Source organism: Rhodoferax ferrireducens, assembly GCF_003347515.1.
In the GTDB taxonomy this organism is placed as follows: domain Bacteria; phylum Pseudomonadota; class Gammaproteobacteria; order Burkholderiales; family Burkholderiaceae_C; genus Rhodoferax.
This window is the reverse complement of sequence record NZ_QEII01000322.1, coordinates 1-57,671: the sequence shown is the minus strand read 5'-3', so window position 1 is coordinate 57,671 and position 57,671 is coordinate 1. Positions and strand designations below refer to the sequence as shown.

48 protein-coding genes and 1 pseudogene (1 of these 49 running past the window's edge) are annotated in these 57,671 nt (G+C 65.0%); 34 read left to right on the top strand and 15 right to left on the bottom strand.

What is annotated here, in order from left to right; genetic code table 11:
* From C5P05_RS29510 to C5P05_RS29470, 9 genes are all read right to left on the bottom strand, one after another.
* A protein-coding gene (locus C5P05_RS29510) for an enoyl-CoA hydratase-related protein (protein ID WP_114973446.1) crosses the window boundary here: on the bottom strand, nt 1-461 show its 5' portion. 322 nt of this gene lie to the left of the window's left edge; the window shows 461 of its 783 coding nt (coding positions 1-461); its start codon is at nt 459-461; the stop codon falls past the left edge of the window.
* 38 nt (nt 462-499) lie between these two features.
* Nucleotides 500-2,485, bottom strand: coding sequence for an acetoacetate--CoA ligase (locus C5P05_RS29505; protein WP_114973445.1), 1,986 nt, complete (start codon nt 2,483-2,485; stop codon nt 500-502).
* Nucleotides 2,482-3,705, bottom strand: coding sequence for a CaiB/BaiF CoA transferase family protein (locus C5P05_RS29500; RefSeq protein WP_114973444.1), 1,224 nt, complete (start codon nt 3,703-3,705; stop codon nt 2,482-2,484). The genes C5P05_RS29505 and C5P05_RS29500 overlap by 4 nt, the downstream gene beginning before the upstream one ends.
* A gap of 15 nt (nt 3,706-3,720) precedes the next feature.
* Complete coding sequence (locus tag C5P05_RS29495; RefSeq protein WP_114973443.1) at nt 3,721-4,509, bottom strand: enoyl-CoA hydratase/isomerase family protein; 789 nt, start codon at nt 4,507-4,509, stop codon at nt 3,721-3,723.
* 203 nt (nt 4,510-4,712) lie between these two features.
* The gene (locus C5P05_RS29490; protein WP_114973442.1) at nt 4,713-6,305 is read right to left on the bottom strand and encodes an AMP-binding protein; all 1,593 of its coding nucleotides are present in this window, start codon (nt 6,303-6,305) and stop codon (nt 4,713-4,715) included.
* Nucleotides 6,306-6,420: 115 nt separating this feature from the next.
* Nucleotides 6,421-7,359 carry an electron transfer flavoprotein subunit alpha/FixB family protein gene (locus C5P05_RS29485; RefSeq protein ID WP_114973441.1) on the bottom strand — a complete coding sequence of 313 codons (939 nt, stop codon included), beginning with the start codon at nt 7,357-7,359 and terminating at the stop codon, nt 6,421-6,423.
* Entirely contained in the window at nt 7,359-8,108 is a 750-nt protein-coding gene (locus C5P05_RS29480; RefSeq protein WP_114973440.1) for an electron transfer flavoprotein subunit beta/FixA family protein, read from the bottom strand. The genes C5P05_RS29485 and C5P05_RS29480 overlap by 1 nt, the downstream gene beginning before the upstream one ends.
* A gap of 79 nt (nt 8,109-8,187) precedes the next feature.
* Nucleotides 8,188-9,801, bottom strand: coding sequence for a long-chain fatty acid--CoA ligase (locus C5P05_RS29475; protein WP_114973439.1), 1,614 nt, complete (start codon nt 9,799-9,801; stop codon nt 8,188-8,190).
* A gap of 34 nt (nt 9,802-9,835) precedes the next feature.
* Nucleotides 9,836-10,498, bottom strand: coding sequence for a TetR/AcrR family transcriptional regulator (locus C5P05_RS29470; protein WP_114973503.1), 663 nt, complete (start codon nt 10,496-10,498; stop codon nt 9,836-9,838).
* A gap of 64 nt (nt 10,499-10,562) precedes the next feature.
* Between C5P05_RS29470 and C5P05_RS29465 the strand changes: the two genes are divergently transcribed.
* The 30 genes from C5P05_RS29465 to C5P05_RS29325 all read left to right on the top strand — a co-directional run bounded on the left by C5P05_RS29465 (nt 10,563) and on the right by C5P05_RS29325 (nt 49,364).
* A complete protein-coding gene (locus C5P05_RS29465) occupies nt 10,563-11,699 on the top strand; it encodes an acyl-CoA dehydrogenase family protein (protein ID WP_114973502.1) in 1,137 nt (378 codons plus the stop codon).
* A gap of 65 nt (nt 11,700-11,764) precedes the next feature.
* Nucleotides 11,765-12,973, top strand: coding sequence for an acetyl-CoA C-acetyltransferase (locus tag C5P05_RS29460; protein WP_114973438.1), 1,209 nt, complete (start codon nt 11,765-11,767; stop codon nt 12,971-12,973).
* A gap of 45 nt (nt 12,974-13,018) precedes the next feature.
* The gene (locus tag C5P05_RS29455) at nt 13,019-15,148 is read left to right on the top strand and encodes a 3-hydroxyacyl-CoA dehydrogenase NAD-binding domain-containing protein (protein WP_114973437.1); all 2,130 of its coding nucleotides are present in this window, start codon (nt 13,019-13,021) and stop codon (nt 15,146-15,148) included.
* Nucleotides 15,149-15,209: 61 nt separating this feature from the next.
* Nucleotides 15,210-16,829, top strand: a complete 1,620-nt coding sequence (locus C5P05_RS29450) for an acyl-CoA carboxylase subunit beta (protein WP_114973436.1) — start codon at nt 15,210-15,212, stop codon at nt 16,827-16,829.
* Between the two features lie 48 nt (nt 16,830-16,877).
* Nucleotides 16,878-18,842 carry an acetyl/propionyl/methylcrotonyl-CoA carboxylase subunit alpha gene (locus tag C5P05_RS29445; RefSeq protein ID WP_269813976.1) on the top strand — a complete coding sequence of 655 codons (1,965 nt, stop codon included), beginning with the start codon at nt 16,878-16,880 and terminating at the stop codon, nt 18,840-18,842.
* A gap of 55 nt (nt 18,843-18,897) precedes the next feature.
* On the top strand, nt 18,898-20,061 hold the full coding sequence (locus tag C5P05_RS29440; RefSeq protein ID WP_114973435.1) for an acyl-CoA dehydrogenase family protein: 1,164 nt from the start codon (nt 18,898-18,900) through the stop codon (nt 20,059-20,061).
* Between the two features lie 13 nt (nt 20,062-20,074).
* Entirely contained in the window at nt 20,075-21,211 is a 1,137-nt protein-coding gene (locus C5P05_RS29435; RefSeq protein WP_114973434.1) for an acyl-CoA dehydrogenase family protein, read from the top strand.
* Nucleotides 21,208-22,176, top strand: a complete 969-nt coding sequence (locus C5P05_RS29430) for an AAA family ATPase (protein ID WP_114973433.1) — start codon at nt 21,208-21,210, stop codon at nt 22,174-22,176. Before C5P05_RS29435 ends, C5P05_RS29430 begins: the two co-directional genes overlap by 4 nt.
* Complete coding sequence (locus tag C5P05_RS29425) at nt 22,160-23,578, top strand: VWA domain-containing protein (protein WP_157979483.1); 1,419 nt, start codon at nt 22,160-22,162, stop codon at nt 23,576-23,578. Before C5P05_RS29430 ends, C5P05_RS29425 begins: the two co-directional genes overlap by 17 nt.
* 33 nt (nt 23,579-23,611) lie before the next feature.
* Nucleotides 23,612-25,264 carry an MBL fold metallo-hydrolase gene (locus tag C5P05_RS29420; protein WP_114973431.1) on the top strand — a complete coding sequence of 551 codons (1,653 nt, stop codon included), beginning with the start codon at nt 23,612-23,614 and terminating at the stop codon, nt 25,262-25,264.
* 51 nt (nt 25,265-25,315) lie between these two features.
* Nucleotides 25,316-25,810, top strand: a complete 495-nt coding sequence (locus C5P05_RS29415; protein ID WP_114973430.1) for a PaaI family thioesterase — start codon at nt 25,316-25,318, stop codon at nt 25,808-25,810.
* 30 nt (nt 25,811-25,840) lie between these two features.
* A complete protein-coding gene (locus tag C5P05_RS29410; RefSeq protein ID WP_114973429.1) occupies nt 25,841-27,622 on the top strand; it encodes an acyclic terpene utilization AtuA family protein in 1,782 nt (593 codons plus the stop codon).
* A 42-nt stretch (nt 27,623-27,664) separates the two neighbouring features.
* A complete protein-coding gene (locus C5P05_RS29405; protein WP_114973428.1) occupies nt 27,665-28,858 on the top strand; it encodes an acyl-CoA dehydrogenase family protein in 1,194 nt (397 codons plus the stop codon).
* A gap of 4 nt (nt 28,859-28,862) precedes the next feature.
* The gene (locus C5P05_RS29400) at nt 28,863-29,516 is read left to right on the top strand and encodes a TetR/AcrR family transcriptional regulator (protein WP_114973427.1); all 654 of its coding nucleotides are present in this window, start codon (nt 28,863-28,865) and stop codon (nt 29,514-29,516) included.
* 247 nt (nt 29,517-29,763) lie between these two features.
* The gene (locus C5P05_RS29395; RefSeq protein ID WP_114973426.1) at nt 29,764-30,375 is read left to right on the top strand and encodes a TetR/AcrR family transcriptional regulator; all 612 of its coding nucleotides are present in this window, start codon (nt 29,764-29,766) and stop codon (nt 30,373-30,375) included.
* Nucleotides 30,376-30,443: 68 nt separating this feature from the next.
* Nucleotides 30,444-31,031, top strand: a complete 588-nt coding sequence (locus tag C5P05_RS29390) for a hypothetical protein (RefSeq protein WP_114973425.1) — start codon at nt 30,444-30,446, stop codon at nt 31,029-31,031.
* Between the two features lie 91 nt (nt 31,032-31,122).
* Entirely contained in the window at nt 31,123-31,566 is a 444-nt protein-coding gene (locus C5P05_RS29385; RefSeq protein ID WP_114973424.1) for a DUF883 family protein, read from the top strand.
* Nucleotides 31,567-31,765: 199 nt separating this feature from the next.
* Complete coding sequence (locus C5P05_RS29380) at nt 31,766-32,467, top strand: DUF6781 family protein (RefSeq protein WP_114973500.1); 702 nt, start codon at nt 31,766-31,768, stop codon at nt 32,465-32,467.
* Nucleotides 32,467-34,215 carry an ABC1 kinase family protein gene (locus tag C5P05_RS29375; protein ID WP_114973423.1) on the top strand — a complete coding sequence of 583 codons (1,749 nt, stop codon included), beginning with the start codon at nt 32,467-32,469 and terminating at the stop codon, nt 34,213-34,215. Before C5P05_RS29380 ends, C5P05_RS29375 begins: the two co-directional genes overlap by 1 nt.
* Nucleotides 34,212-35,051, top strand: coding sequence for an MGDG synthase family glycosyltransferase (locus C5P05_RS34780; protein WP_232834715.1), 840 nt, complete (start codon nt 34,212-34,214; stop codon nt 35,049-35,051). Before C5P05_RS29375 ends, C5P05_RS34780 begins: the two co-directional genes overlap by 4 nt.
* Nucleotides 34,991-36,697, top strand: a complete 1,707-nt coding sequence (locus tag C5P05_RS29370; protein WP_232834714.1) for a glycosyltransferase — start codon at nt 34,991-34,993, stop codon at nt 36,695-36,697. Before C5P05_RS34780 ends, C5P05_RS29370 begins: the two co-directional genes overlap by 61 nt.
* Entirely contained in the window at nt 36,694-37,665 is a 972-nt protein-coding gene (locus C5P05_RS29365; protein WP_114973422.1) for a patatin-like phospholipase family protein, read from the top strand. The genes C5P05_RS29370 and C5P05_RS29365 overlap by 4 nt, the downstream gene beginning before the upstream one ends.
* Nucleotides 37,658-38,467 (top strand): polyprenyl synthetase family protein, encoded by an 810-nt coding sequence (locus C5P05_RS29360; RefSeq protein ID WP_114973421.1) that lies wholly within the window; start codon nt 37,658-37,660, stop codon nt 38,465-38,467. Before C5P05_RS29365 ends, C5P05_RS29360 begins: the two co-directional genes overlap by 8 nt.
* On the top strand, nt 38,431-39,564 hold the full coding sequence (locus C5P05_RS29355) for an efflux RND transporter periplasmic adaptor subunit (RefSeq protein ID WP_232834713.1): 1,134 nt from the start codon (nt 38,431-38,433) through the stop codon (nt 39,562-39,564). Before C5P05_RS29360 ends, C5P05_RS29355 begins: the two co-directional genes overlap by 37 nt.
* Nucleotides 39,561-42,842 (top strand): efflux RND transporter permease subunit, encoded by a 3,282-nt coding sequence (locus C5P05_RS29350; protein ID WP_114973419.1) that lies wholly within the window; start codon nt 39,561-39,563, stop codon nt 42,840-42,842. Before C5P05_RS29355 ends, C5P05_RS29350 begins: the two co-directional genes overlap by 4 nt.
* A complete protein-coding gene (locus C5P05_RS29345) occupies nt 42,839-44,134 on the top strand; it encodes a TolC family protein (protein ID WP_114973418.1) in 1,296 nt (431 codons plus the stop codon). Before C5P05_RS29350 ends, C5P05_RS29345 begins: the two co-directional genes overlap by 4 nt.
* 19 nt (nt 44,135-44,153) lie before the next feature.
* On the top strand, nt 44,154-45,263 hold the full coding sequence (locus C5P05_RS29340; RefSeq protein WP_114973417.1) for an HlyD family secretion protein: 1,110 nt from the start codon (nt 44,154-44,156) through the stop codon (nt 45,261-45,263).
* Entirely contained in the window at nt 45,242-47,047 is a 1,806-nt protein-coding gene (locus C5P05_RS29335) for an ATP-binding cassette domain-containing protein (protein WP_114973416.1), read from the top strand. Before C5P05_RS29340 ends, C5P05_RS29335 begins: the two co-directional genes overlap by 22 nt.
* Complete coding sequence (locus C5P05_RS29330) at nt 47,044-48,198, top strand: ABC transporter permease (protein WP_114973415.1); 1,155 nt, start codon at nt 47,044-47,046, stop codon at nt 48,196-48,198. Before C5P05_RS29335 ends, C5P05_RS29330 begins: the two co-directional genes overlap by 4 nt.
* Nucleotides 48,195-49,364 carry an ABC transporter permease gene (locus C5P05_RS29325; RefSeq protein ID WP_114973414.1) on the top strand — a complete coding sequence of 390 codons (1,170 nt, stop codon included), beginning with the start codon at nt 48,195-48,197 and terminating at the stop codon, nt 49,362-49,364. Before C5P05_RS29330 ends, C5P05_RS29325 begins: the two co-directional genes overlap by 4 nt.
* A gap of 69 nt (nt 49,365-49,433) precedes the next feature.
* Here C5P05_RS29325 and C5P05_RS34100 read toward each other — a convergent pair.
* Together C5P05_RS34100 and C5P05_RS33915 are read right to left on the bottom strand one after the other, a co-directional pair.
* Nucleotides 49,434-49,529, bottom strand: a pseudogene (locus tag C5P05_RS34100) (Fic family protein); the annotation flags it as partial.
* Nucleotides 49,530-50,031: 502 nt separating this feature from the next.
* Nucleotides 50,032-50,193 (bottom strand): hypothetical protein, encoded by a 162-nt coding sequence (locus C5P05_RS33915; protein WP_157979481.1) that lies wholly within the window; start codon nt 50,191-50,193, stop codon nt 50,032-50,034.
* A 531-nt stretch (nt 50,194-50,724) separates the two neighbouring features.
* Here C5P05_RS33915 and C5P05_RS29320 point away from each other — a divergent pair.
* Together C5P05_RS29320 and C5P05_RS33910 are read left to right on the top strand one after the other, a co-directional pair.
* On the top strand, nt 50,725-52,188 hold the full coding sequence (locus C5P05_RS29320) for an IS1182 family transposase (protein ID WP_114973499.1): 1,464 nt from the start codon (nt 50,725-50,727) through the stop codon (nt 52,186-52,188).
* A gap of 11 nt (nt 52,189-52,199) precedes the next feature.
* Nucleotides 52,200-52,352 (top strand): hypothetical protein, encoded by a 153-nt coding sequence (locus tag C5P05_RS33910; RefSeq protein WP_157979480.1) that lies wholly within the window; start codon nt 52,200-52,202, stop codon nt 52,350-52,352.
* 140 nt (nt 52,353-52,492) lie between these two features.
* Here C5P05_RS33910 and C5P05_RS35070 read toward each other — a convergent pair whose 3' ends face one another.
* The gene (locus C5P05_RS35070; protein ID WP_269813975.1) at nt 52,493-52,678 is read right to left on the bottom strand and encodes a hypothetical protein; all 186 of its coding nucleotides are present in this window, start codon (nt 52,676-52,678) and stop codon (nt 52,493-52,495) included.
* Nucleotides 52,678-53,547, bottom strand: a complete 870-nt coding sequence (locus C5P05_RS29315) for an alpha/beta fold hydrolase (RefSeq protein ID WP_269813974.1) — start codon at nt 53,545-53,547, stop codon at nt 52,678-52,680. Before C5P05_RS29315 ends, C5P05_RS35070 begins: the two co-directional genes overlap by 1 nt.
* Before the next feature lie 225 nt (nt 53,548-53,772).
* Between C5P05_RS29315 and C5P05_RS29310 the strand changes: the two genes are divergently transcribed.
* Together C5P05_RS29310 and C5P05_RS29305 are read left to right on the top strand one after the other, a co-directional pair.
* Complete coding sequence (locus tag C5P05_RS29310; RefSeq protein WP_198674905.1) at nt 53,773-54,699, top strand: helix-turn-helix domain-containing protein; 927 nt, start codon at nt 53,773-53,775, stop codon at nt 54,697-54,699.
* Nucleotides 54,700-54,907: 208 nt separating this feature from the next.
* The gene (locus C5P05_RS29305) at nt 54,908-56,302 is read left to right on the top strand and encodes an MFS transporter (protein ID WP_114973412.1); all 1,395 of its coding nucleotides are present in this window, start codon (nt 54,908-54,910) and stop codon (nt 56,300-56,302) included.
* 65 nt (nt 56,303-56,367) lie between these two features.
* Here C5P05_RS29305 and C5P05_RS29300 read toward each other — a convergent pair whose 3' ends face one another.
* Both C5P05_RS29300 and C5P05_RS29295 read right to left on the bottom strand, forming a co-directional pair.
* Nucleotides 56,368-57,468 carry an alcohol dehydrogenase gene (locus C5P05_RS29300; protein WP_232834712.1) on the bottom strand — a complete coding sequence of 367 codons (1,101 nt, stop codon included), beginning with the start codon at nt 57,466-57,468 and terminating at the stop codon, nt 56,368-56,370.
* A gap of 77 nt (nt 57,469-57,545) precedes the next feature.
* On the bottom strand, nt 57,546-57,671 hold a 126-nt coding region (locus tag C5P05_RS29295), incomplete at its 5' end, for an SDR family oxidoreductase (protein WP_114968648.1).

The following is a 57,671-nucleotide window of genomic DNA, read 5'->3' as shown; positions in this document are numbered from 1 at the left end:
TTGTGGCCAAGCACATTGGCCGCGTGCGAGACGATGTAGCCGCCCGCCGGTGAGCCGACGCGCGGTCCGTTCTGGCCGAAGATGGCGTGCTCGGCGGCGATGGTGAAATCGCAGAAATAGGCGATGTGGTGACCGGCGCCAATGGCATAGCCATTGACACGCGCGATCACCGGCTTGGGGCATTCGGCGATCTGGCGGTTGAAGTTGAACTCCAGGTCCTCCAGGCCGCTCTTGCCCCCCTCGCCCTTTTCCCAGTTGACATCACCGCCGACGCAGAAGGCGCGCTCGCCGGTCCCGGTCAGCACGATCACGCCCACCTTCGGATCGTTGCCGGCCTGGGCCAGCAGTCGCTCCATCTCCTTGATGTTGTCGCCGGTGAACGCGTTGAGCGTCTTGGGGCGATTGAGGGTGATGGTGGCAACAAAGTTCTTGACTTCGTAAATGACTTCCTGATCGCTCATGGTGATTCCTTGTGGATGAAAAAGAGACTTTGAAAAAATTAGCTGGCTCGCGTGGCGCGGACGCGTGCAAACTCAAGAAACCAATCGAGGCTGGCGGGGGTGGCCAGCGCATCGCGGTTGACCACCTTGTCGATGGCTTGACCGAGTAGCAGTTTCTTGATCGGCAGTTCGAGCTTCTTGCCGGTGAGCGTGCGCGGCACCTCGGCCACGGCGAACACATCGTCCGGCACATGGCGCGGCGACGCAGCCGCGCGGATGGCGCTCTGGATGCGCCCGATCAGCGGCTCGTCCAGCGCCACGCCCGGGCGCAGCACGACGAACATCGGCATGTAGCTTTCGCGCCCCAGGTATTCGAGGTCGACGACCAGGCTGTCGAGCACTTCGGGCAAGGCCTCGACCACGCTATAGATGTCGCTCGTGCCCATGCGCACGCCGTGGCGGTTGATGGTGGTGTCGCTGCGGCCGTAGATGATGGCGCCTCCGCGCGGTGTGATTCGGATCCAGTCGCCATGCCGCCACACGCCAGGATACATGTCGAAATAACTGTCCAGATAGCGCTTGTTGCCGGGGTCGTTCCAAAAATAGATCGGCATGGACGGCATGGGCGCAGTGCAGACCAGTTCACCCACCTCGTCCACGACCGGCTGGCCTTGCTCGTTGAAGGCCTCGACACGCGCGCCGAGGCAACGCCCCTGCATCTCGCCCACAACAACGGGCAAGGTCGGCACACCGCCGACGAAAGCCCCGGCGAAGTCGGTGCCGCCAGAGATCGGGTTAATCCAAGCATCGTGTCCGACATGCTTGGCTATCCAATGGTAGCTTTCCGGGGACAGTGGCGAGCCGGTCGAGCCCACGGTGCGCAGCGGCCCCAGCGCGCCCACCTCGCGCGGCTCGACACCGGTTTTCTGGCAGGCCGCATAAAACGCCGCGCCTGCCCCCAGAAACGTCACGCCGATTTCCCCCGCGAAACGCCACAACGTGGTGTAGTCGGGCCAGGCCGGGTTGCCATCGTACAGGCAGGCCGTCGCCCCCACCAGCAAGCCGCCCACCTGGCAGTTCCACATGATCCAGCCGGTGGTGGAAAACCAGTGGAAGCGGTCTTCGGGACCGAGGTCGTTGTGCAGGCGCATCAGCTTGACCTGCTCCAGGACGATGCCGCCATGGCCATGCACGATGGGTTTGGGCAAACCTGTGGTGCCCGACGAATACACGACCCACAGCGGGTGGTCGAAAGGCACCGATTCGATGCGCAGTTCAGCCTGGGCGCTGACCACCTCGCTCCAGAGCAGGCCAGCGCGCAGCGCACCCACGCTGGCGCTGCGCTCCAGGTAGGGCAAGAGCACGCAGCGCTCGACGCTGGGCAGCCCGTCGAGCAGCATGGCCACGGTGTCGCGCCGGTCGAAGCGCTTGCCGCCCCAACGGTAGCCATCGACCGCGATCAACACCTTCGGATCGATCTGCCGGAAACGGTCCAACACCGTGGGCGCCCCCATGTCGGGCGAACACACCGACCAGATCGCCCCCACTGAAACCGTGGCCAGAAAAGCCACCATAGTCTGCGGAATATTGGGCAGGTAGGCCACCACGCGGTCGCCCGGCCCCACGCCCGCCGCGCGCAGCCACTGCGCCAGCGCGGCCACTTCGTCTTGCAAGGTGCGCCAAGACATGTCCGCCCGCTCGCCCGCTTCATTGCGAAAAACGATGGCCGGTCTGGCGTCCGTGGCGTGGCGGAATACCTGCCGCGCATAGTTGGTGCGCGCGCCCACGAACCATTGCGCACCCGGCATCCTGCGATCGCTCAGAACCGGTCCATTCCAGTCGTCGAGCGGCAGCTCAAAATAGTCGACAATGGCGCTCCAGAAACCCTCCAGATCGTCCACGGACCATTGCCACAAGGCCTCGTAGCCGGCGAAGCGCAAGCCTTTTTCGCGTTCCAGCCATTGCTGGAACCGGGTCAACTCGGCACCCGCGATGCGATCCGCACGGGGGGTCCACAAGATGTCGGGGGCGTGGTTTTGGCTCACTTTTTCGTTCCTGCCGTGGATTCAATGGCTGTTTCGTGCAGACGAATCACGCCCGCGCGCACCAGTTGCTCAATCTCCTGCGCACCGTAGCCCAGCCCGGCCAGCACTGGGCCGGTGTGCTGCCCCAGCGCGGGAGGCGCCAGCATGTCCCCGATCTTGCGCATGCCTGCGGCAAGCTGCGCCGGAAAAGGGATCAGCGGCAGCCCCGGCATCGCCGGATGCTCCACGAAACGGGCGGCCAGCACCGGGTCGGCCATGGCCTCAGACACCGTGTTCACCGGACCGCAGGGAATATCGGCGGTCTCGAAGGCCGCCACCCAGGCAGCCGCCGGACGGGTGATGAAAATCGCCTCCAGTTCGGCCAGCAGCACCGGCCGGTTGACAATGCGCACGGCGTTGCGCTGGTAACGCGGATCGGTGAGCCACTCGGGCCGCTCCACCACGGCGCAAAAGCGCTTGAACGCCCCTTCATTCACCACCGACACGCTGAACCAGGCGCCGTCGGAGCCGCGAAAGTGGCGGCTCGGCACCGCAATCGGCAGGTTCACCGAGCGAATCGGCTCGCGCTGTTCAATCGCATACTCACCCACCTTGCCCGCTAGAAAATTAAACATGGTGTCCGCCAGCGACAGCTCCACGCACTGCCCCTGGCCGGTCTGCTGCCGGTGCATCACCGCGGCCAGCACGCCCAAGGCGCCGCACATGCCGGAGGCCACGTCGATGATCGGCAAGCCAATGCGAATCGGCGCTTCACCCTCATCGCCACTGGCATAAAAGGCACCCGTCATGCCCTGCACCACGCTGTCGACCGAGGGCCTGAGCCGGTAGTCGCTCTGCTCACCGAAGGCGCTGACCATGTAGTACACCAGCGTCGGGTTGATGCGCCGCACCGCCTCGTAAGTCAGCGCATGGGCCTTGGCAAAGTCGGGGCGAAAATTGTGCACCAGCACGTCGGCTTTTGAAATCAGCCGCTCCAGCACCGCGCGTCCGGCCGGGGTACGTATGTCCAGCGCGATCGACTCCTTGCCCCGGTTGCAGGCCATGAAATTGACGCTGGACTCGCCATAGAACGGCGGGCCGAAATGCCGCCCCTCCTCGCCCGCCATGGCCTCGACCTTGATGACGCGCGCGCCCAGGTCGGCCAGCACCATGGCCGCATAAGGCCCGGCGATCAGACGCGACAGATCGATGACGGTGATGCCGTTCAGAATGCCTTGCACAGCGCCGCCCTGCCCTTACTTGCCGGCGCGCTGGCGGCTGCGGAAAGCCGCAATGCCGGCGCGGTGTTCGGGCGTGTCTTCGAGCACCGCCATGTGCGAGGACACCATGTCCAGGTGCGTGGCGAGCGCCATGGTCTGGCTTTGGTAGACGGCGCGGCGAAAGAAACGCACCGCCTGTTGCGGCTTGGAGGCAATGGTGCGCGCCATCTCGTAGGTGGCGGCCATCAGTTCGGCGTCTGGCACCACACGGTTGACCATGCCAATGCGCTCGGCTTCTTCGGACCCCACCACGCGGCCGCTCCAGAACAGCTCGAGCGCGCGCGCGGCGCCAATCAGCCGCGGCAGAAACCAGGCGCCGGCATCGCCCGCCATCAGGCCAATGTTGATATAAGTTTCGGCCAGCGTGGCCGAACTGGCCATCAGCCGGATATCGCACATCAGCGCCATGTCCAGGCCGGCACCACGCGCCGCGCCGTTGATGGCGGCGATCACCGGTTTTTCCATGCGCTCCAGCGTCAGCGCGATGCGATGCACATGGCGGTAGAGGAAATCCTTGCGCTCCATGCTGTCCATTTCGCTGAACTTGGCCATTTCCTCGAAGTCGCCACCGGCACAGAAAGCACGCCCCGCCCCGGTGACGACGATGACCTTGACACGCTCATCGGCCTCGGCCTGTTCGAGCGCCGCGCGCCAAGCGTCGACCATTTCAAGATCGAAGGCGTTGAGTTGATCCGGCCGGTTGAGGGTCAGGGTCGCGATGCCGTCGGCATCGACCGTGAGCAAAATAGGGGATTCGACGGACATGGGGAGCCTTTCTGACAGTGGGATGAACAATGGACAAGGGCGACTGTCCGCGCCTGCCGGAAACCGACTGGTTTCGATAAACGCCATGCAACCATATTAACAGAACGGTTGTTAGTTAGAAAAATAGACCGAAACACGCCTTGCAAGCAAGGCCTGGTAACAGGCGCGGGCGTGTGTTGCACACCCCATGACCTTCACGACACCTATCGTTCGATGTCCTCGTACAGGGTACGGTAGCTGTCACGCAGCGGATGCTTTTGAAGCTTGCCGGTGGAGGTCATCGGCAGCGCATCGACGATGCGGATTGTCTTCGGGACTTCAAAGCCGCCAAGATATTCCTTGCAATGCTGGACCAGCCCGGCCTCGTCGATCTGAGCACCGGGCTTGAGCACCACGAAAGCAGTGACCGCCTCAATCCAGCGCGGGTGCGGCAGCCCCACCGCCGCGGCATTGGCCACCGCTGGGTGGCGTAGCAAGACGGCCTCCACCTTGACCGAGGGCACGTTCTCGCCACCGGTCTTGATCATGTCCTTCTTGCGGTCCCTGAACATCATCTGGCCATCGACCCACATGCCGAGGTCGCCGGTGTGGTGCCAGCCGAAAGCGCGTGCATCGGCGGTGGCTTCGGGATTTTTGTAGTAGCCCTCCATCACGTTCGGACCGCGGTGCACGATCTCGCCGACTTCGCCGGGGCCGAGCAGCTTGCCCGCGTCGTCCATCACCGCCGTGTCGTTGATCAATGCACTGACGCCCCAGTAGGAACCAAAGCGCTTGAGCTGCTCTTCGGGCCGGAAGGCCATGGTGAGCGGGTACATCTCGGTCTGACCGGTGGCCAGTGCGTAATTCGGGCAGAACTCGGCGATCAGGCGGCGCAGCAGGGTCTCGGCCATGGGCGCCATGGCGTACACGCACATGCGCAGGCTCGACAGATCGCGCCCCGGGCGCGAGGGATGATCGAGCATGGTCTGGTGCATCAGTGGCAGGCCCACCAAAAAGGTCACCCGTTCACGCTCGATGGCGTCGAGCATCGCGGCGGGGTCGAAGGCGCGCATCACAATCACCGTGCCGCCGCCCGCCAGTACGCCACACATCAACGTGTGCTGGGCGCAATGAAAGAGGGGCAGCACGGCAATGTTCACGGCATCGCGCCACACCCCCAACTCAAGCGCATTGTTCATCGCCGCCATCACCACCGACAAATGGCTTTGCATCACCCCCTTGGGACGGCCGGTAGTGCCGCTGGTGTACATGATCTGGGCCACGTCGCGGTCGTGGATTTCGACCTCGGTTTCTGTAGCCGACTGCCCCGCAGTCGCCGCGGCAAAGCTGCTGAAAGCCCCGACCCCCTCGCCTTCCAGTACCCAGCCGCGACCGGCTTGCGCTTCGATGGCGGCATGCAACCCCGGGCGCGCCAGCAGGGCGGCATCGACCAGCACGAAGCGCGCCTCGGCATGCTCGATGATGTAGCGCACATCATCGAGCCCGAGACCGGTGTTGATCGGCACCCAGATCAGCCCCGCACGGTGGATGCCGAACATGGCCACGATGAAATCGAGCGAGTTGTTGCAGAAGGTCGCCACGCGATCACCTCGAACCAGTCCGGTCGCAAGCAATGCATTGGCACAGCGACTCACACGCTGGTCCAATTCACCGTAAGTCATGCGCTCGTCACCCAGCACCAGTGCGGTCTTGGCGCAGTCACGCGCTGCGGAACGACGCAAAAAATCGCCAATGGCTACACGTGCAATGGCACCTGGAGGCGGCACGTCGAGGGTGACGGGAGTGGAAGATGTCATGGTTGGTGTCTCCTGCGGGTCATGTGAAAGGCTGTCACTATCACGGAGCGGTCGGCACAGCCTTACCAACCTTCCCGACTTGGGCCGACCGCGACGACCGGCCCGGTGTGCAATATTAGAGCGCGGCGATCAGTTCCGGCACGGCGGCGAACAGATCGCCCACCAGCCCATAGTCGGCGACCTGGAAGATCGGTGCTTCGGCGTCCTTGTTGATGGCGACAATCACCTTGCTGTCCTTCATGCCGGCCAGGTGCTGGATGGCGCCCGAGATGCCGACCGCCACGTACAACTGGGGTGCCACGATCTTGCCGGTCTGGCCGACCTGATAGTCATTGGGCGCGTAGCCGGCGTCAACCGCCGCACGCGATGCGCCGAGCGCCGCGCCGAGCTTGTCGGCCAGCGGCTCCAGCACGGCGTGAAACTTGTCGGCCGCGCCCAAGCCGCGCCCGCCCGACACGATGACCGATGCGGCGGTGAGTTCCGGCCGCTCCAGCTTCACCACCTCACGTCCGACCAGGCTGGTCAAGCCGAGATCGCCGCCCGCGTCCAGCGTCTCGACCGCTGCCGTGCCGCCCGCACCGACCGGGTCGAAGGCGGTGGTGCGAATGCTCAGCACCTTGATGGCATCTTTCGATTGCACGCGGGCCAGCGCGTTGCCGGCATAGAACGGGCGCAGGAAGGTGTCGGGCGACTCGATGGCGATCACGTCCGACACCTGGGAGACATCCAGCAAGGCCGCCACGCGCGGCAGCACGTTCTTGCCAAAGGCCGTGGCCGGCGCCAGCACATGGGTGTAGCCGGCATCGGCGCGCACGCGCGAGCGCACCAGCTCGGCCAGGTTCTCGGCCAGGTGGGCCTCATGGTGCGCCGCGTCGGCGTGCAGCACCTTGGCGACACCCGCGATCGCCGCGGTGGCCTGGGCCACGGCCGCGCAATGGCTGCCCGCCACCAGCACATGAATATCACCGCCGATGCGCGTGGCCGCGGCAATGGTGTTGAGCGTGGCCGCTTTGAGTACGGCGTTGTCGTGTTCCGCAATGATCAGGGTTGTCATCAGATCACCTTCGCTTCTTCTTTTAGTCGTTTGACGAGTTCGGCCGTGTCGGCCACCTTGATGCCGGCCTTGCGCGCCGCCGACTCGCTGACATGCAGGGTCACGGTGCGCGGCGCGATGTCGATGCCGAGCTCGGCCACCTTGATCACCTCCAGCGGCTTTTTCTTGGCCTTCATGATGTTGGGCAGCGTGATGAAGCGCGGCTCGTTCAAGCGCAGGTCGGCCGTGATCACGGCCGGCAGCTTCATGGCCAGGGTTTCCAGGCCACCGTCGATCTCGCGCGTGATGGTGGCAGTGTCGCCGCTGATCTGCACCTTGGAGGCGAAGCTGGCCTGGGCCCAGCCCATCAGCGCGCCGAACATCTGGCCGGTCTGGCCAGCGTCGTCATCAATCGCCTGCTTGCCGAAGATGGCGAACTGCACGCCTTCTTTGGTGGCCACGTACTGCATCAGCTTGGCCACCGCCAGCGGTTCGAGCGCGGCGTCGGTTTCAACCAGCACGGCGCGATCGGCGCCGATGGCCATAGCGCTGCGCAGCGTCTCCTGGCAAGCGGTCGGGCCGCAGGACACGACGATCACTTCCGAGGCGACACCGGCCTCCCGGAGGCGCACCGCCTCTTCGCAGGCGATCTCGTCGAACGGGTTCATGGACAACTTCTGGTTCGCGAGATCGACTCCCGAACCATCGGACTTGACGCGGGCCTTGACGTTGTAGTCCAGCACCCGCTTGACGGCGACCAATATCTTCACTTTATCTCCACGTGATTAAAAAATAAACAATTCAAGAATGGCCAGATCGGCGCCCAAATCCGGCCCCTTCAATCCCGGCTCACGCCCACTGCCAGTCCTTGTACATATCGCGCAACTTGGTTTTGAGAAACTTGCCGGTCGAGGTGTGCGGAATTTCCTTCACGAAATCAAAACCCTCGGGCAACTGCCACTTGGCGAAGGTCTTGGCCAGATGGTCGCGAATCTCGTCGCCGGTGGCGCTCATACCTGGGCGCAGCACGATCACCGCCAGCGGCCGCTCGGCCCAGCGCGGGTGCGGCACCGCGATCACGGACGCCTCCAGCACAGCCGGATGCCCCATCACGGCGTTTTCCAGATCGACCGAGCTGATCCATTCGCCGCCCGACTTGATCAGGTCCTTGGTGCGGTCGGTCAGGCGCAGGAAACCTTCGGTGTCGATGCAGCCGACGTCGCCGGTGCGCAGCCAGCCATCGGCGGTGAAGCCGCTTTCGTTGACGGGCAGGTCGTGATAGCTGCCGGTAATCCACGGCCCACGAACCTGGATTTCGCCGACCGAGACACCATCCCACGGCGCCTCGCCCTCTTCGCCGATCAGGCGGATGTCAACCAATGGCGCGGCCATGCCCTGCTTGATACGGAAAGCATATTGCTCTTCCTTGGGCAAGGCCCGCATCCCGGGCTTGAGCACCGACACCGTGCCCAGCGGCGACATCTCGGTCATGCCCCAGGCGGTGCAGACTTCCAGATTGAACTCGTCAAAGCCGCGGAACAGCGACTCCGGCGCCGCCGAGCCGCCGACCAGCATGCGCATGCCAGGCACCAGGTCGTACTTGCCCGGGTTGGCACGCAGCGTCTGCAGCAGCGACAGCCAGATGGTGGGCACCCCGCCGGTGACGGTGACGCGCTCGCGCTGGTACAGGTCGAGCAGGGAGTCCGAGTCAAGATGCGGGCCGGGAAACACCTGCTTGGCGCCGACAAAGGTCGAGATGAACGGCAGACCCCAGGCATTGGCGTGGAACATGGGAACCACCGGTAGCACGGTGTCGGTACCCGCCACGTTGATGCCGCCCGGCAGGGCCGCCACCAGCGTGTGCAACACGGTGGAGCGGTGCGAATAGACCACGCCCTTGGGGTTGCCGGTGGTGCCCGAGGTGTAGCACATGCCGCAAGGCGCGTTCTCGTCGACCTCGACATACTTGAAGTCACCGGTGGCGCCAGCGATGAAGTCTTCGTAGTTTTCATAGCCCTGCGGCACCGGCTGGCCGGTCAGCGGCACCACGATGATGCGCTCGAAATTGACATCCTTGGCAAACTGCGCCAGCAGCGGCAACAGCACGTCGTCCACCAGCAGGATGCGGTCCTTGGCGTGGTTGACGATGAAGGCAATGTCGTGCGGGAACAGGCGCAGGTTGAGGTTGTGCATCACCGCGCCGGCCGCCGGAATACCGAAGTAGCACTCCAAGTGGGCGTAGTGGTTCCACATCAGGGTAGCGACCCGGTCACCGGGCTGGATGCCGGCCTTGACCAGAGCCTCGGCCAGCGCCTTGGCCCGGCGGTGGAAGTCCGCGTAGGTGTGACGGTGCAGGGACTTGTCAGGCATCCGCGAGACGATTTCCACCTTCGGGTGGTACAGCCTGGCCCGCTCCAGGAAATGATTGAGCGAGAGCGGCACTTGCATCATGGTCGATTTCATATTCACCTTTCAACTCCAAAAAAAAAGATTCTCACTACGGACTCAATGAAACACCAGCAGTAGATTCCCTACCCGGACAAGCTAACAACTGGCTTCGCGCTGCGCCTTGCGCGCCCGATGCCGCGACGCGAGGAAACAGCATCGAAAACATACGCTCCGCCAGCACATCCAGGTCCAGTCGCCCGGATGGTCGGTACCACTGCGCCGTCCAGTTGAGGGCACCAAGCACCGTCTGGCGCACCAGCACGGCATCGGCGTCAACCAGGCCCAGCGCCGCGGCCTCTTTGATCGGCGCCATCCACAAGGCCTCGTAGGCGTCGCGCGATGCCATCACCCGGGCCTGGGCGGGCGGCGACAGGCTGCGCCACTCGTAGAGCAGCACGGTCATCGCGTCGAGCCGCGGACCCAGCAAGGCCTTCAGGTGGCTGCGCACCATCGACAGCAGCCGCTCGGGCAGGCGAGTCTCACCGACCAGCCCGTCGCGCACCGACTGCATGATGTCGCGAACGCCCTCCTCCATGATCGCCACCAGCAGCTCCTCCTTGGTGGCGAAGTGGTAGAAGAGCGAGCCTGAAGTCATACCCAACGCCTGGGCAATCTCGCGCACCGAGGTGCGCTCGTAACCCCGGCGCCGGAACTGGCTCGCCGCAGTCGCCAAAATCGTGTCTTTTCGCCCGCTGTCACGCACCTTTATCATGGCATATACTATATCACCTAACAAGCGTTTGGTCGACATTCAATCAAACTTCAAGGACAATTCCATGCTCACACGCACACTCTTCGGTGAAGAACACGAACTCTTCCGTGACCAGGCCCGCCGCTTTCTGGAAGAAGAAGTCATTCCCCATCACGCCGACTGGGAAACCGATGGCATCGTGCCGCGCGCGGTCTGGCGCAAGGCCGGTGCTGCCGGCCTGCTGTGCCCCGCCATCCCCGAGCAATACGGCGGCGGTGGCGGCACGCGCCTGCACAGCGCCGTGCTGATCGAGGAAATCGCGCGCGCCGGCACCAGCGGGCTCGGCTTTGGCCTGCACTCCGACATCGTGGCGCCCTACATCCTGGCCTATGGCACCGATGAGCAGAAAAAAACCTGGCTGCCCAAAATGGCCACCGGCGAGGTGATTGGCGCCATCGCCATGACCGAGCCCGGCACCGGCAGCGACTTGCAGGCGGTGCGCACGACGGCACTGCGCGAGGGCGACGAGCTGATCATTAACGGCTCCAAAACCTTCATCACCAACGGCCAGAACGCCAACCTGGTGATCGTCGTCGTCAAGACCGACCCGACGCAAGGCGCCAAGGGCACCTCGCTGGTGCTGGTCGAAACCGACCGCCCCGGCTTCAAACGCGGGCGCAATCTTGAAAAAATAGGCCTGAAGGCGCAGGACACCTCGGAGCTCTTCTTTGATAACCTGCGCGTACCGGTCGGCAACATCCTGGGCGGCGAGGGCAAGGGCTTTTTCCTGCTGATGCAGGAACTGGCCTGGGAGCGCATGATCATCGCCATCGCCGCGGTGGCGGGCGCCGAGGCCGCACTGCAGTGGACCATTGATTACACCAAGGATCGAAAAGTCTTCGGCCAGCGTGTGATTGATTTCCAGCACAACCGATTCAAGCTGGCCGAGATCAAGACCGAGGTGCAGGTCGCCCGCGTCTTTGTCGACCGCCTGCTCGGCCTGCTGATGGAGGAAAAGCTCGATGCCGCCACCGCCGCCATGGCCAAGTACTGGACCACCGACCTGCACTGCAAGATGCTCGACGAATGCCTGCAGATGTTTGGCGGCTTCGGCTACATGTGGGAGTACCCGATTGCCCGCGCCTATGCGGATGCCCGGGTCGCGCGCATCTACGGCGGCGCCAACGAGATCATGAAGGAAATCATCAGCCGCACGCTGTAGATCGAAACTTCAACCCGCCCCCAGACGCTCTTTAGCCTCCCCCGATTGAAAAAAGGAAACCCACCATGACCGACGCTTTCATTTTTGACGCCGTGCGCACACCACGCGGCAAGGGCCGCAGCTCCGGCGCGCTGCACGGCAACACGCCCATCAGCCTGGCCATCACGGCGCTGCAGGCGCTGCGCGAGCGCAACCAGCTCGACACGTCCTTCGTGGACGACGTCATCCTCGGCTGCGTCGAACCCGCCGGCGAGCAAGGCGCCAACATCGCGCGCGTCGCCGTCATCGCCGCCGGCTACCATGAATCCGCCGCCGGTGTGCAGGTCAACCGCTTTTGCGCCTCGGGGCTGGAGGCCTGCAACATGGCCGCCGCCAAGGTCATGTCGGGCCAGTCGCCGCTGGTCATCGGCGGCGGCGTGGAGAGCATGAGCCGCGTGCCCATGGGCAGCAGCGGCGGCGCCTGGTCGGCGGACCCGGCGGTGGCAATTCCGACCTATTTCGTGCCGCAGGGCATTTCGGCCGACCTAATCGCCACCCTCTATGGTCACAGCCGTAACGATGTCGACAGCTACGCGGTCGAGAGCCAGCGCCGCGCCGCGCTGGCCTGGGTCGAAGGCCGCTTTGCCAAATCCATCGTGCCGGTGCGCGACGTCAACGGCAGCATCGTGCTCGATCGCGACGAACACATGCGCGCCGAGACCACGCTGGAATCACTGGCCAAGCTGGAGCCGGCCTTCAAGGTGCAGGGCGAACAATATGGTTTCGACGCGGTGGCCATGCAGCGCTATCCGGAGCTCGAGCGCATGACGCACATCCACCACGCCGGCAACTCGTCGGGCATTGTGGACGGCGCGTCCGCGGTGCTGATCGGCAACGTCGAGGTCGGCAAACGGCTCGGCCTGAAAGCCCGTGCCCGCATCCGCTCGTTCGCGTCCATCGGCAGCGAGCCCACCATCATGCTGACCGGCCCCTCCTACGCGGCGGAAAAAGCGCTCAAGCTGGCCGGCATGAAAGCCAGCGACATCGACCTCTACGAACTGAACGAGGCCTTCGCCTCGGTCGTCCTGCGCTTCATGGAAGTGATGAAGGTTCCGCACGACAAGATGAACGTCAACGGCGGCGCCATCGCCATGGGGCATCCGCTGGGCGCCACCGGCGGCATGATCCTGGGCATCGTGCTCGACGAACTCGAGCGCCGCAACCTGTCCACCGGCCTCGTCACGCTGTGCGTGGGCGCCGGCATGGGCACCGCCACCATCATCGAGCGCGTCTGAAGCCCCGGCCCGACGCGAACCTCCTCACCGACCTGGACCACCACCATGATTGACTACAAACTGGATGCCGACGGCATCGCCACCCTCACCTGGGCCATGCAGGACGTGCCCATGAATGTCCTCAACGGGCAATCCATTCCCGCCTTCACCGAGGCCGTGCGCAAGGCCATCGCGGACGCCGCCGTCAAGGGCGTGATCGTCACCTCGTCCAAGCCCGAATTCATTGCCGGCGCTGACCTCAACATGATGCTCGCCATCACCGACGTGGCCGGCATGATGGACTTTGTCACCCAACTGCACGCCCTGATGCGCGGCATCGAAAAAAGCGGCAAGCCCTTCGTCGCCGCCCTCAACGGCACCACGCTGGGCGGCGGCTATGAGGTCGCGCTGGCCTGCCACCGCCGCATCGCCGCCGACAACCCCAAGGCCCTCATCGGCCTGCCCGAGGTGGCGATCGGCCTGCTGCCCGGCGGCGGCGGCACGCAGCGCCTGCCGCGCATGATCGGCATCCGCAACGCCCTGCCCCTGCTGCTCGAAGGCAAGAAACTCGTACCGAAAAAGGCCCTGGAAGCGGGCCTGGTCGACGAAGTCGTGCCGGCCGACCAGTTGCTGACCCGCGCCAAGCAGTGGCTGCTGGCCGAAGGCGCCGCTGCCGCCGTGCAACCCTGGGACCGCAAGGGCTTCAAGCTGCCGGGCGGCGCCGTGCAAAGCCCCATGGGCTACGACACCTTCGCCGCCAGCAACGCCATGCTGCGCGCCAAGACCTTTGGCAACTACCCGGCGCCCGAGGCCATTTTGAGCTGCGTCTACAACGGCTGCCAGGTTGACCTCGACACCGGCTGCAAGGTCGAGATGCGCGAGTTCGTCAAGCTCACCACCGGCAAGGAAGCCAAGAACATGATCCGCTCGCTGTTCTTCGGCATCACCGCCGCCAGCAAGCTGGCCTCGCGGCCCAAGGGCGTACCCCAGGCCAGCTACCGCAAGGTCGGCATACTGGGCGCGGGCATGATGGGCGCGGGCATTGCCTTCGCCGCCGCCGAGGTCGGCATGGAAGTGGTGCTGCTCGACAGCAGCACCGACAGCGCGGCCAAGGGCAAGGCCTACAGCGAGAACCTGTGGAACAAGCGCGTGGCCGCCAAGCGCATGACCGAGGCCGAGCGTGATGCCAAGCTCACCCTGATCAAACCCACCACCGACTATGCCGACCTGAGCGGCTGCGACATCGTGGTCGAAGCCGTGTTCGAAGACCGCGCCATCAAGGCCGACGTGACGCGCAAGGCCGAGGCGGTAATCGCCCCCGGCGCCCTCTTCGCCTCCAACACCAGCACCCTGCCCATCAGCGGGCTGGCCGAGGCCTCGGCGCGCCCGGCCAACTTCATCGGCCTGCATTTTTTCTCGCCGGTGGACAAGATGCCGCTGGTCGAGATCATCCGCGGCACGGCCACCAGCGACGACTGCCTGGCGCGCGCCATGGACTTCGTCAAGGCGATCCGCAAGACGCCCATCGTCGTCAACGACAGCCGCGGCTTCTACACCAGCCGCGTGTTCTCCACCTACGTCGGCGAGGGCCTGGCGCTGCTGGCCGAAGGCGTGGCCCCGGCACTGATCGACAACGCGGGGCGCATGACCGGCATGCCGGTCGGCCCGCTGGCGCTGGCCGATGAGGTCTCGCTCGAACTGATGGCGCGCATCCGCAAGCAGACCGCCGCCGACCTCGGCGCGGCCTACCAGCGCAGCGCCATCGACGACGTCTGCGACCGCATGGTGGACAAGCTGGGCCGGCTGGGCAAGAAGATCGGCAAGGGCTTCTACGATTACCCGCAAGACGGCCCCAAGCAGCTCTGGGCCGGCCTGGCGCAGGAGTTTGCGCCAGCGGCCACGCAACCCACGGTGGAAGAAGTCAAGCAGCGCCTGCTGTTCATCCAGTCGGTCGAGACCGCACGCTGCCTCGAAGAGAAAGTGCTGCTGGCCCCCATCGATGCCGATGTCGGCGCCATCCTGGGCTGGGGCTTTCCGGCCTACCTGGGCGGCCCGATCGGCCAGATACATAGCCTGGGCGTGGCCGCCTTCGTCAAGGCCTGCGAAACCCTGGCCGAGCGGCACGGCGCGCGCTTTGCGCCGCCGCAGTTGCTGCGCCGCATGGCCGAGCGTGGCGAGCGTTTTTACGACCTGTAAGCAGGCTCGTCAATCCCTCTGAACCCATCCGTTCACTGCAACCTTCCAACGAGAGCCGCCCATGCCCGTCATTCAAAGTCAAGTCGACCCGCAGTCCGAGAGCTTCCAGCGCGAGCGCGCGCAGATGCTGGCGCTGATCGAGAGTTTTCGCACGCTCGAAGACCGGGTGCGCGACACATCCAACAGCCAGGAGGCCAAGTTCCGTGCCCGCAAACAGCTGCTGCCGCGCGAGCGCATCGCGCTGCTGCTCGACCGCGGCTCCGACTGGCTGGAGTTCTCGACCCTGGCCGGTTTCAGGATGCACGACGACGACGGCGAAAAGAACGTGCTGGGCGGCGGACTGATCTGCGGCATCGGGGTGGTGTCGGGCATACGCTGCGTGGTGATCGCGTCGGACAGCGCCATCAAGGGCGGCACCATCACGCCCATGGGCATGCGCAAGAGCCTGCGCGCCGAAGCCATCGCGTTGGAAAACAAGCTGCCGGTGGTGCGGCTGGTCGAGTCCGGTGGCGCCAACCTGATGCACGTGGGCGAGGTGTTCGTTGAAGCTGGTCGTGGTTTCGCCAACCAGGCGCGGCTGTCGGCCGCCGGCATTCCGCAGGTCTGCGTGATGCACGGCCACTCGACCGCCGGCGGCGCCTACCTGCCCGGCATGTCCGACTATGTGATCATGGTGCGCGGCCGCGCCAAGGCCTTCCTGGCCGGCCCGCCGCTGCTCAAGGCCGCCACCGGCGAGATCGCCACCGATGAGGAACTGGGCGGCGCCGAGATGCACTGCACGACATCCGGCGTGGCCGAGTACCTGGCCGAGGACGATGCCGATGGCATCCGCATCGCGCGCGACGTGCTGGCACGGCTGCCCTGGAACGAGCGCTTGCCGATGCGGGCGCCCAAGACCTGGAAAGAACCGCGTTATCCGATCGACCAACTGGCCGGCGTCGTGCCCACCGACTTCCGCCAGCCCTACGACATGCGCGAAGTGCTGGCGCGGCTGATCGATGACTCCGACTTCCTCGAATTCAAGCCGCTCTATGGCGCCAACACCGTGTGCGGCCATGGCGCCATCGAAGGGCACCCATGCGGCTTCATTGGCAACAACGGGCCCATTGATCCGCAAGGCGCCACCAAGACCACCCAGTTCATCCAGCTGTGCTGCCAGTCGGGAACGCCCATCGTCTACCTGCAAAACACCACAGGCTTCATGGTCGGCAAGGATGTGGAGCAAGCCGGCATGATCAAGCACGGCGCCAAGATGATCCAGGCCGTGGCCAATGCCACCGTGCCGCAGATCACCATCATGACCGGCGCCTCCTTTGGCGCCGGCAACTACGGCATGTGCGGGCGCGCCTACGACCCGCGCTTCATGTTTTCCTGGCCCCACTCGCGCATCGGGGTCATGGGCGGCGAACAGGCCGCCACCGTGATGCGCATCGTGACCGAGGAAAAATTCGCCCGCATCGGCCAGGAGCCCCCGGCGGCCACCCTGGAAGCCATGAAGAAGGAAATTCTGGATCGCTTTGACATCGAGTCCCATTCCCTGTTTGCCACCGCGCGCCTGTGGGACGACGGCATCATCGACCCGCGCGACACCCGCCGCGCCCTGGCCACCACCCTGGTGGTATGCCGCGAAGCGGCGGCCCGGCCCCTGAACCCCAACACCTTTGGCGTGGCACGGCTGTGAGAACCCTGATGAACTTCACCGAACTTCTTGCCGCTGCGGGAGCTGAGCATGTTTAAAAAAATCCTGATCGCCAACCGCGGAGAAATCGCCTGCCGGGTGATCCGCACGGCCAAGGCGCTGGGCTACCGCACGGTCGCCGTCTACAGCGAAGCCGATGCCCAGGCCTTGCATGTCGCCCTGGCCGACGAGGCGGTGTGCATCGGCCCGGCGCCGGTGCGCGAGAGCTACCTCAACGTCGCGGCGCTGCTGGCTGCGGCGCGCAGCACCGGCGCCGATGCGGTACACCCCGGCTACGGCTTCCTGTCCGAGAACGACGGCTTTGCGCAGGCTTGCCTGGACGCCGGGCTGGTATTCATTGGCCCGGACCCGCAGGCCATCCTGAAAATGGGCAACAAGGCTGGCGCCAAGCGCATGATGCTGGCCGCCGGTGTGCCCTGCGTGCCGGGTTACCAGGGCGCCGACCAGTCCGATGCCACGCTGCTCGGGGAAGCCGGCAAGATCGGCTTTCCGATCATGGTCAAGGCCGCGGCGGGCGGCGGCGGGCGCGGCATGCGGCTGGTCGAACATCCGCAAGACCTGGCGGTCGCACTGGTCAGCGCCCGCTCGGAAGCCGGCAATGCCTTCGGCAGCGAAGAGCTGATCCTGGAGCGTGCAGTGATCGCGCCGCGCCACGTCGAAATCCAAGTTTTCGGCGACCAGCACGGCAACATCATCCACCTCGGCGAGCGCGACTGCTCGATCCAGCGCCGCCACCAGAAGGTGTTCGAGGAAGCGCCCTCCCCGGCGGTCTCGCCCGCGCTGCGCGCGAAAATGGGCGCGGCGGCGGTGGCGGCAGCGCGCACCGTGAACTACGTCGGCGCCGGCACGGTCGAGTTTCTGCTGGACCGCGACGGCCACTTCTATTTCCTGGAGATGAACACGCGGCTGCAGGTCGAGCACCCGGTGACCGAGTGCATCACCGGTCTGGACCTGGTGGCCTGGCAGTTCGCCGTGGCCCGTGGCGAGCCCCTGCCACTGACGCAGGAACAAGTGCAATTGAACGGGCACGCGATCGAAGTTCGCCTGTATGCCGAAGACCCCTACGCCGACTTTCTGCCGCAAAGTGGCGATGTTCCGCTCTGGAGCCCGCCCACGGGCGAAGGCGTGCGCGTTGACCACGGCCTGGTCTCGGGCCAGACCGTGAGCCCGCACTACGACCCGATGATCGCCAAGATCATTGCGCACGGCGCCACCCGCGACGAAGCGCGGCGCCGCCTGATCGGCGCCCTGCAACGCACCCGCCTGCTCGGCCTGCCTAACAACCGCGCCTTTCTCGAAGCCGTGGCCAGCCACCCGGCCTTCGCCGCCGGTGAGACGACCACGGCCTTCATCGCCCAACACTTCGACGCAGCGGCACTGGTACGGCCCCAGCCCGACTCGCTGGCACTGGCGCTGGCCAGCACGCTATGGTTTGAAGCCAGCGCCTTGTCGGGCACGGGTGCGGGTGCGCCCTGGCGCTCCAGCGGGCCGGCACGCTGGCCGATGCTCATCGGCGAGAGCGAACATCGCCACGCCATGCACATCACGGCCACCGGCGCCCACAGCTACACACTCGAAGTGGGCGCGGCGCTACACCACATCACCCTCAGCGGACGCGAAGGCGAGGCCCTGTGCCTGATCGCCGACGGCGTGCAACAACACGCCGCGGCGGTGTTTGCCAACGGCGTGTTGCACCTGGAACTGGGCGGCCTGAGCGCCAGCTTTGAAGACCTGACCTACGCCCCGCCGGCTACAGCCGCGGGAAGTGCAGGAGCGCGGGTGCTGGCACCGATGAACGGGCGCGTGCTCGGCGTGTTCGTCCAGGTTGGGGAGGCCGTGACCAAGGGGCAGCGCATCGTGGTGCTCGAAGCGATGAAGATGGAACATCAGCTGTTGGCCCGTCGCGATGGCGTGGTGGACCAAGTTGCGGTGCGCGCTGGCGACCAGGTTGCCACGCGCGCCTTGCTGGTGTCACTGGTCGAGCAGCCTGATTGATGCGCACGTCGCCCTGCACGCACGACACACGCCGTACCTACGAGGAATAAAACCCATGCCAGCCGAAACCCTGCCTGCCAAGAGCCCCTTCTATACGCCCGAGCACCCGGCGTTCCGCGATGCGATGCGCCGCTTCGTCGCCCGGGAAATCAGCCCGCACGTGGATGCCTGGGACGAAGCCGAGTCCTTTCCTGTCGGGCTGTACCGCAAGGCAGCCGAAATCGGCCTGCTTGGCTTGGGCTTTCCCGAAAGCCATGGTGGCAACGACGGCGACCTGTTCATGACCATCATCGCCGCGCAGGAACTTGCGCGTTGCGGTGCTGGCGGTGTCCTGGCGAGTCTGCTGTCGCACACCATCAGCTGTCCGCCCATCGTCAACGTGGGCAGCGAGGCGCTCAAGCAGCGCGTGTTGCCGCCGGTACTGCGGGGCGCGAAGATCAGCGCGCTCGGCATCACCGAACCCTCCGGCGGCTCCGATGTGGCCAACCTCAAGACTACGGCGCGCCGGGATGGTGATCACTACGTCGTCAACGGCTCGAAAACATTCATCACCTCCGGCATGCGCGCCGACTTCTACACCGTGGCAGTGCGCACCGGCGGGCCCGGCCCGGGCGGCGTGTCGCTACTACTGATCGAAAAAGGCACACCCGGCTTCACGCAAACGCCTTTGAGAAAAATGGGCTGGTGCTGCTCGGACACCGCCACCCTGTATTTTGATGACTGCCGGGTGCCGGTGGAAAACCTGGTGGGCGTGGAAAACCAGGGCTTCAAGGCCATCATGAAGAACTTCAACCGCGAGCGCATCTTTCTCGCCGCCGGTGCCAACGGTTTTGCCCGTGTCTGCCTGGACGAAGCGCTGGCCTGGTCGCGTGAGCGCGAGATGTTCGGCGGCAAGCTGATCGACCAGCAGGTCACCCGCCACAAACTCGCCGACATGGCCATGCGCGTCGAGGCGACGCAGGCCATGCTGGAATTGCTCGCCTGGCGCGTCGAACAGGGCGATACGCCGATCGGCGAAATCTGCCTGCTGAAGAACCAGGCCACCCAGACCATGGCCTATTGCGCCAGCGAGGCGGTGCAACTGCACGGCGGTGCCGGCTTCATGCGCGGTGTCAAGGTGGAACGCATCTACCGCGAAGTCAAGGTCAACGCCATCGGCGGCGGCGCCGAAGAGGTGATGCGCGACCTGGCGGCGCGCCAGCTCGGGTTTTACGCCTGATCTGGATGGACCTATGAGCCGCCCTCATTCCCCTGCGCAAACTGTGCCGGACCCGGCACTGCCCGAGGCCATGCGCCAGGCCCTGGCGGACGCGCCAGCGCCTGACTGCGCGCACGGCTTCCCCCGTGCCTGGTGGCGTCATCTCGGCACCAGCGGCATGCTGGGTAACGGATTTGACTGCGACGGCGGGCCGCCCATGGCGAACGCCGTGCGGGTCAGCACACTGGCGGGCATCATCGCCCATGAATCCGCCAGCCTGGGTCTGGGCATGGCCTGGATGATGCAGCAGATGCTGGGACGCTTCGTGCTGGCGCCGAATCTGCGCAGCGACCGGCATCGTGCGCTGCTGGCATCGATGGCGCGCGGCGACGCCCTGCTGGCACTCGCGATCTCCGAGCCCGGCACCGGCGCACACCCCAAACACCTGAGCTGCCGGGCGGTTCAGGACGGCGACGACTGGCTCCTTGACGGCCACAAGGCCTTCGTCAGCAACGGCCCGGCGGCGGACGCCATCATCGTGCTGGCCGTCAGCGGCGAGCATCAGGGGCGCAAGCGCTTCGATGCTTTCGTCGTTGAGGCCAACACACCGGGCCTGACGCGCGAAGGGGACGGCAAGGTGGCCGGACTGGTGCCGATCGGCCATTGCGGCCTGCGCCTTGTCGGCTGCCAGGTGCCGGACAGCCAGCGCCTGGGCGCGTCGGGACAGGCTTTCGACACCATCGCACGACCGCTGCGCGCGATCGAAGACGCGCTGCTGCTGGGGGCTATGCTCGGCGCCATGCAAGCCGAGATGGACACCCTGGCGCGCTGCTTCCGCAATGCCGCCCGCACGCCGGTTTTGACGCGGAACCTGGGTGGCTTGCAGCTCGAACTCAACGCCCTCTCGCCCGTGGCCCGTCATGCCGCCCAGCACCTGGACCAGCACGGGCCGGACGAGGCGCTGGCGGCGTTCAACCTGGGCGCGCGCCGCCTGTTTGATCGCTGGCAAGGCGCCTGTGAATCCTTTGCCGCGGCCCTGGACGACCATGAACCGGCCCTGCTCACCCTGGCGCGCGACCTGCGCCTGGTGCAGGGCATTGCCCGCGGCATCGCCGAATCCCGACAACTTCAAGCCGGCGAAAAAATGCTGCACACCCAAGGAAACCCATGAAAACACTTTACCAACCCCACTTTGATTCCATCGATGGCCTGGCGCAGCGCCTGGCTGCGGTCGACTACATCGCCAGCCGCGAAATCGCCACCTCGGTCTACCTGGGCTTCAACCTGGAAAAGCCGATCCTGGTCGAAGGCCCGGCCGGCGTCGGCAAGACCGAACTGGCCAAGGGCATGGCCGAGATTCTCGACGTGCCCCTGATCCGCATGCAGTGCTACGAAGGCCTGGACGAATCCAAGGCCTTGTACGAGTGGAAATACGGCAAGCAGTTGCTGTACACGCAACTGCTCAAGGACAAGCTGGGCGAGATGATGCAAGGCGCGGTCGGCTTGGCTGCGTCGATCGAGCGGCTGCATGCGCACGACGACCTGTTCTTCTCCGAGCACTTTCTCGAGCCGCGCCCGCTCTACCAAGCCCTGCACCAGGAGCGCGGCTGCGTGCTGCTGGTTGACGAGGTTGACAAGTCCGACCCCGAGTTCGAGGCTTTCCTGCTCGAAGTGCTGTCCGACTTTCAGGTCTCGGTGCCCGAACTCGGCACCATCAAGGCCAAGGTCAAGCCCATCGTCTTTCTCACCAGCAACAACACGCGCGAGATGAGCGACGCGCTCAAGCGCCGCTGCCTGCATTTGCACATTCCATTCCCCGAGGCGAAGCTGGAGCGGCGCATTCTGGAGCGCCGCGTGCCCGGCTTGTCGGCAACCCTGAACCGCGAGCTGGTCGCCTTCATTCAGGCGGTGCGCCAGATGGACCTGAAAAAGCAGCCTTCGGTCAGCGAGACCATCGACTGGGCCAAGACGCTGCTGCTGCTGCACGCCGAACACTTGAGCCTGGACATGGTGAAGGGCACGCTCAACGTCTTCCTCAAGTTTGAGCAGGACATTGCCTCGGCCAATGAGCAACTGCCGGCCCTGCTGCAGCAAGCGCGCAAGGATGCGGAGAGTCCCCGTGCAAGCCACGCTTGAAGACTTTTTCAAGGCGCTGCGCGGCAGCGACCTCGAGATCAGCCTGAACGCCCAGATCGATGCGGCGCGCGCCGTGGAGCTGGTCGGCTGGAGCGACCGCACCCTGCTGAAAAGCGCATTGGGCACGACACTGGCGAAAACCACCACGGATCGCGTCCTGTTCGACGAGGCCTTTGATCGCTTCTTCCGTTTCAGCTCTTTTGAGAACATGGCCGCACCCGGCGGTGCGGCCCAGCCCGGTGCCGACGCCTCACCAGCGCAAGACCCGCCCGAGCAAAGCCCCAAAGACCCGACGGCCACCGGCTCCGGCGGGCCGGGCGGCTGCCAGGGCAGCGGCGGCCAGGCTCTGTCGCAATTGCTGCTGGCGGGTGACTCGGCGGCACTGGCCAAGCGCATGCAGGAAGCTGCACGCGAGGTCGGTCTGACCGACATCTGGTTCTTCACCCAAAAAGGCTACTACACCCAGAAAATCCAGCAGGCCATGGGGCTGGAGTTGCTGGACCGCGAAATCTCTGACGCCAAACGCCAGACAATGGCTCCCGAGCGTGCCAAAGCGCTGGAGCTGGCGCGCAAGAAATTGTTCGTGGAGGTGCGCAATTTTGTCGAGCGCAAGCTCGCGCTCTTCGGCACGGCGCCGACGCGCCAGCTGCACGACGACTTCCTGCAATCGCAAAAGCTCTCCAACATCGAAAAACGCGATTTCGCGCGCATGCACGTCATCGTCAGCAAAATTGCCAAACGGCTGGCCGAGCGCCATTCGCGGCGCAAAAAAAAGCGGGTGCGCGGCCAGCTCGACTTCCGCAAGACCCTGCGCAAGAACGCTGCCTACGACGGCGTGATGTTCGAGACCTTCTGGCGCTCCAAGGTGGTGGACCGGCCACGCGTGGTGGCCATTTGCGATGTCAGCGGCTCGGTGCGCCAGTACGCGCGCTTTTTGCTGCTGTTTCTGCACAGCCTGGGCGAGCAGGTGAGCGATCTGCGCAGCTTCGCCTTCACCAACCACTTGGTCGAGGTGAGCGACACCTTCGAGTCGCTGCCGGTCGAGCAAGCCGTGGATAAAGTCATGCAGGCGGTAGGCGGCAGCGGCACTGACTACGGGCAGACGCTGCTCGACATTGAAGAGCAACTGCTGGACGACATTGATCGCCGCACCACGGTGCTGATCCTCGGCGACGCGCGCAACAACCGCGGCGAAGCCCATGCAGAGGTCATGCAACTGCTCTACCAGCGCGCGCGCCGGGTCATCTGGCTCAACCCCGAGCCGGTCTCGTTCTGGGGCCTGGGCGACTCGGAGATGAAACGCTACGCGCCCTATTGCCACATCGCGCGCGAATGCAACTCCCTCGCACACCTGGAAAGCACGCTCGACGCTTTGCTGCGCAGCCACTCGGCCGGCGCCTGAAGCCCACCCACCCACACTCAAAGGACACTGCCCATGGCCCGCCCCACATTGCAACTCCACCCCCGCAAAGAGCCGGTCACCGCGCACCCGGCCGCCACCCTGCTGCTGCTGCGGGATGGTGCGCTTGGCGTCGAAGTGTTGATGACCCGGCGCTCGCCGACAGCCAGCTTCCTGCCCGGCGCCTATGTTTTCCCAGGAGGGCGCGTGGACCCCGACGACCACCAGGCACACACGCTCGCGCGCACGCCCGACACGGGCGGACGCTACCGCACGGCGGCGCTGGCGGCGCTGCGGGAAACCTTCGAGGAACTGGGCATACTGCTGGCGGTGCAAGCTAATGGTCAACCCATCACCCGCACCCACCTTCAAGCTCTGGACCGCAGCCAGGCGCTGTACCCGCAACTGCAAAGCCGGGGCTGGTCACTGATGCTCGATCAGGCGCGCATGCTGGCCTGCTGGACGACAGACCGCAGCGTGCCCAAGCGTTTCGACACCGCCTTCTTCGCCGCGCTCATGCCGGACCAGCAAGACCCGGTGGCCGACGAAATGGAACAGTTCGAGCCCGTCTGGGTCAGGCCCCAGGATGCGCTGGCACAGCACCAGACCGGCAACTTTTTCATGATCTTTCCCACCATCCGCACCCTGCTCTGGCTAGCGGATTTCGAGCAGGCCGAGCAGGCCCTGGCGGCCTGTACCGAAGATGCGCCGCTGTGGAACTCCTGCCCTCGGGGTGGTCTGGTCGGCGGTCAGCCAACACGTTTCATGGAGCACGAAGCGCCGTATGGCGAACTCGCGCTGGTGTGCCCAGACGGCCAGCTTGAACATGCGCTGGACTGGCAGCACGAGCGGCCGGTGCCCCTGTTGCGGCACTTGCATCGCCTCACCGCCCCCAACGCCAGCGTCATGACCGGCCCCGGCACCAACAGCTACATCGTGGGCGATGCGGCCAGTGGCTACATCGTCATTGATCCGGGCCCCTTGCTGAACGACCATATCGAACGCCTGCTGGCGTTCACGGCGGGCAGGGTCAAGGCCATCGTCTGCACCCATTCGCACCCCGACCACGCACCGGCGGCGCGGCCGCTGGCCCAAGCCTGCGCCCGCCTGACCGGCCATGCACCGCCGGTGCTGGGTCTGGCCTCGGCTGCCACCGCGCGCGCCAATTCTCACTTCACACCCGACCGCGCCCTGGCTGACGGCGAGTGTCTGACGCTGCGCATCAGTGAGCCCACGGATGACCACGCCATCACCCTGCGCGTGGTGCACACACCGGGGCACGCCGCCAACCACCTCTGCCTGATCCTCGAAGAGGATGGCTTGCTGTTCTCGGGCGACCACATCCTCAGTGGCAGCACCACCATCATCGACCCGCCGGACGGCGACATGAGCGCCTATCTCGATTCGCTGGACCGCCTGGCGCTGACCTGCGAGCAAGATCGCATCGAATTCATCCTGCCAGCGCACGGCCATGTGATCGGGGACGCAGCACAGGCCATCGCACAGCTCAAGGCCTACCGCCTGCGGCGCGAGGCCAAGGTGCTGGCCACCATGCGCGCAATCCCGCGAGGCGGCCCGGACAACTGGTTGCCGCTGGCCTACGACAACACCCCCGCAGCACTCTGGCCACTGGCGCGCCGATCACTGGCGGCCCATGTGCAACGCATCGAGCAACTGGCGATACCTTAAATCGCCATTGACCCCCTCATCACATCACAAGCACCCAACGGAGTACCCAGATTGTCGAACACTGATCCATCCAAATCCCAGCGCATCGTCGACTACAAGCGGAGCTGGCGTGACAACACTTTTTTGAAGGCCCAGAGCCTGGAAGTCGAAGAAATCGGCACCGGCGAGGTGGTGGTGCGGCTGCCGCAAGTGCTGCCGTCGCAGCGCGGCGGCGGCGGAACCGATCACGTACTCAACGGCGGCGTCGTCTCCTACATGTTCGATGGCGCGCTCGGCTGGGCCATCATCTCATCGCTGCTGGCCATGCCCGAGGCGCTGGAGATTGATCCGTTCGAACTGCGCCAGTTCACCATGAACCTTGACATCACCTACCTCGACGCCGCGATAGGCGACCGCTTCGAGGCCCACGGCAAGGTGGTGCGGGTGAGCCGCAGCACCGCCTTCGCCGAAGGCCGTTTCCTGGATGCCAATGGCAAGGTCTGCGCCACGGCCAAAGGCATCTGGCGCGTGTTCTGGCCGCGCAACAACGCATCCACGCCAGCCTGATTCGATCCCCCACAACGAAAGTACACCCTCATGAAAAAAACTACCCTTCGCATCGGCAGCGCCTCGGGCTTCTGGGGCGACACCGAATTCGCCGCCGCCCAACTGGTGCAGCACGGCAACATCGACGTGCTGGTGTTCGACTACCTGGCCGAAATCACCATGTCGCTGCTCAGCCGCGCCAAGGCCAAGGACCCGGCACTGGGCTATGCACCGGATTTCGTGACCACCCTCCAGCCCCTGATGAAGGAGATCAAATCGCGCGGCATCAAGGTCATTGCCAACGCCGGCGGCGTCAACCCGTCCGCCTGCCGCGCCGCGCTGGTGGCGGCGGCGCAGGCCGAAGGCGTTAACCTGAAAATCGCCGCCGTACTGGGCGACGACCTGATACCGCAGATGGACGCGCTGCGCGCCGCCGGCACCCGGGAGATGTTCGCAGGCAGCCCCTTCCCCGCCAAAGTGATGAGCGCCAACGCCTACCTCGGCGCCTTCCCGATTGCCGCCGCGCTCGATGCCGGCGCCGACATCGTGGTTACCGGCCGCTGCGTCGACAGCGCGGTCACGCTGGCGCCGCTGATCCATGCCTTTGGCTGGAGCGCTGCCGACCACGACTGCCTGGCCCAGGGCAGCCTGGCCGGCCACCTGATCGAATGCGGCACGCAGGTCACGGGCGGCAATTACACCGACTGGGAAGCCGTGCCGGGCTGGGACGACATGGGCTTCCCCATTGCTGAATGCCAGGCCGACGGCAGCTTCCTCATCAGCAAGCCCGAAGGCACGGGCGGGCTCATCTGCCCTTCCACCGTGGGCGAGCAGATGCTGTACGAGATCGGCGACCCGCGCGCCTACATCCTGCCCGACGTGGTGTGCGACTTCACCGGCGTGACGCTGACGCAAGTCGGCCCCGACCGCGTCGAGGTCAAGGGCGCGCGCGGCCTGCCGCCGACCGACCAGGCCAAGGCCAGCATCACCTACGCCGACGGCTTTCGGGCCATGAGCCTGTTCATGATCGGCGGCATCGATGCCGGCGCCAAGGCGCAGCGCGTGGGCGCGGCCATGCTGGCGCGCATGCGGCGCCACTACGCGGCGCGCGGCTGGCCCGACTTCACCGAAACCAGCATCGAGGTCATCGGCGCCGAAGACACTTACGGCCCGCATGCGCGGCCCGATGCGCGCGAGGTGATGATCAAGGTCGGCGTGCGCCATCCGGTCAAGGACGCGCTCGAACTGTTTTCCCGCGAGGTGGCACCCATGGCCCTGATGTCGGCACCGGCCATCACCGGCTTCACCGACGGGCGGCCCAAAGTGCAGCCGGTGGTTCGGCTGTTCTCCTGCCTGGTGCCCAAGACCCAGGTGCTCACGAGCATCGACATGGGCGAGCAGACCGTGGCAGCACCCCAGTTGAACGGCCAGCCGTTTGACCCGGCAAGCCTGCCCCAGGTGGGCGGCCCCCTGCCCGCCGCCGATGCCTTTGCGCGCGGCACGCGCACGGTGCCGCTGGTCAAGCTGGCCTGGGGCCGCAGCGGCGACAAGGGCGACGCCGCCAACATCGGCATCCTGGCGCGCCAACCCGGCTACCTGCCCTTCATTCGCGCCGCCCTGACCGAGCAGGCGGTGGCAGCCTGGTTCGCCCACCTGGTCAAGGGCAGCGTGCGACGCTTCGACTTGCCCGGCACGCACGCGCTGAACTTTCTGCTGCACGAAGCGCTGGGCGGCGGTGGCATCGCCTCGGTCCGCATGGACTCGCAGGGCAAGGCCTTCGCCCAGATGCTGCTTGATTTCCCGGTGCCGATTCCCGCCGACCTGGCACTTTGACAAAAACCCATAAATTAACAACCCAAGACGGAGACACTCACCATGAGCACCCCAGCCAGCACCGCCATTGCCAACACCGCATCCGCGGCCCTGCGCGATCGCATCCGCGACGTGCAGGAAGCCGCCCGCGGCGTCACCACCCTGTACCCGCGCAGCTACATCCTGCAGTGCATCAAGGAAGACCGCTTCCCCGACGAGCTGTGGCAAAAGCTCGGCGAGTTCGGCCTGCTCGGCCTGTCCGTCCCGGAAGAGTACGGCGGCTCCGGCGGCGGCGTGCTGGAGATCAGCGCGCTCAACGAGGCGCTCGCTTTGGCCGGCGTGCCCACACTGTTCCTGGTCGTCACCGGGCTGGGCCGGGTGCCGATCATGCGCCACGGTACACCCGAGCAAATCAGGAAATACGTCACACCGACCTGTACTGGCGAGAAGAAGCTGTGCTTTGCCATCACCGAACCCAATGCCGGCACCAACAGCTTTGCCATGACCACGCTGGCCACGCCGGACGGCGACGGCTGGGTGCTCAATGGCCAGAAGGTCTTCATCTCCGGCGCCCGCGATGCCGACTACATGCTGGTGATCGCCCGCACCACCAAGGCCGGCGAGGTGAAGCACCGCACCGACGGCATCTCGCTGTTCGTGCTGGACATGAAGACGCCCGGCATCCAGCTGACGCAACTCAACATCCAGGTCGAAACCGCCGAGCGCCAGTACATGGTGTTCTTTGACAACGTCAAGCTGCCCGCCGACGCGCTGATCGGCGAGGCCGGCAAGGGCGCCAAGCTGATGTTCGAAGGCCTGAACTCGGAGCGCCTGCTGGCCGCCGGCGCCGCCATCGGCCTGGGCGACTATGCGCTGGCCAAGGCGGTGGCCTATTCGAAGGACCGCAAGCCCTTCGGCAAACCGATCGGCTCGTACCAGGCGCTGCAGCACCGCATGGCGCAGGCCAAGGCGCAGATTGAGGCGGCGCGGCTGATGACCTACAATGCCGCCGAACGCTTCGACGCCGGCGAAGACGCCGGTGCGCATGCCAACATGGCCAAGCTGCTGGGCTCGCAGGCGGCCGTGGCCGCCGTCGAGGCCGCGCTGCAAACCCACGGCGGCTACGGCTTTGACCGCGACTACGACATCATCACGCTGTGGCCGATGGTGCGCCTGCTGGAAATCGCGCCCATCAACAACGAGATGCTGCTCAACTACATCGGCGAACACGTGCTGGGTTTGCCCAAGTCGTACTGAGCGAATGGCCAGCCCCCCCAGCACCGACCACCCGGACCGAGGTTCGCAGCACGGTCGAGGCCGCCCGCGCAAGACGCCGGACGAGAAAAATGAAGGCAACCGCCGCCAAGACCTGATCAAGGCCGCGGCCAAACTGTTTCGACGCCACGGCTTCAACGGCACGAGCACGCGTGACATCGCCAGCGCCGTCGGCATGCATTCTGGATCGCTCTTCTGTCACTTCAAGAGCAAGAATGCGCTGTTGTACGAGGTGATGCAGGAGGGCATGCGCAGCGCGCTGGCGCGCCAGACGATCGTGCTGCTTGCCGAACATGACGCTGCAACCACGCTGCGGCAATTGATCCGTTCACATTTCGACACGCTGCTGGGACCGAACAGCGATTTCATGCATGCGGTACTCTACGAGTCGCGTTCTCTCGACACGCAGCAGCGCAACGTCATCGCGAAGCTGCAAGGTGACTACGAAGCGGCTTGGACGCCTGTGCTCCAGGAACTGTCGTTGACTGGCTGCCTGCAAGCCGAGGTGCCCCTGGCGCGCCTTTTGATCTTCGGCGCGCTGAACCGGTCAGTACAGTGGTTCGACCCCAAGAAGGGAACCTCGCTTGATGACCTGACTGATGCAGTGATGGCGCTGTTCATACACAAGAAGTCGCGATAGTCAGCATTCGTCCGGCCAACCTGTCCACAGGGACTTCCCGACATGCTGTCCTGCAGCCTACCCAGCGAGCCGGTCAGACGGACGAGTTGTTGCCGCATGGCTGGCAACCTCGCGCCAGAATCCGTTGACTGCCAATGCACTGACGCATTCATCGCTTCAATTTGTGTTCCCTACTCATTGCGGAATAATGAAAACTGATATTTAATGAACGTTCGTTAAGTGACATACAAAGTACAGGTGATATTCAATGGTGAAACCAGCTTTCAGGCATACGCGCGAAGAAATCCTCGGCTTGTCGGTTCCGCTCTTCGCAACGGTCGGCTTCGACGGAGTTTCCATGCGCGATATCGCGGCTGCCGTGGGCGTGACGCCGGCCGCCCTTTACCACCACTTTTCGGACAAAGCGCAGCTCTGCCTGGATGCGGTTGGCTATGCCTTCGAAGAAAAGATGGGGCCCTTAAAGTCCGTTCTGGACAATGGAGGAAAACCGTGGGATCGGCTCGAGGCGTTCGTCGTTCAGCTGACGCGCATGCTCGCCCAAGAGAAAGACTTTAGACGCTTGATTCAGTGGGTGCTGCTGGACAGCAATGAGCCGCGCCTGCAGAGCTTAGCAGACTGCGTCTTTCGAGACCTGTTCAACGCACTGCGCGATCTCGCCGGTGAGATCGCTCCGGGCCAGGACCCCCAACCGCTCGTCATTTCGACGATCGGTCTGGTGATCTATCCGTTTGAAACCCAGTCGGTGCGGCGTTTCCTGCCGGGCTACACCGATCAGCAGGAAGACCCCGAGGCCATTGCGCGGCATGTCGTCGGCCTGCTGCGCAATGGTCTTGGCGCGGGCCACGAGGAAAAATCATAGAAATGCCCTGACCAGGGCAAACGTGCGGAGCAGACGTCCCTGCTCCATGACTGCAAGGAGAAGAAACGATGAAATTGAAAACATGCCTGATCCTGTCGGCACTGATCGTCGGCGCCAGCGTACAAGCGGCGCAAGATCCTGCGGCCAAGCCGGCCGAGCCGGCCAAGGTGTCCGTGCTGCAAAAAGCAGAGGAAGGCGCGAAGAAGGCGGCAGCAGAAGCCAGGGAGGCAACGCACAAGGCTGCAGAAGCCGCCCAGCGGGCCGCGGAGAAGGCCGAGCAGGCCGTCAGCGACACCTCGCAAAAAGCTGCGGACGCTGCCCGGCAAGCGGCACAGGAGGCCGATGAAGCCGCTAAAAAAGCAGTCCGCAAGACGGCAGAGGCCACTAAGAAAGCGACCGTAGCCACCAAAGAGGCCGCCCAAAAAGCCGAGGAAGCGGCCAAAAAAGCAGCGGTAGCCACCAAGGAAGCTGCACAGAAAGCCGGGGAAGCCGCCAAAAAAGCGGCCAAGTCGGGCAAGGAGGCAGCGCAGAAAGCTGCCGAAGCCACGCGGGACGCCGCGCAGAAGGCCTGGGAAGCAACCAGGGAAGCCGCCGACAAGGCGCTTGAAGCAACCAAGGAAACGGCGCGGGACATCAAGGATGCCGTGACGAAATAAGCCTTTCCGGGCGGGCAGACTGGCTGCCCGGAAAACTATCACATCGCTGTGCTTTCGTTTTTTATTCTTATCACTGATCGAGAGGAATCCCATGTCCGAATCCAACAAACCCGGCTCCATGAGCAAAGACAAACTGATCGCCGACCTGAAGCAGATGGTTGCCGATGCCGATGAGCTCTTGCAGGCCACCGCCGATCAAGCGGGCGAGAAGGTCGCCGGCTTGCGCACCCGCCTTGAGGCAAACCTGAAGGCGGCCCCAGGCCGACTTGCCGAGTTCGCGGCCACGGACGTCGACAAAACCAGGCAAGACATCCGGGACGCGCTGCAAAAAATCTCGGACGCGGCCAATCAAGCGGCTGAAGCCGCTGGGGACGCGGCGCAGAAGGCCGAGGAATCGGTCAAAAAGGCGGTCGAGTCCGGTAAAGATGCCGCCCAGCACGCCGCAGCAGCCGCCAGAGATGCGACCCAGAAAGCAGTTGCAGCCACCAGGGACGCTGCCGACAAGGCACTCGATGCGATGAAAAATTGGATGTGATGAGGGGAATGGCCCATAAGGCCAAAAACGCCATCAACAAGTAGTTCATGGCAAGCACGACCCGCCCACCGATGCGGCCGGGTCGTGTGAAAGACATAGGCGCTGGCGACGCTTTCCCACCCGGCGACGGGTATTTGTGATGCGCGGCACCACCATGACATCCAGTTATTCAGGTCACCCTTTCAAGAGGATCACCATCATGCAAAACGAAACAGTCAACACCATGGGCGGCGGCAACGATGCAGCGATGCTCGAAGCCGAAGTGCGTAGCGCCGTCGAGCAGGGTCACGATGTGCAGAACATTGTGCGGCAACTCACCTTGCGCAAGATCAGTGCGCGCTCGCTCGATATCGAATCCCTGCGGCAGATCGCGAGTGCCGTGCTGAGTGGCGCGCGGGCCGGCGCGCAAAAGGAGTTGCAGCAGTCAGCGGCGCAAACCGACATCACACGGACACGCCTCAAACAGGCTGTCGCCGGGCTGGACGCGGCGCTGGCGCAGTTGGCCGCAGCTTCCAAACTGGCATTGGAGGAAGCTGCGGCCCGAGCGCAGACATTCTCCAGCGAGGACCTTGCCCGCGCGCGCACCGACCTGGGAAGCCTGGAGGAGATGTTCCTGGAGACCCTGCAGAGCTCGGCCTCGGGTGTCAAGGATGCCGCAGGAGAAATCCTGTCCGATCTGGCAAGGCACGCCCGCCTCTATGGCTCCGCCGTCCGCGCACAGTTGAAGGAAACCCTGGCCGTCATCACGCACCAGCTTGGCACGGCGGGACGCACTCAGGTTGTTGCCGGCTTGCATCTGGCAGAAGCCACTTCCGACCTGCTGCGCCAAATCGCTGCCGGCGTGCTCACCGGTCTGGCCGATCACGTCAAACCCGGTCATCCCCAAGGGAAGGACGACTGATGCTATGGCAGGCACTGACGGCGGTGCGCGACCTCGGCCGCCTGCATGACATCGCCTCGATCCTGATCCGCTACGGCTTTGGCGACATGGTGCGCCGGATGGGGCTGGCCAATGCGCTGGAGCGGGCCGGGCGGGCGCTGCACTGGAACGAAGCGGAGGAACTGGCTCATCTCGACCCGCCCGCCCGGGTGCGGCGGGCGCTGGAGGAGATGGGGCCGACCTTTGTCAAGCTCGGCCAGGTGCTGGCTACCCGCATCGACCTGTTCGAGCCGAAATGGATCATTGAATTCGGCAAGCTGCAGGACAGCACGCCGGCCGCGCCCTGGAGCGACATTCGTCAGCAACTCTGCGAGGACCTGGGCGCCCCGCCCGAGGAGTTGTTCGCCACCTTCGATCCCGAGCCGCTGGCGGCCGCCTCCATCGCACAGGTGCACCGCGCCCGCCTCGAAGACGGCAGCGAGGTGGTAGTCAAAGTACGTCGGCCTGGCATCCGGCCGATCATCGAAGCCGACCTGCGCTGGCTCGCCAGACTGGCGAAACTCGCTGAGGGGGAAAGTCCGGAACTGCGCGCCTTTCGCCCGCAGGAAGTGGTGCGCCAGTTTAGCCAGTCGCTGCGGCGCGAACTCGATTTCGCTGGCGAATGCCGCAATGCCGAGCACATCGCGGAGAATTTTGCCGGCTATACCGACAAAGACGAGCCCACCGACGACGCCTCTGCCGAACCTGCGCCTGAACCGCCCCCGGCGCTCCCAATCATAGTCATTCCCCGCGTCTATTGGCAATGGACCGGCGAGCGGGTGTGCGTGCAGGAATTCATCGCCGGCATTTCCGGGCGCAAGCTTGCCGCAGTCGACCAGGCCGGCCTCGACCGCAAGGTCCTCGCTCGTCGGGGCGCGCACGCAGTGTTGAAGATGATTGTCGAGGACGGCTTCTTCCACGCCGACCCGCACCCCGGCAACGTGTTCTACCTGCCCGGCAACCGCATCGCCTTCATCGACTTCGGCATGGTGGGGCGGCTCACCGAGGTGCGCCGCGACCAGTTGACCGGCCTGCTGCTGGGGCTGGTCAAGCACGAGCCGCGCCGCGTCGCCGACGTGATGCTCGACTGGACCGGCGACGGTGCCATGAACGAGGACGGCCTGCTTGTGGAAATCCAGACTTTTGTGCAGCAGTACCATGGCGTGGCGCTCAAGCAGCTTAGGCTCGGTGCCATGCTCTCCGACCTGGTTGCCATTTTGCGTCAGCATCAGCTGGCATTGCCGTCCGATCTGAGCTTGCTGATCAAGGCTTTCATCTCGCTCGAAGGCATGGGCCGCGAGCTCGACCCTGACTTCGACATGGCTGGCGAGGCGATGCCTTTGCTGGAACAGGCGCTGCGCGCACGTTATGCACCCACGGCCCTCCTCCAACGCGGCTGGCGTGGGGTCAGCGAGGCGCTTTCCCTGGTGGCCGGTCTGCCCCAGGATATCTCCCGGCTGCTGCGCGCTGCCCGGCGCGGGCGGCTGGAAATTCACATTGATGTCACGCACCTCAAGCGCGTCGGCAACCAGCTCGACAACGCCGCCAGCCGACTCACGGTCGGCATCGTCATCGCGGCGCTCATCGTCGGCTCCTCCATCGTCATGACCGTGCCCGGCGGTCCCACCTGGCTGGGGCTGCCTTTCTTTGGTCTGCTCGGCTTCGTCGGCGCCGTCATCGGCAGCATTTGGCTATTGCTCTCGATCTGGCGCAGTGGAGGCAAGGAGTGAGCGAACCGCAGGCGTTTGGTCTGAATCCGCTCGTCACGCTCGCGCTGGCGGTCGCATTCACCCTGTTCGTCGTCCTGGCATGGTTTGCCCTGCGACGCGGCCGGGCGCGGCGCAGGGCGCCGGCGGCGAGCGATGCCGGGGCTGCCCAACCCCGCAAGATCGTCATCTTCTACTCGTCCATCGGCCACGGCCACATCAGCGCCGCGCAGGCCATCGAGCAGGAGATCGGCCGGCTGGCGCCCGACGCACGCGTGGTCCTGCAGGACATCCGCGAGTTCATGCACCCGCTCTGGCGCTGGGTGGACGAGCGGCTCTACTGGTTCATCGCCGGCAATCTCCCGGAAAGCTTCGACGCGCTGTTCCATGACTTCCAGGCGCGCAGCAAGCGGGTGCCGTCGCTGGCCTGGCTGTCCAACGACTACCCGCAAGACAAGGTGCGCGCCTTTCTGGAAGCGCAGGCGCCCGACGCGATTCTTGCCACGCATTACGGATCGGCGCAGGTGCTCGGAACCTTGCGCGAGCGCGGGCTGCTGGCGCAGGTGAACATCGGCTGGCTGCACACGGACTTCTTCGAAGGCTATTTCCCGCGCATCTCGAAACGGATCAACCGCACCTTTCTCGCCCATCCCGAGCTGGAAGCGCGCTGGCTGGCCGCCGGCGTTGCGCCCGACAAGGTCACCACCAGCGGCATGCCGGTGCGCGTGGCGGCCGACGACGGCAAAACCCCCGGGAGATGGCGCTCACGGCGCTGGGTCTGGCCCCGGATGCGCCCACCGTGCTCATCACCTCCGGCAAAGAGGGGGTCGGTGACTACACGCTCGTGGTGGAGAGCCTGACCCGCCACCACCAAGGCCCGCTGCAGATCATCGCCGTCTGCGGCGCCAACGCGCGGCAGCAGGCGCTGCTGAATGTGTTGCGGATGGCGCTGCAAAAGCGCCTGCCGGCGCCGGTGACGCTGAAGGTCTGTGGCCTGGTGCCGCACGCCGACCTGCTGGCCTGGATGCGCATGGCCGACCTGTTGATCACCAAGGCCGGGGGCATGACGCCGGCCGAGGCCTTTGCCGTGGGCACACCCACGATTCTGCTTGACGTGGTGAGCGGCCATGAGCGCGAAAACGCCGCCTTGTTCGTCCGGCTGGGGGTGGCCGAACTGGCCGACACCCTGGCGCAGGCGGGCGAACTGGCCGCCGCCGTGCTGGCCGACCCGCAGCGGCAGGCGGCGATGCGCCACGCCCAGCGTACTTTTCACGACAGTGCCGACCTCGGGCGCATCGCCCGCTTCGCGCTCGACCCGGCCTTGCCAGCGCCGGGTATGACGCCGGACTTCGGCGCCGAGCATGGCAGCGCCGTCACCGACATCGACGCGGCGCTGGCGCGGCTCCAGGCCGAGGTGCCCTGCGACATCGAGCTGCTACTGTCCTATTCGACCGCCCAAACACCGCAGCGCGTGGTGCTGGAAAACCCGTTCGGGCACATTGCCATCCGCGTCGACGACACCGTCTACAGCGCCAACTATGTGGCCGTGCCGGGACACGACCCGAACCTGCTGCAGCACGTGACGCTGGCCGACTACCTGTACGGCGTGCAGCCGCCGTCGCCGTCGCAGGTGCACACCAACACCTACGGCATGGCCTACGGCCGCGAGACGCTCGGCTTGCGGGTGGCGGGCGTGGCGGCAGAGCGCAAGGCGGCGATGGTGGCCGAGGCGCACCGGATCGAAGATGAGTTTGGGCAAGGCCGCCTGCTGTGGGATCGCAGCGAGTTCAATTGCGCCGACGTGGTGGTGCGCATCCTGCGTGCGGGCGGCTATGACCGCTCGCCACCGCTGGGGCGGCGGTGGCTGCCGGTCATGCCGCTGGACATTTTCGAAGAAGCCCGGCAGACCTGCGAGGAAGACGCGTCCTTGTACATGGAACTGGTGGCCTACCGGCAGATACCGGGCGCCAACGCGGCCTATCGCTTCTCGCGTTTTCCGCTCTCGCTCGGGCAACCGCTGCGCTCGATGGCGCGGGCGCTGCGCGAGGCGCCGCAAGAACCCCTCGAAGCGGCCGCGTCCAAACAGCTGACCGGTTATTTCGGCGACCACCAGCTTTATTTCGAGGACCTGCGCAGCCACGGGGCTGGCGCCCTGGCCGACGATCCGGTGCATTTCAGCCGCGCGCAGCGGCGTCTGGCCGACGCCCTGGCGACCGACCTGCGGCGCCTGCTGGCGACCCAGGCCAGACGGCCCCTGCGCGAGATCGGGCGCCTGGGTGAGCTTGACGGCGCCCAGGACATCCGGCGCCTGCTGGAGCGCAGCCTGGCGCTGGCGCGCCTCGCCACCGAACGGGCCGACGAGGTGCTGCAAGACCGGGGGGCGCGGCGCCTGCGGGTCGCGACGCTCCGGCGTTCACTGCGGTACGGTATCCGGCGTCTGCGCCGGCGCGTCGGTGGGCGGCACCGGCCCACGGGTCAGGGGCCGGACAAGGGGGCAAGCCAATGAACGAACCACAAACCAGCCAAGCCCCGGCGGCAGGCCTGACGCCGCCCAGGCGGCCCCGGATCGGCCTGGCGCTGGGCAGCGGTTCGGCGCGCGGTCTGGCGCACGTCGGCGTGTTGCGCGCCCTGAAAGAGGCCAACATCGAGGTCGACCTGGTGGCCGGCACCAGCATGGGGGCGGTCATTGGCGCCGTCTTTGCCTCGGGCAAGATTGACGGCCTGAGCGCCAGACTGCGCAATCTCGACTGGCCGGGCATCGTCGCCCTGCTCGACCCGGTGTTTCCCCGCTCGGGGCTGATCGACGGCCAGCGGGTCGCGGAATTCGTGCGCGCCCATGTGCCCAGCGCCCATATCGAGGGCCTGTTGCTGCCCTTTGCCGCCGTGGCCACCGACCTCATGACGGGCGAAGAAGTGGTGGCCACGACGGGCGACCTGACCGAGGCGGTGCGTGCCAGCATCGCCGTGCCCGGCATCGTGACGCCGGTGCGCAGCAACGGCCGCATCCTGGTCGATGGCGGACTGGTCAATCCGGTGCCGGTGAGCGTGGCGCGCGCCATGGGGGCCGACCTGGTCATCGCGGTCGACCTCAACCACGACATCGTGGCGGGCCGGCTGTCTCACCCCGCCGCCCACGCCAATGGCAACGGCCGGGGCCCCATCATGGCGCGCCTGCTGGAGAGCCTGCAGGCCATCAACAGCCCGGTGCTGGCGCAGTTCGAGGCCTGGCTGCACAAGCCCCCCCTGGAGCCGCTGCCCGGTATCTTCGAGGTGCTGCTGGCCTCGCTCTACATCATGCAGGCGCGCGTCACCGAAGCCGACCTGCGGCAAACCCAACCCGACCTCCTGATCCAGCCGCCGCTGGGCGCGGTGCGCTTCATGGAGTTCGACCGCGCCGAAGAAATCATCGACATCGGCTACCGCAGCGCGGCCGAGCAACTGGCCCGCTGGACAAGAACGCCAACCAATGACTGACACGCATTCCATGAACTTCCCCGAGACCGTGATCGCCGGCGTCCACGCCGCCGTGGCAAGCACCCTGACCTGCGAGGCCGTGCCGGTCCGCGGCGCCTTGCGCCTGCTGTTGTCGGGCCAACACACGCCGATCCGGGCGCTGGTGACCGGCAGCCTCCACGCAGGGCAACCGGGCATCGACGCCGGCACGGCGCTGGACCTGATCCATATCAGCCTGCAGCAGTTGCATGCCCACGTTGACGCGACAATCGGCGCGTCCGCGCTGCTTGGCAACGCCGCCACCGTGCTGGCGGGTGACTACCTGACCACCGGGGCTTTCCGCCTGCTGGTGCGCTGCGCCGACCTGCAGGTCCTGGCCCTGGTTTCCGAGGCGGTCAACCGGGCTTCGGAGCTGGAGGCCGCCCAACTGGGCCGGGATCCAGACGCCCGAGACGATCCGTCGCGGCTGTTGCAGACCCGGCAACAACTGGCAGCGCCGCTGGGTGAGGCGGCTGGCGCCACGGGCGCCACCCTCGCGGGCTACCCGGAGCCACTCGCCGGCACGGCCCGGCGTTACGGCCAATACCTCGTTTCAAGCCACGTTTTGCAACAGGAAGCCGATGCCATGGACATCTCCGAGGCGCGCACGGCCCTGCAGGACGCCGCGCTCGATCTGTGCCGCCAGGCGACGCGGGAAGCGCGGGCCATCGCGGCGGCCACAGGCAATGGGCGCCCGCTCGAACTGGCTGAACTGATCGCGGCCAGCCTTGGCGCCAAGGCATCGGCATGCAAACCCAAAATCAGTACATCGACATCATCATGAAAGTCCCTCTCGTGGAAAAAAGAAAAAACCTCCTCCTCTACCTGGCGCCGCTGGCGCTGGCCGCGCTCCTGGGTGCTTGCGGCAAAGCACCGCAGGCCCCTGCCGCATCGACGACGACCAGCCGCTCCCTGCAGCTCATGACCGCATCCGCCGGGGCGCCGGTCGAATACACGAGCGTCGGCTCGGTGGTGTCGGACCAGCGCGTCGAGGTCGCCTCGCGGCTGAGCGGCTATATCCGCGACATCCTGGTGCAGGAGGGCGACCGGGTGCGGCGCGGGCAGTTGCTGGCCCGCCTGGATGCATCGGATGTGGAAGGCGGCATCCGCCAGGGCCAGGCGGCGGGCGGCGCGGCAGAGGCGGCGCTGCGCGATGCACAGATTGACCTGGAGCGCTTCCAGCGTTTGTTCGAGCGCGGCAGCGTTTCGGACAACGAATTGCGCAAGGTGCGCCTGAAATTCGAGGCCGCGCGCGAGGCCCGCAACCAGGCGCGCGCCGGTCTCGACACGGCGCTGGCCCAACGTGCCTACGCCGAGATCACCAGCCCGGTGGACGGCATGGTGGTGGCGCGCCACAAGCGAACGGGCGATCTCGCCGTGCCCGGCGCGCCGCTGCTGACCCTGGAGTCGGGCCGTGGGCTGCTGTTCGAGACCTTCGTGGCCGAAGGTCAGGTCGCTGCCATCGCGGTCGGCAAGTCGGTGCAAGTCAACATCGACGGTCTGCCCGCACCCTTGAAGGGCACGGTTAGCCGGGTGGTCCCTTCTGGCGACCCGGTCTCGCGCAGCTACCAGGTCAAGATCGCCCTGCCCGAAACGGTGGGGCTGATGCCCGGCATGTTCGGGCGCGCGGCGTTCGGGCTCGGCGCGAGCCAGGCGCCGCTGGTGCCCAGACGGGCGCTGGTCGAACGTGGCGGGCTCACCGGTGTCTTCGTGGTTGATGCCGAAGGCCGGGTGCGCTTTCGCTGGCTGCGCATAGCCCGCGAGTGGCCCGATCAGGTCGAGGTGAGTGCTGGTCTGGCCGCCGATGAGCGCTTCGTGGCAGCGGCTACACCGGCCCTGCGCGAGGGCGACCGCGTCACCGCTGCGAAGGAGGCGCAATGAGCCAGCACAAGCTCAACAGCGCCGGCCGCCTGGCGGACCTGTTTGCCACCTCCAAGCTGACCATTTTGTTCATGCTGGCTTGCATCCTGCTGGGGCTGCTGGCCGTGACGCTGACCCCGCGCGAGGAAAATCCGCAGATCGTGGTGCCAGGCGCCCAGGTATGGGTGACACTGCCCGGCGCCTCTGCCGAGGAGGTGGAGGAACTGGTGATCCGCCCGCTGGAGGGCATCGTCAAGCAGATTGCTGGCGTTGATCACACTTATGCGACCGCCGTGAATTCGATGGGCGTGCTGATGGTGCAGTTCAAGGTCGGCGAGGACAAGGAAAAATCGCTGGTCAAACTCTACGACCGGGTGCTGGGGCAGCGCGAGCGCCTGCCTGCGGGCGCGGGCGAGCCGCTGATTCGCAGCGTGGATGTGGACGACGTGCCCATTGTCACGGTCACCCTCGCCTCCGAGATCTACGACGATTACGCCCTGAAGCGTCTGGCCGACCGCCTGATGGAAGGACTGCGCAGCCTGGACAAGGTCTCTGCCATTTCCGTCAAGGGCGGGCGCGACCGGGAACTGCGCATCGAGCTGGACCCGCAGCGTCTGCAAGCCTTCGGCGTCACGCTGGACCAGGTGCATGCCACCCTGCGCGCAAGCAATGTCGCCGCGCCCCTGGGAACGGTGGTGCAACAGGGCCAAAACCGCCAGGTGTTCCTGGACGGCTTTCTGAGCTCGGCGCAAGACCTCAAGCGCGTGATCGTGGGCAGCCATGCCGGGCGCCCGATCTATCTGGGCGATGTGGCACAGGTCGTCGACGGTCCGCCGCAAGAGCGCACGCACCTGAGCCGTCTTGCATTTGGCCCGGCCGATGCGCGCTTTGGCAAGACGCAGCAGGCGGAGATGCCGGCCGTCACGCTGGCAGTGGCCAAGAAAGCCGGTAGCAACGCCGTCTTTGTTGCCAACGATGTGCTCGATCGCATCGAGCGGATGAAGGCCCAATTCGTACCGGCAGGGGTCGAACTGGTCGTCACCCGCAATGACGGCGAGAAGGCGGATGCCGCCGTCAGCGGGCTGATCGAGCACCTGGGTATCGCGGTGCTGGCCGTGTTCCTGGTGACTGCTGCGTTCCTGGGCCTCAAGGAGGCACTGATCGTGGGCGTGACCGTGCCGCTGATCCTGGCCCTGACCCTGGGCGCTGCGTATCTCTTTGGCCTGTCCATCAACCGCGTTTCGCTGTTCGCGCTCATCCTGTCGCTGGGGCTGCTGGTCGATGGCGCGATTGTCGTGATCGAAAACATCCACCGCAACTACAGCCGTCTTGGCAAGCAGGACAAACGCCTGGTCACGGTGCAGGCCACCAACGAAATCGGCAACCCCACCAACCTGGCGACGCTGGCGGTCATGCTGGTTTTCGGCTCGCTGCTGGTGGTCAGTGGTATGCCGGGGCAGTATTTCTATCCCGTCGCTTTCAACGTGCCGGTTGCCATGGCAGCCTCGCTGCTGATGGCCTACGCGGTGGTGCCCTGGGCCGCCAACCGGTGGCTTAAACCCGGTGAAGGGCACGACTTGGAAGACCACAACACCCATGACCGCCTGCATCGTTTCTACCGCGCTGTCATGTCGCCGCTAGTGGATCGTTCACGCAGCCGCTGGTTCGTTTTCCTGTTGGCGGGATTGGCCATTGCCGTGTCGCTTCTGCAACCGGCCTGGCAGTTCGTGCGCCCGGCCGGTTTGGGTGGGCCGCAGTCCTGGTTCGGCGTCGAACTGGCCATGATGCCCAAGGACGACAAGAACACCTTCAACATCACCTTGGACATGCCCGCGACCGCGCCGGTGGAGGCGACTGATCGGTTCGCGCGCGAGATCGGAGCCCTTTTGCGCGAGAGCGCTTACGTTCGCAACTACCAGAGCTGGATCGGCGAGGCTGGCGTGATCGACTTCAATGGCTTGCTGCGTGGTTCCGGCAACAAGCAGGGGGCACATGTCGCCGAGATCCGCGTCAACCTGCTGAACAAGGCTGATCGGAGTAAAACCTCGATCGACATCGTGCGCGAGATGCGGCCCACACTGCAGACTATGGCCGCGCGTTACCCCGGCAGTACGGTGCAACTGGTGGAAGACCCGCCGGGGCCGCCGGTGCGCGCCACCGTGCTGGCCGAAATCTATGGCAAGGATCTACCGCAGTTGCGCGCGCTGTCCGCGCAGGTCAAGGCGGCCTTCCAGCAGACGCGCGACATGGTGGAGGTGACCGACTCCGAGGCCCAGGACGTCTACCAGTACCGCCTGACGGTGGACCGGGAAAAGGCGACGCTGTCCGGGCTGAGCGTGGCCGAAGTAGCCCTCGCGCTGCGTCGCCTGATCGATGGTGAGGAAATGGGTCGGGCTCGTATCGCTGGCGAGAAGAACCCGGTGCCCATCCGCTTGCAGATTCCCCGGCGCCACCAGATCGATCCCGCACTGCTGGCACGCGTGTCCGTGACCAACCGGCAGGGCCAGCGGGTGCCGCTGTCCGAGGTGGTGCAAGTCGTCCCCGGCTCAGTCGACCGGGCGATTTCGCACAAGGATGGCGAGCGCTTCACCTACGTCGGCGGCGAACTCGAATCCACCGCCCCCGTCTATGCCGTGCTCGACCTTGACCGGCGATTGGACGGCCTCGCGCTAGCCGATGGCAGCCGACTCGTCACCGGCAACCTGCGCCTGAACCCGATCGCGCCCGATACCCTGGAGGGCTCCCGCCTGCTGTGGGACGGCGAGCTGCGCATGACGTTGGACACCTACCGCGACATGCTGGGCGCGCTGGGTCTGGCGCTCACCTTCATCTTTCTGGTGCTGGTGGCTTATTACCAGTCGTTCAGCCTGCCGCTGGTCGCCATGGCGGCGATCCCGCTGGGACTGGCCGGCATCTTTCCGGGGCACTGGCTCATGGGGCAGCCCTTCACGGCCACGTCCATGATCGGCATCATCGCCCTGGCTGGCGTGGTGGTGCGCAATTCGCTGCTCATCATCGATTTCGTGCTGGATTACCGGCGACAGGGCATGGACTTGCGCGAGGCCATCCTCGAAGCTGGCGCGGTGCGCCTGCGGCCCATCCTGCTGACGGCATTGGCCATCGTGCTGGGCAGCGCCGTGATGCTGACCGACCCGGTGTTCGGCGGGCTGGCGATCTCGCTGATTTTTGGCACGCTGGCATCCACCGTGCTCACCCTGGTCGTTGTGCCGCTATTACTTTATCTGCTGCTTCGCTACAAGCAGCAGAAAGAAGCAAGCCTGGAAAAAGGAACCCTATGAACCGCTCGATAAAAGTTCGCGGCCTGTTGCCGCTGGCGGCTCTGGCCGCTGCCCTGCTCGCCAGCAACGCCGCCGCTGAGTCCCTGCAACAGGCATGGGACACCGCGCTGACCGTTGACCGTGGGCTCAAAGCGTCACGTGAAAGCAGCGCCGCCGCTGCGAGTCTGCTGGAGGCGGCGAAATCCGCCCGTCTGCCCAATATGGCGCTGGAGGCGGGCTATACCGCCCTCGGTGAGACACCGGCGGCCAAAGTTGATTTTTTTGGCCAGTCGCTGCAAATGCCGCTGGCCCAGCGGGACAGCGCCGCCTACCGGGCCATGGCGACGCTGCCGCTCTACACCGGTGGCCGCATCACGCGCGGCATCGATGCTGCCACGGCAGGCATGGATGCGGCGAGGCTGGGCGAAACCGCCGACGCACAGAACCTCAAACTGCGCGTGGCGGATGCTTATGTCAGCGTGCTGCGCGCCAGCCGTATGTTGAAGGTCACTGAGAGCCATGTCACCAGCCTGGAGGCTCATGCACGGGATGTGGGGAACCTGCACGAGCAGGGCATGGTGGCCAAAAGCGACCTGCTCTCTGTTCGGGTGGCCCTGGCCGATGCGCGCCAGCGCCAATTGCAGATGGCCAATGGACTCGATCTGGCGCGCGCCGCCTACAACCGCCTGCTGGGACGGCCGCTGGATCAGTCCGTCACGCTAGACGACCTTTCGCCCGAGGCGACGCAGGCTCAGTTTCACGCCCTGACCGAGCGGGCACTGGAGCGGCGTAGCGAGCTGGCGGCACTGGCGCATCAGATTGAAGCGATGCGCCATCAGGCCGCCGCCGTGCGTGGTGAAACCGCCCCGCAGGTCGCGCTTTCCGGCGGTTACGGCTACCAGGAGAACCGCTACCAGGTGCATCAAGGGCAATGGATGGTCACCCTGGGGGCCAAGTGGAATCTGTTCGATGGCGGCGTGGCCGGCCACCGCGCCAGCGCTGTCGAGCGCGAGGCCGCGGCATTGTCGGAACAGCGCGACGAACTGGCCTCCATCATTGCGCTACAGGTTCGCCAGACCTGGCTGGATGTGGAAGAGACCCGCAAGCGCCTCATCGTCACCCAGTCGGCCATCGCCCAGGCCAAGGAAAACCTGCTGGTGGCGCGCGACCGCTATGCCAACGGACTCGCCACCCATACCGAGGTGCTGGATGCCGAGACCCTGCGTACCGGCAGCGAGAGCAACCACGCCAATGCGCTGTCTGATGCCGCACTGGCGGGGTTGCGTCTGAAGCGCGCCACGGGTGAGCTCTGAATTCGAGGACACTGATGCCATGAAAACACCCCCAAAACGCCTGCTCGTTCCGGTGGCGGTGGCCCTGCTTGCTGTCATGGGCCTCACCGTCTGGTGGTTTCTGCTGCGCCAGCCGCCGCTGCCCGAAGGCTTGATCCAGGCCAACGGCCGCATCGAGGGGGATCATTACCTCGTCGCAGGCAAGATGCCGGGACGCGTGGCCGAGCTCTTCGCCAGAGAAGGCGACGCGGTTCAAAAAGACCAGGTGCTGCTGCGGCTGGATGCCGCGCAGGTGGACGCCAGGGTGGAGCAGGCGCGGCAGGCGGTGGTCGCGCTGGAAGCGCAATTCAAGGCGGCCCAGACTGGGCTGGCGATGCTGCGCAAGGATGCGCCGCTGACCGTTCAGACCGCCGAGGCTGGCGAGGCACTCGCGCGTTCCCAGCGCGCGACGGCGCTCGCCAACGCGGCACAGGCGGAGCGGGATGCCGCCCGTTTCAAGCGGCTCGCGGAATCCGGCACGGTGGACCGGCATCGTTACGAACAAATGGAACTCGCCAGCCAGGTGACGCAAAACCAGGCCATTGCTGCCCGCCAGGGCGTGACCAGCGCCGAAAAACAACTCGCCCAAGCCATGCTTGGCCTGGAACGTATCCGCGCCAGGGAGGATGAATTGGCGGCCCTGGCCGCACAGCGCGACCAGGCCAAAGCGGCGCTGGCCGAGGCGCAGAGCGTGCGGGACGACCTGACCCTCAAGGCACCGGCGGCCGGGGTGCTCACCACCCGCATGGTTGACGTGGGCGAAGTCATCGCGCCCGGCGCGCCGATGTTCGACATCGTCGATCTGGACCGGCTCTACCTCAAGGTGTTCATCCCGGCCAACGAGATCGGCAAGCTGCGCCTGGGCCTGCCGGCGCGCATCCATACCGACGCGTTTCCGAATGAGCCGCTCGCGGCCACCGTGCGCCATATCGCCTCGCAAGCCCAATTCACCCCCAAGGAGGTGCAAACCCCGGATGAGCGCGTCAAGCTAGTGTACGCGGTCAAGCTCTATCTGGATGCCAACCCGCAGCATCGCGCCACGCCCGGCCTGCCGGCCGATGCCGTGATCCGCTGGAAAGAGGATGCGCCATGGGCCAGCCCGCGCTGGTAGGCAAGGACGCGCCCGTCGTGCGGGTGCAGGAGCTCGTCAAACGCTACCGCCAACAGACGGCGGTCGACGGCGCCAGCCTCACTCTTGAGCGCGGCGAGATTTACGGCCTGATCGGCCCCGATGGCGCCGGAAAAAGCAGCCTGATGAAGGCCATCGCTGGTGTGCTCTCGTTCGAGGGTGGCACGCTTCATGTCCTTGGCGAAAAGATCGACTCCGAAGCGGCAGCCGAACGGGTCAAGGGCCGGCTCGGTTTCATGCCGCAGGGCCTGGGTCTCAACCTTTACCCCGAACTGTCGGTGGAGGAGAACATCGATTTCTTCGCCGAACTGCGCGATGTGCCGCCGGCGGAACTGGCCCGGCGCAAGCACAAGCTGCTGCCCATGACGCGCCTGGACCATTTCCGCGACCGGCCGATGAAGCAGCTTTCCGGCGGCATGAAGCAAAAGCTCGGCCTCGTCTGCACACTGATCCACGAACCCGAGCTGATCATCCTGGACGAGCCAACCACCGGCGTGGACCCGGTGTCGCGGCGGGATTTCTGGATGATCCTCACGCAATTGCTGCGCGAGCGGGGCGTCACGGCACTGGTTTCCACCGCCTATATGGACGAGGCGGCACGTTTTCACCGCCTGTCCCTGATGTTCGGCGGGCGGGTGCTGATCGAGGGCGCGCCGGACGTGATCCTGCGCGAGGTGCCGGGCACGCTGGTCACGCTGGTGGCCGAGCCGCAGGTCGAGGCGCTGCGCCAACTGCAAACGCTGTTCCCGCAGGCCGAAGCGGTCGGCCCCGGGCTGCGCGTGTTCGTGCCGGGGGCGGCGCCGCAGGCCGCCCGTGTCCAGATCGAAGCGCAGCTTGCCGGCTTGCAGGTGGGCGAGATGCGGGCCGGCGCGCCCGAGCTGGAAGACGCCTTCATCGCCCTGTTGCAGCAGCGGCAAGCGGCCGGACAGGCTGGCGCGCAAAAAAGTCGGCTCTGGCTGGACGGCGACCCGCCCAAGGGCGACGGCATCGCCATCGCGGCGCGGGAACTGAGCCGCGATTTCGACCACTTTCGCGCCGTCGATCGGATCAGTTTCGAGGTGCGCCAAGGGGAGATTTTCGGCCTGCTGGGCGCCAACGGCGCCGGCAAGACCACGGCAATCAAGATGCTCACCGGCATCCTGCCACCCACGAGCGGCGCGGGTACGGTGGCGGGGGCAGACATGCGCCACGCCAGCCAGGCCATCAAGGAGCGCATCGGCTATGTGTCGCAGGCGTTTTCCTTGTATCAGGACATGACGGTGCATGAGAACCTGCGCCTGTTTGCGCGCATTTACGGCGTGCCGGGCAACCGCCTGGCCGAGCGTATGGGCCGCGTGGTGGCGCTGGCGGGCCTGTCTGACGTCACCGCCCAGATCGTCAGCAAGCTGCCGATGGGCATCCGCCAGCGTCTGGCGCTGGCCTGCGCCCTGGTGCATGGGCCGCGCGTCTTGTTCCTCGATGAGCCGACCTCCGGCGTGGATCCCATCGGCCGGCGCCGTTTCTGGGAGATTCTCGTGCATCTGGCGCGCGTCGAGCAGGTGGCCATCCTCATCACCACCCATTACATGAGCGAGGCCGAGCATTGCGACCATCTGGTGCTGATGCACGCTGGCCGCGTCATTGCCGACGACAGCCCGGCAGCGCTCAAAGCCGCGCTGCAACGGGAGGCATGGCTGCCGCCCGACGGCACCCCGCGCAGCCCGACGCTGGAAGACGTATTCGTGCATCGCATCCTGCAGCGGGAACAGCGGGAGGCATCCGCATGAAGGTCCGTCGCATCGTCGCGCTGGCGCGCAAGGAATGGCGCGAGATTCTGCGCGACCGGCTGTTTTTCACGCTGGCCTTCGTGATGCCCGCAGCCTTGATGCTGGTCTTTGGTTACGGCCTTACCCTGGACGTGGAGCACATCCCTTTCGCCGTGGTCGATCACGACAAGAGCGCCATGAGCCGCGATTACCTGCACCGCTACATCGACTCGCGCTACTTCGATTACAAAGGCGACGTGGCGAGCGAGCGCGAGATAGACCCCCTGCTCACCGACAGCCGCATCCGCCTGGCCATCATTATCCCGCCGCGCTTCCAGGAAAACCTGATGTCCGGGCGGGCGGTGGCAGTACAGACCCTGATCGACGGCACCTTCCCGTTCCGCACGGCCAGCAGCAAGGGATACGTGGTCGCCATCAATGCGGCCTTCAACGGCGAACTGCTGGGCAACTACATTTCGCGCCGGCTCGGCGTGTCGGCGCAAACGGCGCAAGCCATGGCGCAGCCGGTTGGCGTGCAGCTGCGTTACCTCTACAACCAGGAGGTCAAGAGCGTCTGGTCCATCGCGGCCGTGCTGATGATGTTCGTGCTGATGGTGGCCCCGCCTTTCCTGACCGCGCTGGGCGTGGTGCGCGAAAAGGAGAACGGCTCCATCTACAACATCTACGCTTCGACCGTGACGCGCGGCGAGTTCCTGATCGGCAAGCTTAGCCCCTACGTGGGTATCTCGGTGATCAATTTTCTGGTTCTCTGGCTCATGGCCACGCAGCTCTTTGGAGCACCCTTCAAGGGCGACCCGCTGTTTTTCTTCCTCGCCTCGGTGGTCTATGTGAGCTGCACCACCGGCATCGGCCTGCTGGTGTCGCTCTTCGTGCGCACCCAGGTGGCGGCGATGATGCTCACCGTCATCGTCACCATTGTCCCTTCCGTGCTGTACTCGGGCCTCTTGGTGCCGATCGCCTCGATGGACACGGCCGGGCGGTTCGAGGCCCATCTGTTCCCCGCCATGTATTACACCGACATCGTACTTGGCAGTTTTCTCAAGGGCGTCGGTCTTGAACAGTTGTGGGGCAAGGTGCTGGCGCTGCTGGTCTACGCCGTCGCGCTGTGGACGGCGAGCTTCCTCATGTTTCACAAGAGGCCAAAATCATGAACGGCGGCCCGGCAGAAAACCGCGCGCGGCTTTACCTGTGGTGGTCGCGCCTCGCGGCGATGACGGCCAAAGAGCTGATCCAGTTCGGGCGCGATACGCTGCTGTTGCTCGCCATCGTTTATCTGTTTGTCTTCGACACCTATATGGCGGGCAACGTCAGCATGCAGCTCAATCACGCCGTGGTGGTGGTGCATGACGCCGACCACAGCGCAGCCTCGCGCGAGCTCATTCATCGCTTCCGCCCGCCCTATTTCAGGCTGGGCGGCGAAGTGCTGGACAACCGAGAAGGACAGCGCCTGCTGGATCAGGGACAGGCGCTGGTGGCGCTCGACATCCCGCCGCACTTCGAACGCGACCTGCTTCAGGGCAAGCCCACCGACGTGCAGGTGCAGGTCGATGCCAGCAACACCGTGCTGGGCTTTCTTGCCTCCAGCTACGCCGCGCAGATCATCGGGCAGTACAGTTTCGACCAGGCGCTGGCCCGCCTGGGTGTCACCGAGCGTTCAATGCAAAACGTGCCCATGATTCGCGACGAGCACCGCGTCTGGTACAACCCGAACCAGAATGACGCCTGGTTCATGCCCATTGCCGAACTGCTCACCGTCATCACCATCATGGCCATCATGCTGCCCGCCGCCGCCGCCGTGCGCGAAAAAGAGCGCGGCACCATCGAACAGTTGCTGGTCTCGCCGCTGACGCCGATCCAGATACTCTTGCCCAAGGTCATCGCCATGACCCTGGTCATCCTGCTGGGCACGGCGGTCAGCCTGTTCTTCGTGCTGCATGGGATCTTCGATGTTCCGATGAAAGGCAACCTCGCGCTTTTCTTCGCCGTGACCACGCTCTACACCTTCACCACTGCAGGGCTGGGCCTCTACATTGCCACCCTGAGCCGCAACCTCGCCCAGGCGGCCATGCTGGCTATTCTCGTGTTGATGCCGATGATCTTCCTCTCCGGCGCCTGGACCCCGCCGGAAGCCATGCCCGCCGGGATGCGCGAAGCGATGTTTCTCTCGCCGCTCTACCACTTCATCGAGATGGGCTACGGCATCCTGTTGAAGGGCGCGGGGCTGGATGTGCTGTGGGATTCGCTGCTGAACCTGGCGCTGCTGGGCGTCGTGATCCTCGGCTTCGGCGTCTGGCGCTTTAAGCGGCAGTTCGGGTAAGAACGGCTTCGACGGCGCAAGACCGCAAGGCACCAAGCGCTCCCTGAACATCAAGGGCAATGGCCCCTACTTGCTGCTGGTGCGCCTGCCTTCAAAGCCATCGAACAAACGATTGAGCAACTTGACTTGTCGCTCGTTCAACGGCGTGGTGGCCCAGCGCAGCCAGTCGAACTGCATATGCTCTGTCCAGATAGCACGATCCACCCACTCCCATTCAGACAGGGTAGATTCAGCTTGTTTAGCCTTTTCTGGCACTGGCACTGATTCGCCCATGCTGTCACGCTTTCTAACCGTTACGTTTTCCACTTTCCTGCCACCCCTGCCTGACGCGGCTTTCCTGCTCCACGCTTTTCAAGCTGCCTATGCAGTATTTAGGCCCCAGGGGCGAAACCCTTTTGTGACATCCGTTTCCAAACCGTTCGGCCCTGCTTTACGCTTGCAGCCCTGCGGTACTACGAAGGCTCTGACTCCTGCCGCCCGTCACCTCGGGCGGCAGGTCTCCCCGCTTATTCTGACCACATCTTCCCAACGTTCCGCCTCCAACCACAAAGCCGGGGGATTACCCATTGAACCTAGATTCCTCAGTTGACCGCTTGGTTTCATCAACAAGTCCGTATGCGCATTCACTTTTTTAGCTTCGAGGCAGATCACCATTGGGGTGAGAGCGCTACGGCAGCTGCGGCCGAACGCTTTGCGCAGCCACCAGCGCCGGCGCGCCCATACTGGCAGCGGCGGCCAGGCCCATGTATGAGGCTGACTGCTGAAGGAACAGACGACGGCGGGGGCGAACATCGGGCGCGGGGACGGCAGGCAAATCTTCAATCGGCATGGTGAACTCCTTGAGGTATGTCGGCTGGGAAGCGCTGTTACCTTAGGCCGCGTGGATGAAAGTTTTTTGAAGCTTGCGTGACGCACGCCGTAACGTCACCCTTTTCCGGGCGCGCTGGAAGATTCTTGATGCTATGAAAATTGCAGCATCAGGCACGGGCGATCAGTGGGATCCAGACCTGTTTTTTATACAACACTGGCCTCCTGCGGCCTGCCGGGGTCAAGCGTAATTGTTACTTTTTGAAGCTGTCATTGCGCGATGGCGAATGGCCAAGCAGCAGCGAAAGCGGCTTGCTTGCTGCTCTGTGCCGGAACAGGGCTTGTCAATTTTCCAATAGCACTTGCCGCGCTTCAATGGATGCGGGTTTCGATGCCAAAACTTGAGCAGGACGCAAACTGCCGCGGCGAGGCGGGCAAGTGACCGGTGAAATAGCACATATGCAGAAGGTTCACGGACCCTGCCTCGGGCTGAGAGAGTGAGAATTTTTCTCCAAGTCCCTCAAACTGGCACGAGACTGGCTAGGTTATGGGCATGACAACCCCCACTGATCGCAACACCGGGCGGGCGGAGGCTGGCTTATTCGAAGACTTGCCTCAGCCAAGCGAAGCGCAGGTACAGCAGGCACAAGCCAAGGCGGCCAGCAAGCGAGGCCAAGGCGCACCGCGACTGCTGCAACCCAACCGTTCGCAAATTGAGTTGCGTGCCTCCGACCTCGAATCGTTGTTGGCCCAAGACCACCGAGCCCGGCTGGTGTGGGGCTACGTTGTGCACCAGGACCTGAGCAAGTTGATCGAAGAAATCAAGGCGCGTGGCGGCAGCGCCGGTCGTGCGGCGATCGACCCGCGCATCCTGTTCGCACTGTGGCTGTACGCCACGCTGGACGGCGTGGGCAGCGGGCGTGAAGTGGCACGGCTGAGCCAGGAGCACGACGCGTATCGGTGGATTTGCGGGGGCGTGTCGGTGAACTACCACGCGCTCAACGACTTTCGTGCCGGCAACGTTGCGCTGATGGACGAATTGCTCACGGACAACGTGGCCGCCTTGGCCGCCGTGGGTGCAATCAGCTTGGAGCGAGTGGCGCAAAACGGCATGCGCGTGCGCGCTGACGCCGGTGCGGCCTCGTTTCGCCGCCAGGCCAGCCTGGACGAACACCTCAAAGAGGCCGGCGAGTTGGTGCAAACGCTCAAGACGCAGGCCCAAAGTGACCCCGGCCAGCCCAAGCGCCAGGCGCAGGCTGCCCAGTTGCGCGCTGCCCAAGAGCGCGAAGAGCGCATCCGCGCAGCACTCAAACAACTGCCCGAAGTGGCTGCGACCAAGAAACACAACGGCGCCAAGGCTGAAGACGCCCGGGCGAGCACCACCGATGCCGACGCGCGCGTCATGAAGATGGGCGACGGCGGCTTCCGGCCGGCCTTCAACGTGCAGTTCGCCACCACCTGCGAAGAGCAAGTCATCGTAGGCATGGACGTGGTCAACGCTGGCAGCGACATGGCCCAGCTCGCACCCATGCTCGAGCAAGTCGAACAGCGTCTGGGGCAGAGCCCGGATGAGTGGCTGGTCGATGGCGGCTTCCCCGCGCACGAGCAGATCGACGCGGTGGCTGGCAAGACTGAGGTCTATGCGCCGGTACCCGAGCCCAAAGCCCGCAAGGACGGGAAGAAAGACGCCACGACACACGAGCAGGGCAACGAGGTGCAGCAGGACAAGCCCCAGCCCAAGCCGGGTGACTCCGAAGCGCTGGCCCAGTGGCGAGCGCGCATGGCCAGTGACGAGGCCAAGGAGATCTACAAGCAGCGCGCGGCCACGGCCGAATGCGTGAACGCGCAAGCCCGTAACCGAGGACTGTTGCGAATGCCAGTGCGCGGCTTGGCCAAGGTCCGATCTGTGGTCGGCCTGTTTGTGCTGGCGCACAACCTGATGCGCACGGCAGTGCTGGCGCCGCAGCTCATTGGTTGGAGAACAAGTCCGTGCGCAATGGCCGCGCAGGCCGCATGAGAAGGCAAGAAATGACCGAAGGCACCAAAACAAGCCCCTTGAGCGAAGCCTCAGCGTTCATCACGAACATCGGCAACGCAATTCGTCCGCATGTCGGCGCGGTCGCCGTGAACAGCAACGGGCGCGGTGTCTACACCGGCGCTCGAAAAACTCTCAGCCTCTGAGCGGAGGTGTGACTTCCGTGTCCTGAAATACGGGGACAAGATCAGTCCTAGGGTCAACGCCAATGCCCCCATACGAGCGCACTGACGGGCGAGATTGGCGCACAACAACCATATCCCGGCACAGCCGGGGGTTCCAAAATTTAGGCCGGCGTAGAAAGCAGAGTCTTCAGATACAGATCGATCTGCGCGAGCGCTTCGGGATCGGTACCAAACAGCGCCAGATGACCGTCAATGCTGGCAATCGGCCGGAATTCGCTGCCCGGGATGAGCTGCTGCTCGGCCTGGCAGTCGGCGAGCGGGAAGAACATGTCGCGGCTGATCGGCATCACATACACCTTGGCCTTGATGCGGCCCAGCGCAAGCGCCGGTTGCCTCCGGTGTGGCGGCTGACGTCGCCGCGCTGCCACTTCCAGGCCATGAGCAGCAGGTTGTTTGGATCCATGGGCGCAAAGTAGCTGGTCATGAAGTTATCGACAAAATCCTGCACCGACGCAAACCCGAGGAGCGCCTGATGGCTGTTATTGCGGAAAAACTCGGTGCTCCAGCCCATCACGGTCCACAGTTTGGCATGGCGCTTGAGGCCTGCAGCCACGTCGGTCGGTGCGGCGTAGCTGCCGGCTTTGAATCCGGGGTCGGTGGTGAGGGCTTCGCGCAGCGTCTCGGCGTAGAGGTAGTTGTGCTCGGTGTTTTTGGCCGTTCCGGCAATGGGCGCGGCGCGCTTGACCATGTCGGGGTAACGCACGGCCCACTCGTAGGTCTGCTGCGCGCCCATGGAGCCGCCCACCACCAGCGCCAGGTTGGTGATGCCAAATGTCTCGATAAGCAGGCGGTGCTGGGCCGCCACGTCGTCGCCAATACGCACCTTGGGGAAATCCCCTGCGCCCTGGGCGCCTGCCACGTTGTGCGGTGAGGTGGAAAGGCCGCTGCCAATCTGGTTGACGACGATGATGAAATACTTTTCCGGGTCCAGCGCGCGCCCCGGACCAATGTAGACGTCAGCCATGATTTTGCTGTTGCCGGAGTACCACGTCAGCACCAGGATGGCATTGTCTTTGGCGGCGTTGAGCGTGCCATGCGTGGCCACGGCCAGGGTGCAATGGGGAATCGAGTCGCCCTCTTCAAGGGCGAGCGTGCCAATGTCATAGAGGCGGTAATCGCCGTGAACGCTGGTGGAGTAGTAATCATTATGAGCCATGGTTGTCTCCTGCGGAAAATGGGTTTCTTCAGTAATCTGGTGTCCCAAACGCACCACTTGCTGCTTTGACGCCCACCATGGACGTGGAGCAAGAGCTTGCCCACCAAACTCCGGATGGTCTTGTAGATTCCGGTGCAGCTTTTGAACGGGCTTGAGTTTCCCCGCCTGTTTGGATCTCCGCACTGGTGAATACCCTAGTGCGACGGCAAACCTCGGCACGTACTATTGATTTATGACATTCTTCCCTGGTCGAATATGAACGATTTGATTTCCTCCGAAGAACTGCCGAAATGGGTTCCTGGCCATCTTTTTGTTTCCAGCGATGAGCACAATTGGAAAGGTGTGAAATGCCGGGGCTTTCGATACCAAGGGCTGGACGTCGAGATTCCCCCCATGCGCGACTTCATGGTGGTGTCTTACCGGCAGGGCGCGACGCGGATGGATCGAAAGTTTGACGGCCCCTGGAATTCGACCCGTTGCGCGCCGGGGGATGTGTCTTTGTTGACGCGATCGCAGCAGTCGCACTGGACCTGGCCAGACCCCATCGATGTACTGCACGTTTACCTGAGCGAGCAAATGGTCTCGCGCGTGGCCAATGAAGTGATGGATCGCAGCGTCACAGATGTGAGATTGCACGACGTGCTACGAACCACCAATCCGACCATCAGCACCCTAGTCGACGCCATTGCTCGCGAAGCGGAGCAGCAGTCAATAGGCGGGGCCTTGTACGTGGAAGCATTGAGCATCCAATTGGTCGTTTGCCTCCTGCGAGACTACACTTCGGTCACCTTCCATCAGAAAGTGGACAGGGGTCGTCTGAGCCCGGCGCAGCTGCGCCGGGTTTTCGATTACATCGACGCTAATCTTGACGGGAGTATCAGCCTGGAAGCGATGGCCGCTGAAGTGAACATGGGGGCTTGGAACTTCAGTCAGCGCTTTCGCGCCACTGCTGAGCAGACTCCGCACGCTTTTGTCATCGACAGACGGATTCGCCAAGCCTGCCAGTTGCTCAAAACCGACTCATTGGCAATCAAGCAAGTGGCGTCGGTTTGTGGCTTTTCTGATCAAGCCCACATGTCAAAATGCTTCCGTGCAAAGCTCAATATCACCCCGGCAGCGTTTCGTCGATCAGCTTCGTCAACCCCTGGCTGATTCTCGCTGGCTCGTGGACTCGACTCAGTGCAAAGCCTCCATTCCGCGCGTTGACTCAACGCATCGCTGGAAGCATCGTCGTCAAGTTGATGGAAGGCTGCCCTGCCGAAAAAAGAAAAATCGGGTCGCAGACATTCCCCGTGCCAGCATTGAAATCCTCGGCGCCGAAACGGATTCCGTCGTCATCAGCAAACACTGATAGCAGGCCATGAGCAGCCCCTCCACCCTTGCCGACATGCGGGCGCGCTACGGCACGCGTTACCGCTGGCTCCTGCTACTGTCGGTCATGGTCGGGACGATGGCGTCCATCATGTCCTCGACCATCGTCAACGTGGCCATTCCCGACATGAGCCGGCATTTCACGCTGGGCCAGGAGCGCGCCCAATGGGTCACCTCCGGCTTTATGGTGGCGATGACGGTATCCATGCTGACCACACCCTGGCTGCTGGCGCGCTACGGTTACCGCCGCACTTATGTCGGCACCATGGTACTGCTGCTGGCTGGCGGCATTGTTGGCGGATTCTCCAGCAGCTTCGCCCTGGTGCTGGCCGCACGCGTGGCCGAAGGGCTGGCGGCCGGCGTGGTGCAGCCGATTCCAGCCATCATCATCATGCGCGCCTTTGCACCGCACGAGCAAGGACGAGCCAGCGGCATCTTCGGCATGGGCGTGGTGCTGGCGCCCGCCATCGGACCCAGTATCGGCGGCGTACTGGTCGATCTGTTTGGCTGGCGCTCGATCTTTTTCATGGTCGTGCCTTTTTGCCTGGCCTCGCTGTGGCTGGCCTACCGTTATGTGCCGGTCACGGCACCGGGCGGCGTGGCGGCCAACCGCAAAGGCGCAACGCTGGACTGGCGCGGCCTGCTGCTAGGTGCGGCCTTGCTGGCGCTGGTCGTTTTTATTGCCTGGCAGCGGCGCCTGGCCAACACCGGCCAGGAACCATTGATGAACCTGGCGCTGTTTGGCTACCGCCAGTTCGCAATGGGCAGCATCGTCGCTTTTATTTACGGCACCGCGCTGTTTGGCTCGACCTACCTGCTGCCGGTTTACATGCAGCTGGGGCTGGGTTTGTCAGCTTCGTACGTTGGCAGCATTTTGTTGCCGTCCGGCTTTGTGCTGGCCGTCACAATTGCGCTGGTTGGCCGTTTGGCCGACCGCCAGCCCACCTATTTGCTGGTCAGCACCGGACTGGCTCTGCTGGCCCTGTCCTTTGCCCTGATGTTGACGGTGACCCTGAGCACCGGGATAGGGGTATTGGTGGCCTGGGCCATATTGGGACGCATCGCGCTCGGTTTCATTTTGCCTTCACTCAACCTCGGCTCGCTGCGGGCGCTGGACAAAAACCTGATTTCGCAGGGCTCCAGCGCCATCAGTTTTGTGCGCATGCTGGGCGGCGCGATTGGCGTCAGCCTGTGCGGCATCGTGCTCGAATGGCGGCTGAGCGCGCATGGTGATTCGCTGGCGCAAACTGCCAGCAGCCCGGCCCGGCTTGCGGCCTTCAACGAGTCTTTCATGCTGCTGGCGGCACTGTGTGCGCTGGCGCTGGTGGCAGCATGGCAGCTTCGCGACGCCCCTGTGGCAGCACCCGGCCGTCCAAAAGGCTGAGGCTCAAGCCATGTGCCAACGGCTTGAGCCTCAGCCGGCCCGCACCCTCACCCGCTCCGGCGTCTTCAAGGCTGCAGCACCACGCGCCCAATAACCCGCCCGTGCGCCAGGTCGTCCAGCGCCTGGTTCACGCTGGCCATCGGCCGCAAATCCAGCGGAATCTGCGGCAGGTCCACCCGCTGCGCCAGCGCGACCAGCTCACGCAAGTCTTCCAAGCCGGCCACATAGGAGCCGGTGATCTGCAGCGACTTGATCGCGAACATGGGTAGCGGCATGCGGAATTCGCCGCCGAACAGGCCGACGATCACCACCTGCCCGGTGCGGCGCACCAGATTGACGGCCAGCGACGAAGTGGACTCGGCGCCGACAAAATCCACCACGCCGGCGACGTTGTTGTTGCAGGCCTTGCCGATGCTGCGCAGTGCGCCGTCTTCGTTCGGGTCGAAGGCCAGCACGGCGCCGTAGCGCAGGGCGGCTTCGCGCTTGGCCGGGTCGGGGTCGATGGCGACGATGCGCGCTTTGGACGTGGCCGACAGCAGCGCCACCGCGGTCATGCCCACCCCGCCGCAGCCGATGATGGCCACATGGTCCTCGGCCGTCATCGGGTTGAGCTTGCGGATGGCGCCGTAGGCCGTGATGCCGGCGCAGGCAAAGGTGGCGGCACGCGCCGGCTCCAGCGTGCCGATCGGCACCAGGTAGCGGCTGTGCGGCACGCGCACCATATCGGCATAGCCGCCGGGCAGCTGGATGCCGAGATTGCGCGCGGCGCGCGGGCACAGGTGGTCGTCGCCGCGCAGGCACACGGCACACTGGCCGCAACCCAGCCAGGGGTAGACAATGACCTTGTCGCCCAGCGCCACGCCGCTGACCTCTGGCCCGATTTCCACCACCTCGCCGCCGATTTCATGGCCCATGGTCAGTGGCAGCGTGGCCCCGGCGCGCTCCAGCGAGGTGAGCTTGCCGCCGCCCATGTCGAAGCCCCCGGCCTGGATGTGCAGGTCGGAGTGGCACATGCCGCAGTGCGTGACACGCACGCTGACCTCGTGCCCGCTGGGCGCGGCCAGCGCGTCGGTGTGTTCGCTCAGGGCGGCGCCCCAGCGTGGAAAGGCCCAGCGATGGGCACAGCGGTAATTCATGGATTGACCTTGAAAAAATAGGGATCGCATGATCATTCTTTTCCTGATCAAGGACCCGGAAATAGGATGGCGCACGACCCGAGGGCCGGCGCCAGCCACGTTCTCACTCAGTTGGAGGTGTAACCGCCATCGACCACCAGCTCGGCGCCATGCACGAAGGACGATTCGTCCGACGCCAGGAACAGCACCGCCTGCGACACCTCAATCGGCCGGGCCGGCCGTCCGAGCAGGGT

Coding starts and splice junctions, on each gene's coding strand:
- C5P05_RS29400 (WP_114973427.1), top strand. CDS start 28,863: ATGGCCAGCCCCCCCAGCACCGACCACCCGGACCGAGGTTCGCAGCAC.
- C5P05_RS29445 (WP_269813976.1), top strand. CDS start 16,878: ATGTTTAAAAAAATCCTGATCGCCAACCGCGGAGAAATCGCCTGCCGG.
- C5P05_RS29365 (WP_114973422.1), top strand. CDS start 36,694: ATGAACGAACCACAAACCAGCCAAGCCCCGGCGGCAGGCCTGACGCCG.
- C5P05_RS29305 (WP_114973412.1), top strand. CDS start 54,908: ATGAGCAGCCCCTCCACCCTTGCCGACATGCGGGCGCGCTACGGCACG.
- C5P05_RS29470 (WP_114973503.1), bottom strand. CDS start 10,498: ATGATAAAGGTGCGTGACAGCGGGCGAAAAGACACGATTTTGGCGACT.
- C5P05_RS29385 (WP_114973424.1), top strand. CDS start 31,123: ATGTCCGAATCCAACAAACCCGGCTCCATGAGCAAAGACAAACTGATC.
- C5P05_RS29355 (WP_232834713.1), top strand. CDS start 38,431: ATGCAAACCCAAAATCAGTACATCGACATCATCATGAAAGTCCCTCTC.
- C5P05_RS35070 (WP_269813975.1), bottom strand. CDS start 52,678: ATGCCGATCAGCCGCGACATGTTCTTCCCGCTCGCCGACTGCCAGGCC.
- C5P05_RS29315 (WP_269813974.1), bottom strand. CDS start 53,547: ATGGCTCATAATGATTACTACTCCACCAGCGTTCACGGCGATTACCGC.
- C5P05_RS29460 (WP_114973438.1), top strand. CDS start 11,765: ATGACCGACGCTTTCATTTTTGACGCCGTGCGCACACCACGCGGCAAG.
- C5P05_RS29390 (WP_114973425.1), top strand. CDS start 30,444: ATGAAATTGAAAACATGCCTGATCCTGTCGGCACTGATCGTCGGCGCC.
- C5P05_RS29420 (WP_114973431.1), top strand. CDS start 23,612: ATGGCCCGCCCCACATTGCAACTCCACCCCCGCAAAGAGCCGGTCACC.
- C5P05_RS29300 (WP_232834712.1), bottom strand. CDS start 57,468: ATGCGATCCCTATTTTTTCAAGGTCAATCCATGAATTACCGCTGTGCC.
- C5P05_RS29320 (WP_114973499.1), top strand. CDS start 50,725: ATGACAACCCCCACTGATCGCAACACCGGGCGGGCGGAGGCTGGCTTA.
- C5P05_RS29325 (WP_114973414.1), top strand. CDS start 48,195: ATGAACGGCGGCCCGGCAGAAAACCGCGCGCGGCTTTACCTGTGGTGG.
- C5P05_RS29375 (WP_114973423.1), top strand. CDS start 32,467: ATGCTATGGCAGGCACTGACGGCGGTGCGCGACCTCGGCCGCCTGCAT.
- C5P05_RS29405 (WP_114973428.1), top strand. CDS start 27,665: ATGAGCACCCCAGCCAGCACCGCCATTGCCAACACCGCATCCGCGGCC.
- C5P05_RS29380 (WP_114973500.1), top strand. CDS start 31,766: ATGCAAAACGAAACAGTCAACACCATGGGCGGCGGCAACGATGCAGCG.
- C5P05_RS29485 (WP_114973441.1), bottom strand. CDS start 7,359: ATGACAACCCTGATCATTGCGGAACACGACAACGCCGTACTCAAAGCG.
- C5P05_RS33910 (WP_157979480.1), top strand. CDS start 52,200: ATGACCGAAGGCACCAAAACAAGCCCCTTGAGCGAAGCCTCAGCGTTC.
- C5P05_RS33915 (WP_157979481.1), bottom strand. CDS start 50,193: ATGCCGATTGAAGATTTGCCTGCCGTCCCCGCGCCCGATGTTCGCCCC.
- C5P05_RS29450 (WP_114973436.1), top strand. CDS start 15,210: ATGCCCGTCATTCAAAGTCAAGTCGACCCGCAGTCCGAGAGCTTCCAG.
- C5P05_RS29345 (WP_114973418.1), top strand. CDS start 42,839: ATGAACCGCTCGATAAAAGTTCGCGGCCTGTTGCCGCTGGCGGCTCTG.
- C5P05_RS29395 (WP_114973426.1), top strand. CDS start 29,764: ATGGTGAAACCAGCTTTCAGGCATACGCGCGAAGAAATCCTCGGCTTG.
- C5P05_RS29455 (WP_114973437.1), top strand. CDS start 13,019: ATGATTGACTACAAACTGGATGCCGACGGCATCGCCACCCTCACCTGG.
- C5P05_RS29335 (WP_114973416.1), top strand. CDS start 45,242: ATGGGCCAGCCCGCGCTGGTAGGCAAGGACGCGCCCGTCGTGCGGGTG.
- C5P05_RS29495 (WP_114973443.1), bottom strand. CDS start 4,509: ATGTCCGTCGAATCCCCTATTTTGCTCACGGTCGATGCCGACGGCATC.
- C5P05_RS29410 (WP_114973429.1), top strand. CDS start 25,841: ATGAAAAAAACTACCCTTCGCATCGGCAGCGCCTCGGGCTTCTGGGGC.
- C5P05_RS29490 (WP_114973442.1), bottom strand. CDS start 6,305: ATGACATCTTCCACTCCCGTCACCCTCGACGTGCCGCCTCCAGGTGCC.
- C5P05_RS29340 (WP_114973417.1), top strand. CDS start 44,154: ATGAAAACACCCCCAAAACGCCTGCTCGTTCCGGTGGCGGTGGCCCTG.
- C5P05_RS29350 (WP_114973419.1), top strand. CDS start 39,561: ATGAGCCAGCACAAGCTCAACAGCGCCGGCCGCCTGGCGGACCTGTTT.
- C5P05_RS29330 (WP_114973415.1), top strand. CDS start 47,044: ATGAAGGTCCGTCGCATCGTCGCGCTGGCGCGCAAGGAATGGCGCGAG.
- C5P05_RS29440 (WP_114973435.1), top strand. CDS start 18,898: ATGCCAGCCGAAACCCTGCCTGCCAAGAGCCCCTTCTATACGCCCGAG.
- C5P05_RS29430 (WP_114973433.1), top strand. CDS start 21,208: ATGAAAACACTTTACCAACCCCACTTTGATTCCATCGATGGCCTGGCG.
- C5P05_RS29360 (WP_114973421.1), top strand. CDS start 37,658: ATGACTGACACGCATTCCATGAACTTCCCCGAGACCGTGATCGCCGGC.
- C5P05_RS29475 (WP_114973439.1), bottom strand. CDS start 9,801: ATGAAATCGACCATGATGCAAGTGCCGCTCTCGCTCAATCATTTCCTG.
- C5P05_RS29465 (WP_114973502.1), top strand. CDS start 10,563: ATGCTCACACGCACACTCTTCGGTGAAGAACACGAACTCTTCCGTGAC.
- C5P05_RS29435 (WP_114973434.1), top strand. CDS start 20,075: ATGAGCCGCCCTCATTCCCCTGCGCAAACTGTGCCGGACCCGGCACTG.